Raw genomic sequence first — 55289 nt, forward strand, 5'->3', positions numbered from 1 at the left:
GACTGGTACATGCAGGGCAAGATCGAGATCGACCCGATGATCACCCACACCATGCCGCTCGACGACATCAACAAGGGCTTCGACCTCATGCACTCCGGGGAAAGCATCCGCAGCGTGGTGGTCTACTAAGCGCGGCCCCGAAGAGGGGCTGCAACCCAAGAAATGTGCTCCGGTTCCATCGCAGAGGAGGGCGGTGCGGGGCAACAGACAGACGACAAAGTTTCATCCAGGGAGGAGAAAATGAAGAAATCACTCTTGATGTCGGCGGCGTTCTTTGTCGGCGCATCCGGCATGGCCATGGCCAATGAAGATCTGCAAGCGCAGATCGCCAATCCCAAGCAATGGGCGATCCAGACCGGCGACTATGCCAACACGCGCTATTCCGGGTTGGACCAGATCAACAAGGACAATGTGGGCAAGTTGCAGGTCGCTTGGACATTCTCGACCGGCGTCTTGCGCGGGCATGAAGGCTCGCCGCTGGTGGTCGGGGACATCATGTATGTCCACACGCCGTTTCCGAACATCGTTTATGCGCTCGACCTGAACGACAACGGCAAGATCATCTGGAAATACGAGCCCAAGCAGGACCCGAACGTGATCCCCGTCATGTGCTGTGACACGGTCAACCGGGGCGTGGCCTATGCCGATGGCAAGATCTTCCTGCATCAGGCGGATACAACCGTGGTGGCATTGGATGCCAAGACCGGCGAGGTCAAGTGGACCGCCGTGAATGGCGATCCTTCGATTGGCGAGACCAACACCGCGACGGTGCTGCCGGTCAAGGATAAGGTGATCGTCGGTATCTCGGGTGGTGAATTCGGTGTGCGCGGCCACACGACCGCCTATGACATGAACACCGGCGAAATGGTGTGGCGCGCCTATTCGATGGGGCCGGACAGCGACACGCTGATTGATCCGGAGAACACCACCCATCTGGGCAAGCCGGTGGGGCCGGATTCAGGCACGAACACCTGGGAAGGCGATCAGTGGAAGATCGGTGGCGGGGCAACCTGGGGCTGGTATTCCTATGACCCGGAGCTCGATCTCTTCTATTACGGCACCGGCAACCCCTCGACCTGGAACCCGGCGCAGCGTCCCGGCGACAACCGCTGGTCCATGACCATCATGGCGCGTGATCCCGATGACGGGATGGCCAAATGGCTCTATCAGATGACCCCGCATGACGAATGGGATTATGACGGCGTCAACGAGATGATCCTGACGGATCAAGAGGTGAACGGTCAGATGCGCAAGCTCTTGACCCACCCGGACCGCAACGGTCTGGCCTATACTCTGGACCGCGAGACCGGCGAATTGCTGGTGGCCGAGAAGTTTGACCCGGCGGTGAACTGGACCACAGGCGTGGATATGGACCCGGCCTCCGAGACCTACGGCCGCCCGGCTGTGGTGGCCGAGTATTCCACCGAGCAGAATGGCGAGGATGTGAACTCGACCGGCATCTGTCCGGCGGCACTTGGCACCAAGGACCAGCAGCCCTCGGCCTATAGCCCCAAGACGGGTCTGTTCTATATCCCGACCAACCACGTCTGCATGGATTACGAACCGTTCCGCGTGAGCTATACCGCCGGTCAGCCCTATGTGGGTGCCACGCTGGCGATGTATCCCGCGCCGGGAAGCCATGGCGGCATGGGCAATTTCATCGCCTGGGACAACATCGAGGGCAAGATCAAGTGGTCGATCCCCGAGCAGTTCTCGGTCTGGTCAGGTGCTCTGGCCACGGCGGGCGATGTGGTGTTCTACGGCACGCTTGAGGGCTATCTCAAGGCGATTGACGCCGCGACCGGTGACGAGCTTTACAGCTTCAAGACACCGTCGGGTATCATCGGCAACGTGATGACCTATGAGCATGGTGGCAAGCAATATGTCGGTATCCTGTCGGGGATCGGCGGCTGGGCCGGGATCGGCCTTGCGGCGGGTCTGACCGATCCGAATGCCGGTCTGGGGGCCGTGGGCGGCTACGCGGCGCTGAGCGACTATACCGCGCTCGGTGGCCAGCTGACCGTCTTCAAGCTGCCGGATTGATCCCGTATCCGACCAACTGACAGGCGGCGCGGCACCCTGATGTGCCGCGCCGCCGCACCTGAATATCCCAAAAGGAGCTACGTATGATGACGCCCCGCCGCCTCTTGTCCACCGGTTTGACCGCATGTCTCGCGCTTGTCGCCCTGCCGGTGATTGGCGAAGAGGCCCCGTCGCCCGACGATCCCAAATTCGCCGCCTCTTATGAACAGGATGGCCTGTATTTCACGGCTGATGATATTCCCACCTTCAACGTGGCCGAGGATGGCACGGTGGATTGGCGGACCTTCTCCGGTTTCCGGCGCTATCACGCGGAATGCCATGTCTGTCACGGACCGGATGGCGAAGGTTCGACCTATGCGCCCGCGCTGAAGAATTCGGCGGTGAAGATGGATTACTACGATTTCTACGGCGTGGTCGCGGAAGGGCGGCAGAAGGTGAATGCGTCGGAAAATTCGGTGATGCCATCCTTTGGCACCAACCCGAATGTGATGTGCTATCTTGATGACATCTACGTGTATCTCAAGGCGCGTGGACTGGGTGTGGTCGAGCGGGGCCGGCCGGCCAAGAAAGAGGCGAAATCAGAGGGTATACAGGCGGCAGAAGATGCGTGCATGGGCTAAGGTTCTGGCCATCGCCGCCACGCTCTTGCCGGGGGCCGCGATGGCACAGATGGCGGAACTGGTTTCGCAGTCGGCGCTGCGGGTCTGCGCCGATCCTGCCAATGACCCCATGTCGACCGAGGCGGGCACCGGGTTTGAGAACAAGATCGCGGACCTGCTGGCGACGCAGTTGGAAAGGCCGGTGGAATACACGTGGTTTCCAATGGCCACAGGTTTCGTGCGTCGGACCCTGGGCGAAAAACGATGCGACGTGATCATCGGTTTTGCGCAGGGTCACGAACTGGTGCAGAACACCAATCACTACATGGTCTCGGCCTATACGCTCATCCTGCCGCAGACGGGCGAGTTGTCGGATGTGGTGACGCTGGCCGATCCGCGCCTCAAGGGCAAGGTTCTGGGTATCGTCGCGGGCAGCCCGCCGGGCACGCATATGGCGCGCAACGGGCTGATGGCCAAGGCGCGTGCCTATCCTCTGTTCGTTGACCGACGCGTGCAGTCGCCCGCGCAGGACATGCTCCGGGATCTAGAGGCCGGAGAGATTGACGCCGCCGTGCTGTGGGGGCCCATCGGCGGCCCTCTGGTCAAGCGCGAGCATCCCGGTTTGAAAGTGGTGCCGCTGCTGAAAGAGGTGGGCGCGCCCAAGATGTTTTACCGGATCACCATGGGGGTGCGCCTGGGTGAGGATCAATGGAAGCGAGAGCTGAACTCTCTGATCCGGCGCAATCAAGGAGCGATCGACGCGATTCTGGACGAGGCCGGTGTTCCGCTTCTCAATGACATGGGTACAGATACCAAGGTACTCACGCAATGATCCGGGCAGGTCTGGTCGCGCTGATGCTGTTGGCCGGACCGGTGGCGGCGCAGGGGGTCGCAGAGCCCAACGGCTATCGCGGAGAGCCCTATCGCGCCCCGGTGCCTGCGACATTGGCAGGGGCGGTTGTGGTCGATGCCAGCGCTGCGCATGACCTCTGGCAGGGGGGCAAAGTGGCCTTTGTCGACGTGCTCCCGCGCCCGCCCAAGCCTGCGAACCTGCCAGCGGGCACGCTCTGGCGCGACAAGCCGCGGCTGTCCATTCCAGGTGCCATCTGGTTGCCAAATACTGGATACGAGCGGATTGCACCCGAAACGGAGACCTATCTGCGGGAGGGGCTGGCAGAGGTGACGGGGGGCGATCCGAACCATCCGGTGCTGTTCTTCTGTCTGGCGGACTGCTGGATGTCGTGGAACGCGGCCAAGCGGGCGCTGGAGATGGGATATTCCGAAGTTTACTGGTTCCCAGAGGGCACCGATGGCTGGGATTTTGAAGACTATCCTCTGGAAAAGATCGAGGCCCGGGCAGGCGAGCCGGGGACGTAAGCTGTCGCGATTGGCGTTGAGCGACGTTGCTCGCACATGGTGATCCGCGCGATGCATGCCGCGCCTTGAGCCCGCGCTTAGGTGGTCGGGGGCGACGTCAGCTCAAGGCCCGATTTCCACCATCCTGCCCTCTTCTCAATACGCCGCAAGGCTGGTGCGGGCGCTGGTCTCGGTTCCGTCGGTATCACGCAGGCCAACCTCTGCTGTCGTGGTGCCTGTCGGGATCGAGACCCGCAATCGCGGGTTCTCAGAGAGGGAGATGCTTCCCGTCATAGTGAGATAGGGCCGGTCGTCGAGTGTGATCGCGATCGTATCCACCACGCGCATCGGCGTGAAAAGCAGCGTGATCTGGTCCATTGCCAGCCCGGAATGGCTGGGATGACTGATGTCCACGTCAAGCGCGCGAACCTTGCCCGCGAGGGTGGCAAGGCGCGTGTTCACGCTCTTGCTGGCGGCGGTGAGGTCGGGCAGAAAGGCCAGTTCCATTTCGCCCAATGTGGCAAGAGCCGCGATGGGATCGGTGCCAGGCGGTGCGGCGCAGGCACCCTGGCCCGAAGTCTTGAGAAACGCCTCAGCCATGTGCCGCTCGCCGGTATCGGTGAGGGCCACGAGGTGAAGCGGCGTTTGCCCGTTGAGCCGGGTGGTGAGGGAAAAGGCAAATTCGGCCTGTGGGGCGGTCAATTGGAATTCGGCGGCGACGGGCGCGGGGTTTTCGTCGATCACAAGCGTTACGGCGGTGATCTTCTGCCCCGGCGGCGCAACGACATGCCCGCCCAACACGGTGCGCGCATCATCCGTGGCGCGGTAGGGCGCATCAAGCGTGACATGCGCGCTTTGCGCGAGGAGGGGCGCGTCGCCATAGAGAGCGGTCTGAATGTCGGGCCAAGCGGACTGCGCCAGTGCGGGGCCAGAAAGCAGCAGGGCCGCAAGGGCCGGGGCCAGATGTTTCATGTCATCCCTCCGCAAAAATATGGGTCTTGAAGATATAGCGCATGCCGCGCAGCCAGGAATCATCGGTGTTGGAGCGGATATCGACCGCGCGGGCGCGCACCACCTCGCCGCCTGGCACAGCGCGCAGCACGAGGTTCATCGACAGGATCAGGTTCGAGACCTTTTGCACCTCTCCCACCAGCACGTAATCGGCATCCAGCCGCGCGGCGAGGCGGGTTTCGCAGCCGTAACAATCGGCAGGGTTGGTCACGCCGGCAAGCTCAGTGGAAATCGGCGCCAGATCGACGATGGTAAACCCATCTTCGGCAAAGCGGGCCTCGACATAATCGCGCACAAGCGCCAGTCGCGCGGTCTCATCGGAACGCACAGGGTTATAGGCCCCTTCGGTCGATGTGTCGATGAAGGTGATCCCGAGAAAGGCGACGCGCGCCCCATCGCGCAACGGCACAAGCCCCTGCGCCGTGGCGGCGGAGGCCGACAGCAACCCGGCCAGTAGCCAGAGGAAAAGTGGCCTTTTCATGCGGCGATGTTATGCCGCGTCAGGGAGGGGCGCTATGCGACTTTGGGTGGAGGGGGCGTCCTAGACGCCCACCTCGATCATCGCCTTGGCCAAGATCGGCACCGTCTTCGCGTTGAGCCCCGCGATATTGATGCGGCTGTCGCCGATCATGTAGATCGCGTGATCGGCGCGCAGGCGCTCGACCTGCTCGGGGGTGGCCCCGAGGCGCGAGAACATGCCACGATGCTGCGCGATAAAGCCGAAGCGGTCCGAACCCGAGAGGCGCTGCAACTCTGCTGCAAGGGATTCGCGCAGCTTGAGCATGCCAAGGCGCACCTCCTCAAGCTCTGACTGCCAGTCGGCACGCAGAGCGGGATCGGTCAGCACCATTGTCACCAGTCGCGCGCCGTGATCGGGCGGGAAGGAATAGTTCTGGCGGTTGAGATAGGCGAGATTGCCTTGGGTAACTTTCTGCAAGGCGCGGTCCTGCGCCACGGCCATCAGGATTCCGGTGCGCTCGCGGTAGATGCCGAAATTCTTGGAGCAGCTGGCCGCAATCAGCATCTCGGGGCAGTTTTCCGCCACGAACCGCACCGCGGCGGCATCAGCCTCGAGCCCGTCACCGAAACCCTGATAGGCGATGTCGATCATCGGCAGCGCGCCGCGCGCATTGAGCAGATCCACCACGGCCCGCCACTCGGTCATGTTGAGATTGGCGCCGGTCGGGTTGTGACAGCAGCCGTGCAAGAGCACCACATCGCCTGCGCGCAGACCATCGAGATCGGCCATCATGCCGGTGAAATCGACGCCCACGGTTTCAGGGTCGAAATAGCGATACATCACCACCTCGATGCCCATATGGGCAAGAATGCTCAGGTGGTTGGGCCATGTCGGGTCAGAGACAAAGACGCGGGCACCGGGGCTGGCCATCTTGACGAGATCAAAGGCCTGACGCACCGCGCCGGTGCCGCCCGGCGTGGCAATGGCAGAAACCTGATCGCGCGCGACCGCATCGCCCAGAACCAGCGCGATCATCGCATCAGCGAATGCCGGATCACCGGCGAGGGCGGTATAGGCCTTGGTGGTCTCAGTTTCCCAGAGCTGTTTTTCGGCGGCCTTGACCGCGCGCATCACCGGGGTCACGCCCTCGGGGGTTTTGTAGACGCCGACGCCAAGGTCGATCTTGGTCTCGCGCGGATCCTCGCGGAACGCCTGGCCGAGGGCCAGAATCTTGTCAGCGGGTTTTTCTTTCAAGGCGTCAAACATCAGGCTTCTCCAGTGGCGACAGGCAGGGTGGGGAACGCGCCCCATTCGGTCCAGGACCCGTCATACAGCGCATGGTCGGTCTTGCCGATCCGCTCCAGCGCCAGATTGATGATGGCGGCGGTCACGCCAGAGCCGCAGGAGGTGATGACCGGCTTGGTCATGTCCACACCGGCTGCAGCAAAGACCGCGCGCAGGGCGTCGGGGTCTTTCATGGTCATGTCGGCGTTCAAGAGGTCCGTATAGGGCACGTTCTTGGAGCCGGGGATGTGGCCGGCGCGCAGACCGGCGCGGGGCTCGGCGGCTTCGCCGCGAAAGCGGGCTGCAGAGCGGGCATCGAGAATTTCGTAGTCGCCCAGCTTGGCTGCGGCGGCGACCTGGGTCACGTCCTTGACCATCTGGTTCTGGCGGCGCACGGTCATGTGGCGGTCGCGAATGACGGGCGGCATATCCTCGATTGGGCGACCTTCGGCCTGCCATTTCGGAAAACCGCCATCGAGCACGGCGATATTCTCCTGACCCATCAGCCGGAACAGCCACCAGACGCGGGCCGCGGAAAACAGCCCCTTGGCGTCATAGACCACCACCTGATGCCCGTCACCCACGCCCATGGCGCGCAGTTTGGACATGAATTTTTCGACCGGCGGGGCCATGTGCGGAAGGTCCGATCGCGCATCGCTGATATCGTCGATGTCAAAAAAACGCGCGCCGGGGATATGCGCCGCGTCGTATTCTGCTTGCCCGTTTCGGCCTTCGGCGGCCATGAACATGGTGCCGTCAAGAATACGCAGGTCTGGGTCCTTGAAATGGGCCGCCAGCCAATCGGTGGAAACAAGCGTTTTCGGATCGTCCATGGCTATTTGCCCCCCGGTTCAAACGATTTCTGCCTACAGTCTGAGGGGCAAAAGGGCAAGACCGCGCAGCATTTGCATGGTTATCTGCGCAATAGGCGACCAATGGCCCCAATGGCCCAGAGTATGATGGTGCCGCTCACGGCGGCGGTGGCGACAAGCCGGATCAGATAGGCCGTGTCACCGCCTGTGGCCGGGACGCTGCTCAGGAGATAGGCACCAAGGGCCCCACCGAACGCGCCCAGGCCCGCATGAATGAGCCACCCCAAACGCGGCGAGAGCCAAAGGGAAGCGGCGATCATCGCCGCCGTGGCACCGGTCAGAAGGGCGATCAGCAACTCCATCCGCCGCCCCCTGACCTAGCCGTGATCCTTGAGCAGGCGCTGTTTTTGCCGGGCCCAATCGCGTTTGGCCTCGGTTTCGCGCTTGTCGTGGTTCTTCTTGCCCTTGGCGATCCCGATCTTGAGCTTGGCGATGCCGCGATGGTTGAAATAGAGCACGAGGGGCACAAGCGTCATGCCCTTGCGCTGGGTTTCGCTCCAGAGGCGGGACAGTTCTTTTTTGGACACAAGCAGTTTGCGCCGCCGTTTTTCTTCGTGGCCAAAGGTCTTGGCCTGCTCATAGGGGGCGATGTAGGAATTGACGAGCCAGAGTTCGCCATTCTCGACCATGGCATAGCTCTCGGCGATATTGGCACTGTTGACGCGCAGCGATTTCACCTCGGAGCCTTCGAGGATGATGCCACATTCGAGATCGTCCTCGATCGCATAGTCATACCGGGCACGCCGGTTCTCGGCGATCACCTTGTAATTCGGATTTTCCTTTGCCTTGGCCATTGCGCTTACCTAATGGCGCGCGCGGGCGCTGTCCAGCGGGGGTGATGTCATTCCGCAGCGCGACGGAGGCTGGCCATCAGGAGGTGGAATTTTTCGCCCTGAATGGCGACATGGCCGCGCAACACCTCGGCGGCGCGCTCTGCCTCTCCGGCGCGCAGCGCGGCGACTACTGCCTCGTGTTCGGCCATGGATTGCGCCATGCGTCCGCGCAGGCGCAACTGCATCCGGCGAAACGGTTTCAGGCGGCGGTGCAGGCGCAGCGCCTCTTGTTCGAGAAAACCGTTGCCTGCGTGGCGATAGATCATGTGGTGAAACCGCTCGTTCTCGCGGTAGTATCCGTCAGCATCGTCGGCAGCGATGGCCTCGGTGCAGCGGGCGTTGGCGGTGTCGAGCTCGGCAAGGGCCTCTTCCGATATGCGATGCGCGGCCAGACGGCCGCAAACCCCCTCGATTTCGGCCATGGTCTCGAACATTTCCATCAGTTCGACAAGGCCGGGTTGGCGGATGAAAACCCCGCGGCGGGGAATTTGCACCGCCAGACCAGAGGCCACAAGCCGTTGCAATGCCTCACGAATCGGCGTGCGCGAGACATTGAATTGCCGGGCGAGACGAATCTCGTCCAGCCGCTCGCCATCGCTGAAGTCGCCGGTAAAGACCAGCTCTTCCAACGTGTCGGCAATCATGTCTGCGCGGCGTATCTCCATGAAAAAATCGTAGCGAGAGCAGGGTTTGTGCGCAAGTGGGAAAATCTTGTATACAAAAATCTTGACTCTGAATTCAAAACACCAAACACTCCCTCTACGGTCCGGGCCACACGTTCGGGCAGAATGGGAGGAAGAAATGAACAAGATGACTTTCACGGCGGCTGCTGCTGCCGGGATGATGCTGCTGAGCAGCGCAGCCTTTGCCACCGAACTGCGCCTGTCGCATCAGTGGTCGAACAATGATGTGCGTCACAAGGTGGCGCAGATCGTGGCCGACGAGGTGGCCGCCGCAGGCGTCGATCTCGACATCAAGATTTTTGGCTCGGAGTCGCTCTTCAAGGCGCGTGAGCAGTATACGCCGCTGAGCCGCGGTCAGCTTGACATGACCGTTCTGCCGCTCAGCTATGCCGGGGGGCAACAGCCCGCCTACAACCTCACGCTGATGCCTGGTCTGGTCAAGAACCACGACCACGCCGCGCGCCTGTCCGACAGCCCCTTCATGGAGGCGATCGAGGCCAAGATGGCCGAGGATGACGTGATGGTTCTGGTCCATGGCTATCTGGCCGGTGGGTTCGCCAGCACCGACAAATGCATCACCAAGCCCGAGGATGTGGCGGGCATGCAGACCCGTGCTGCAGGCAAGGCGTTTGAGCAGATGCTGGCCGGTGCGGGCGCGTCGATCGCCTCGATGGCCTCGTCCGAGATTTACAACGCGATGCAGACCGGCGTTCTGGATGCGGTCAACACCTCGTCCTCGTCTTTCGTGTCCTATCGCATCTACGAGCAGGTGAAGTGCTACACGCCTGCCGGCGATGTGGCTCTGTGGTTCATGTACCAGCCGCTGCTTATGAACAAGTCCACCTTTGACGGGCTGAGCGCGGAACAGCAGGCGGCGTTGATGGCGGCGGCGGAAAAGGCCGAAGCCTTCTATCTCGACGAAGCCAAGAAAGAGGATGCGGCCTCGGTTCAGGTGTTCAAGGATGCGGGCGTCGAGATTGCCGCGATGACCGAAGAGGATTTCCAGGCCTGGCGCGCGCTGGCGGCCGAAACCTCTTACAAAGAGTTCGTGGCAAGCGTGCCGGATGGACAGGCACTTCTTGATATGGCGTTCGCTGTCGAGTGATCGCCTTTGGCTGCCGCGCGCGATCAGCGCGGCAGCCGATTTCCTGCCCCCCCTGACATGAGGTAGACCATGGCTGGCCATGCATCGGGTGCCGTTGCGCGCACCGGACAAAATCCTTTTCTGCGCGCGGTTGCCGCGCTCTCGACCTTGGCGGGTTGGATCTCTGCTGCGATGATCGTTTGCTCGGTTGCGATCACCTGCCAGATGATCTGGGTACGCTTCGTGATGAACGGCACGACTGTCTGGCAGACAGAGGCGGTGATCTATCTGATGATCGCGGCCACGCTCTTGGGTCTGTCCTATGTGCAGCGCCTGCGCGGGCATGTGAACGTGGATCTGATCCCGCTCGCCGTGCCCAAGCGCGCGCGCAAGGGGTTGGCCGTGGTGACGCTGAGCCTGTCCATCGTGATTGTCGCGATCATGCTCTGGTATGGCTACGAGTTCTGGCACGTCGCATGGGCGCGTGGATGGACCTCGGACACGGTCTGGGCGATTGACCTTTGGATCCCCTATCTCGCCATACCCGTGGGTCTCGGCCTCTTTCTGTTGCAACTGGTCGCCGATCTTGTGGCGCTGCTTTTGAATATTGATGCGCCCTTTGGGCTGGAGGACGTCTGATGGACCCGCTTTTGCTTGGCCTGATCGTTGCGATTGCAACTGTCGTGGTATTATTTTCCGGGGTGTCGGTGGCCTTGGGCCTGCTGATCGTCTCGGGCGGGTTCCTGATCGTGTTCGACGGGATGCGTTCTCTGGAATTGCTGCCGGAAATCTTCTTTGGCAAGCTCAACAACTTTGCGCTTCTGTCGATCCCGATGTTCATCATCATGGGGGCGTCGATCGCATCCACGCGTGCAGGCGCTGACCTCTATGAGGCGCTGGAGCGGTGGCTGACTCGGGTGCCCGGTGGGCTTGTGATCTCGAACCTTGGGGCTTGCGCGCTCTTTTCCGCGATGTCCGGGTCGAGCCCCGCCACCTGTGCCGCGATTGGCAAGATGGGCATCCCCGAGATGCGCAAGCGGGGCTATCCCGATGCGGTTGCCGCGGGTTCTATCGCGGCGGGGGGCACTCTGGGCATTCTCATCCCGCCCTCTGTCACGATGATTGTCTACGGTATCGCCACAGAGACCTCGATCGGGCGGCTGTTTCTGGCTGGGGTCATTCCGGGCCTGTTGCTGGTGGGTCTTTTCATGGCGTGGTCGCTCTATTCCACATGGCGGTCGGGGGATATGAACCTGCTGACGGGGCGCAGCTATAGCTGGCGCGAGCGGTTCGAGATTCTGCCCCGCGTGCTGCCGTTTCTCTTCATCATCATTGGCGTGCTCTATGCCATGTATGGCGGCATCGCCACGCCGTCCGAAACGGCGGCGGTGGGCGCGCTCCTGTGCCTTGTGATTGCCATGGTGATCTACAAGTTGTGGTCGCCGCGTGCGCTCTGGGTCGTGCTGCGCGACAGCACCCGCGAGAGCGTGATGATCCTCTTCATCATCGGGGCTGCGGGGGTGTTCTCCTATATGTTGTCGTCGCTCTTCATCACCCAATCCATCGCCGAATGGATCGGTACATTGGAGGTGAACCGCTGGGTTCTGATGGGCGCGGTCAACGTTTTCCTGCTGATCGCGGGGTTCTTCTTGCCGCCGGTGGCAGTGATCCTGATGGCGGCACCGATCCTGTTGCCGATCATCACGACGGCGGGATTCGATCCGATCTGGTTTGCGGTGGTTCTGACGATCAACATGGAAATCGGTCTGATTTCGCCGCCCGTGGGCCTCAACCTCTATGTGATCAACTCGATCGCGCCGGATATCAAGCTCAAGACAATCCTCGTCGGCTCCTTGCCCTATGTGGGCTGCATGGTCTTGGCGATTGTTCTCTTGTGTCTCTTTCCCGGTCTGGCGACGTGGCTGCCTGATCTGGTCATGGGGTCGATGCGATGAGCGTTCTGGCCGATCTGCTGGCAACGGTATTCGAGCGGCGCTATCGCGGCGCATCCGAGCCGGACCACAAGAACCGGAGCATCGAGGATCTGTGCCGTGACCTGATGGGCAGTTCCGGCGAGGTCTCGGGCATGGCCATGGCGCGGCTGATCCTCGATCGTTACGCCGGGATGGCCGATGATGAAAAGCTGGCGTTCTTTCGGTTCCTGACCGAGGGCATGGGCATCGATCCCGAGGGCGTGCGCAATGCGCTGGATGCGTTCGAGGCGGGGGCGGACCGCGATAGCTATCGCGCCTTCATGGCCGTGTCAGAGCCGCCACGACAGGAATTGGCGCGCCGCCTCAATCAGGTGCCGGGGGCCACGGGGCAGCTTGTGGCGATGCGGGCAGATCTCTTGCGTCTTGCGCGCGATAATCCGGCGCTGGCGGTGGTGGATCTCGATCTCAAGCATCTTTTTGCCTCGTGGTTCAATCGCGGCTTTCTGGTGCTGCGCCCGATCAACTGGTCCTCGCCGGCCGATGTGCTGGAAAAGATCATCGCCTACGAGGCCGTCCACGCGATTGATAGCTGGGACGATCTGCGGCGGCGTCTGGCGCCCAAGGACCGTCGCTGTTTCGGGTTTTTCCACCCTGCCATGCCGGACGAGCCGCTGATTTTCGTCGAGGTCGCGCTGAGCCGGGGCATTCCGGGGGCAATCCACGACGTTCTGTCCGAAGAGCGGGATGTCATTGGTGCGCATGAGGCGGACACGGCTGTGTTCTACTCGATTTCCAATTGCCAGGCGGGATTGGCAGGCATCTCTTTTGGCAATTCGCTGATCAAGCAGGTGGTGGCTGATCTGTCGCAGGAATTGCCGGGGCTCAAGACCTTTGTCACCCTCTCGCCCATTCCGGGGCTGACCCGCTGGCTGCAAGAGAGCGGTGCGGCACTGCCCGACGAGGCAGAAGCGCAGCGCGCGGTCACGGCGCAGTATCTGCTCAAGGCCAAGCGGGGCGATGGCGGCCCGTACGATCCGGTGGCACGGTTCCATCTGGGCAATGGCGCTTCGGTGCATGCCATTCATGCCGATGCGGACCTGTCGCCCAATGGGCAAAAACAATCAGGCGGGGTGATGGTGAATTACCTTTACGACCGCACGCAGATTTCGCAGAACCACGAGCGATTTGCAGGGGCGGGTGTAATTGCCGCCTCTGCCGAGGTGACGGCGCTTGCCGCCGCCGCCGCGAAAAAGACAGAGTGAAGGACAAGAGCCATGGCCAATCCCCTCTACGATAACCTGTTCGGTCGCCATGCCGGGCACAGCGCGCCGTTCCTGCATTTGGCGGATGGTACGGTGGTCAGTTATGATGCGTTTCTGCGTCTGACGGCACGCTATGCCCATGCGCTGCGCGGCGCAGGGCTTGCCCCCGGCGATCGTCTGGCGGCGCAGGTCGAGAAATCGCCCGAGGCGCTTGCGGTCTATGCGGCCTGTGTGCAGGCGGGCATTGTCTTTCTGCCGCTCAACACGGGCTATACCGGCGATGAACTGGGCTATTTCGTGGGCGATAGCGGGGCCAAGGTTCTGCTTTGTGACGAGGCGAAAGCGGGCGCGTTGCAGGGGGTGGCAGAACGTACCGGGGCGGCGCTGATGACGCTCAACGCCGATGGCACTGGCACATTGCCGGAGGCGGCCAAGGAGCTGTCCGAGCGTTTCGAGACCACCGCGCGCGGGCCGGATGACCTGGCGGCGTTTCTCTATACCTCGGGCACGACGGGTCGCTCAAAGGGGGCGATGCTGACACAGCGCAATCTGCTCTCCAACGCCGAGGTCCTGGTGGACTATTGGCGGTTCTCCGCCGGGGACGTGCTTTTGCACGCGCTGCCGATCTTTCACACTCACGGCCTCTTTGTGGCGACCAACATCATCCTCTTGGCGGGCGGGTCGATGATATTCCTGCCCAAATTCGATCAGGATCAGGTGATCGCGCAATTGCCGCGCGCCACCTCGATGATGGGGGTGCCGACATTCTACACCCGTCTTCTGGATGATCCGCGTTTTACCCGTGATCTGGTGGCGCATATGCGGCTCTTTACCTCGGGTTCCGCGCCTTTGTTGGCGGAAACCCATGTGGCGTTCGAAGAGCGCACGGGCCATCGCATTCTTGAGCGCTATGGCATGACCGAGACCAATATGAACACCTCGAACCCCTATGAAGGGACGCGGCGGGCGGGCACGGTGGGCTTTCCTCTGCCTGGTGTAGAGCTCAAGATCACCGATCCGCAGACAGGGGCCGAAGTGCCGCAAGGCGAGATCGGCATCATCGAGGTGCGGGGGCCGAATGTCTTTGCGGGCTATTGGAACATGCCCGAGAAAACCGCTGAGGAATTGCGCGAGAACGGTTTTTTCATCACGGGCGACCTGGGGCTGATCGACGATCAGGGCTATGTGCAGATCGTCGGGCGCAACAAGGACCTGATCATTTCGGGTGGGTACAATATCTACCCCAAGGAAATCGAGTTGTTGCTGGATGAGCAGCCCGGTGTCTTGGAAAGCGCAGTTGTTGGCGTGCCGCATCCCGATTTCGGCGAGACGGTGGTTGGGTTTCTTGTGCCGCAAAAGGGGGCGGCGCTTGATCTGGAGGCGATTGCCGGGGCGGCCGCCAAGAGCCTTGCGCGGTTCAAGCATCCTCGCAAGTTGATCGTGCTCGACGAATTGCCGCGCAACACAATGGGCAAGGTGCAAAAGAACATCCTGCGCGCGGACTATGCCGGGCTGTTTGCCCCGGCGTGAAACTGGCGGAAACGAATGGACCATGGCCCGGCCCCCGATGGTGCCGGGCCTTTTGGTGCTGGTGATTGATCCGTGCGACCAAAGTATGACCTGAGTTAATGCTTTGAAATACATGACGAATAATGCGCAATCTGGGTGGTTTTCCGCAGGCAGGCCTGCTTTCGTGCGAAAGACCCTTACAAACCTGTCGGTTTTGCTAGGATACCCGTATGGGGCGATCACGCCCCCGCAATGACCCTGACGGAGACCGCGCATGTTCCGCTTAGCCCTGCTCGTTCTTGCGGGCCTGCTGACCCTCGCAAAGCCTTCCCAAGCGCAAGAGGTCAAGGCCGTCGTGCTTCGGGTGGACTACCCGGCGCTCTTGCCCGTGTCGCGGCTTGATCTGCGACCGGATGATCTGGGGTTTGCCGGTGCGCAACTGGCGACCGAGGATAACCAGACCACAGGGCAGTTCATGGGCCAGACCTATGTCACGGAATCGGTTGTTGCCACGCCCGAGACCGCCTTGGCCGAGTTCGAGCGATTGCAGGGCGAAGGGCTACGGTTCTTTGCGGTGCAGGCGCGGGCCGAGGAATTGCTGGCGATTTCAGAGGCCGCCGCTCCGGATACGCTGATCTTCAATACGCTGGCACCGGATACCGCGCTGCGCAGCGCCGAATGTCGGGGCAATATCCTGCATATCGCGCCTTCGCGGCAGATGCAGAGCGATGCCGTGGCGCAATTCCTGATCTGGAAGAAATGGCCGCGCTGGGCGCTCATTCACGGCTCGCATCCCGAAGATATTGCGCTGGCCGAGGCCTATCGCGCCTCTGCGGCCAAGTTTGGTGCGAAAATCGTGGATGAGCGTGAGTTCACCGACACGGGCGGCGCGCGACGCACGGATACCGGGCATGTGCAGGTGCAACGACAGTTGCCGGTCTTTACGCAGGACTTGAAAGAGCATGACGTGATCATCGCGGCGGATGAAACCGATGTTTTCGCCACCTATCTGCCGTTTCACACATGGCGGCCTTCGCCCATCGTCGGATCGGCGGGGCTGCGGCCGTTGGAATGGCATCCGGCGCTCGAGGCCTGGGGCGGGACGCAGTTCCAGAACCGGTTCGAGGAGTTGACGGGCCGCTACATGCGCCCCGAGGACTACACCGCCTGGCTCGCGCTGCGGGTGCTGGGCGAGGCGGTGACGCGCACCAAGAGCGCCGATCCCGCCGAAATCCGCGCCTATGCGCTGAGCGACAAGTTTGAACTGGCGGCGTTCAAAGGCCAAAAGCTGACGTTTCGGGCGTGGAATGGTCAGATGCGCCAACCGATCCTGCTGGCCGATGGGCGTATCATGCTGAGCGTGTCGCCGCAGGAGGGGTTCCTGCACCAACGCTCGCTCTTGGATACGCTTGGGCTGGATCAGCCCGAGAGCGCCTGTATCGCCTTTGCCCAATAGGAGAGAGCACATGAACCGAGTGGCCCTTGCGAGCGCCCTTCTTGCCCTGATGACCAGCCCTGCGCTGGCGGGCAAGGTGTTTGTCAGCAATGAACGCGGCAACACCATCACCGTGGTCGATAGCGAGACATGGGAGGTGATCACCGAATTCCCTGCCGGAAACCGCCCGCGCGGCATCACTGCAAGTCCCGATGGCAAGCATCTCTATGTCTGCGCCTCGGATGACAATGTGGTGCGGGTGTTTGATACGGCGACGTACCAGGAATTGCACACGCTGCCCTCTGGCCCCGACCCCGAGCTTTTTGTGCTGCACCCTTCGGGCAACCCGCTTTACATCGCCAATGAGGATGACAACCTAGTCACAGTGACGGATGTGAATACCCACACGATTCTGGCCGAAGTGCCGGTAGGGGTAGAGCCGGAGGGCATGGGGATTTCGCCGGATGGCAAATATGTGGTCAATACCTCTGAGACCACGAACATGGCGCATTTCATCGACACGACGAGTTATGAGATCGTGCAGAACACGCTGGTCGATCAGCGCCCGCGCTTTGCGCAATATACGGCGGATGGCAAGCATCTCTTTGTGAGCGCCGAGATTGGCGGCACGGTCAGTGTCATCAACCCGGATGGCGGCGCGATCGAGCACAAGATCACCTTTGAGGTGCCGGGCATCGCGCCGGAGCTTTTGCAGCCTGTGGGCGTGCGCGTGACCTCGGACGGCAAGAAAGTCTTTGTGGCTCTGGGCCCGTCCAACCGGGTGGCGCTGGTCAATGGTGAGACCTTCGAGGTCGAGAAATACCTGCTGGTGGGACAGCGCGTCTGGCAACTGGCCTTCGATGCCGAGGAAAAATACCTCTACACCACCAACGGCAATTCCAACGATATTTCGATCATAGATGTCGCGGCCGAAGAGGTCGTGAAATCGGTGCAGGTGGGGCAACAGCCCTGGGGCGTCGTCGTCGTGCCTGATTGATCCGAGCCAATCCAACAGCAAAGAGGAAAGAGTGATGAAACATCTGTTGTCTGCCGCTGCGGTTGCCATGCTGGCAGTACCCGCCCAAGCCGCACCGCTCTGCGATGATCTGGGTTTTGCCGGGCTTTTGGCGAAATGCAACCGCGGGGATGAAATCGAGGTCACTCTGGCCTCGGGCAAGCCCTTGGGCGAGGGGCCGATCACCCTGCAATCGGGGGCCTATTACGAGATGGAGATCACCGCCGACGGCAGTGCAGAACTGGCGCTGACGGGGCCAGAGTTCTTTCGCGCGATCTGGATGGACGAGATCGTGATCAATGACATCGAGATCCGGCCAATGGCAATCGACAGTTTCGAGTTTGACGATGCGGGCACGGCAGAGTTTTCCTTTATCGCGATCAAGCCGGGGCGGTATAACCTCCTGATCCCCGGCACGACGGGTGAGAGCCAGCGGCTCGAGTTCATCATTCAATAAGGTCGCGCTCGGGTCTATGGTAGCCCCCAAAGCAGGTAGGAACGCGGCATGACGGGGCTGAGGATCGAGGGGCTGGGATTTTCCTATGGGGCCAAGCGGGCCTTGGACGATGTAGGCTTTGAGGTGGCGCAGGGCGCGTTCTGTGCCCTGCTTGGCCCCAATGGCGCGGGGAAATCGACGCTTTTTGCGCTGCTCACACGGCTTTTCACCACGCGCGAGGGGCGGATCAGGGTGGCGGGCCATGACATAGCCACCCATCCCCGCCAGGCGCTGGCGCGGATCGGGGTGGTGTTTCAGCAACAGACGCTGGATCTCGACCTGAGTGTGCGGCGCAACCTGCGCTATTTCGCGGCCCTGCACGGGCTGGCGGGCCGGGCGGCGGAACTGCGGATTGATGCGGCGCTGGAGCGGATGGCGATGCGTGAGCGTGCGGATGAATTGGCGCGTGATCTGAACGGGGGGCACCGCAGGCGCACCGAGATCGCCCGCGCGCTGGTGCATCAACCGGCGGTTCTGCTCTTGGATGAGGCGACCGTGGGGCTGGATGCAGAGGCACGGCGCGCGATTACGAGCCATGTGCATGACCTCTGCGCGAATGACGGCCTGACCGCGCTCTGGGCCACGCATCTGACCGATGAGGTCTGGTCCGAGGATCGGCTGATCATCCTGCACCGGGGCCGCGTGCTGGCCGACGGCATCACCCGTGAGATTGCCGGGCAAGAAGGGCTGACAGAGCGGTTTCTGAGCCTGACAGGGGCGCCCGCATGAGGGCGCTCCTGATTGCGCTGGCGGCAATTGTGACACGCGAGGCGTTGCGCTTTGCGCGGCAACGCTCGCGCTTTGTCTCGGCGCTAGTGCGGCCCCTCGTGTGGCTTGTGGTCTTTGCCGCAGGATTTCGGGCCGCACTCGGCCTGTCGATCATCCCGCCTTATCAGACCTATATTACCTATGAGACCTATATCGTGCCGGGGCTGTGCGGCATGATCCTGCTCTTCAATGGCATGCAATCCTCGCTCAGTCTGGTTTATGATCGGGAAATGGGGTCGATGCGGCTGTTGCTGACCAGCCCGTTGCCGCGCTGGTGGCTTTTGTTCGCCAAGATCCTTGCCGGAACAGCGGTGTCGGTGCTGCAATGCTACGCGTTTCTGGGCATTGCGGCGGCGATGGGGATCAAGATGCCGATGATGGGCTATCTCTATGTGCTGCCTGCGCTGGTGCTTGGCGGGGTGATGCTGGGCGCGCTTGGTGTGGCGCTTTCGTCCTTCATCAGTCAGATGGAAAACTTCGCAGGTGTGATGAACTTCGTGATCTTTCCCACGTTTTTCATGTCCACGGCTCTCTACCCTCTGTGGCGAATGGCGGAAAGCTCTATGCTGTTGCGCGACATATGTGCGGTCAACCCGTTCAGCCATGCCGTCGAACTGATCCGCTTTGCGCTCTATGAACAGTTCAACGGCATGGCGCTGTTGTGGACTGCGCTGGCAAGTCTGGTGTTTCTTGGTCTGGCGCTCTGGGGTTATGATCCGGGACGCGGGGTGATGCGGCGAAGGGGCTGAGAGGTCTCAGACCTTGGTGTGAGTAGGCCCGCGCGTGGGCCTTTGCTAGGATAAAAGAATGACACCGAAAACGGCGCATATTCCAGGCACCCGTCCCGCACCTGCGGGACCGGGGCGTTTTACGACGGCGCTCATTGTGGATGATCATCCGCTGTTCTGCGATGCGCTGTCGATGACGCTGAAATCGGTGGCTGGCATTGCCCGGATCGACACCGCCGAGAGCCTCGATCAGGCGCTGGAGATGGTGGCCGAGAATGGCTCGCCTGACATTATCGTGCTCGATCTCAACCTGCCGGATGTGAGCGGGCTGGATGGGCTTGCACGGCTGAGGGCCGTCGCGGGCGAGACGCCGATTGTTGTTGTGTCCTCGATGTCCGAGAGCCGGATGGTCTGTTCTGTCATCCACGCAGGGGCGGCGGGTTTTGTGCCCAAACACAGCCAGCGGCCGGTGTTCCGCGCGGCCTTCGAGGCGATTGCGGCGGGTGATATATTCCTGCCCGAAGGGGTCGTGTTGACCAAGATGCAGGAACAGCCGGTCAATGACCGCGACGAGGCGGTGGAGCGTCTGGCGCATCTGACGCGGCAGCAGGCGCGCATCCTGCAATTGATCTGCGAGGGGCGATTGAACAAACAGATCGCCTATGAATTGTCGATTGCCGAAACCACGGTCAAGACCCATGTCACCGCCATTATGCGCAAACTGGGGGTGCAGACCCGCACCCAGGCGGTGCTGATCGCGCAGATGGCGAGCTTCTCTAACGTCTTGCGCGAAACGGAGTAAGCGGATTACGCTCTCACCGGGGTGGAGGACCCCAATGGGAGGAGTCATGGACAGCAGCCTGTCAGAGCTGGCGCTGTGTGATCACGCTATCGTTGCGCGTGCCGAGGTGCCGCATGATGCCGAGGATGCGATTGGCTGCCTGCGCCGAGCCATGGGCGACGTGCGGTTGGCGCTGGTGCTGTTCTTCGTCACGCCAGAGGCGGATTTCGAAGGGTTGATGGCCGAGGCCGCCCGCGTCTTTGTCGATAGCCGCTGCGTCGGTTGCACCACCGCCGGTGAGATCGGGATGAGCGGCTATGCCGAGGGTAGCATCGTCGCCGTGGGGTTTGCCGCCGATCATTTTCATGCGGTGGTGCAGGTGGTGACGCCGCTGTCAGAACTGGACAGCACCGCCTGCGTTTCCCAGACGGTGCGGGCGCGGGCGTGGCTGGCGACGCAGGCGGGCGAGAGTCTGCCCAACGAATTCGCCTTTCTCGCGGTCGATGGATTGTCGCTCAAGGAGGATGAACTGGTTGCGGCCATCGCGGCGGGGCTTGGGCCGATGCCGCTCTTTGGTGGATCGGCGGCGGATGGTGAGCGCTTCGCACAAACGCTGATTTCCTGTGATGGGGTGACGCTGCGCAATTCCGCCGTTGTCTGCCTCATGCGCACCGATTGCCCGGTGCGGGTGTTCCGGCTCGATCATTTCCAACCGACCGACCGGCGCATGGTCGTGACGGATGCCGACCCTGCGCGCCGCATCGTGCATCAGATCAACGCTGAGGTGGCGGCACAGGAATATGCCCGCATCCTTGGTTGCCGGATTGACGAACTGACGCCCTCGACCTTTGCCGAAAACCCGGTGGTGGTGCGGATCGGCGGTCAGCATCATGTGCGCGCCATTCAGCGCGCAGAGGCGAATGGCGACTTGCAGTTCTTTTCCGCGATTGACGAAGGGCTGGTTCTTACCCTCGCGCAGTCGCAGGACATGGCGGCGCACCTGGATCGCGAACTGGCCGGGCTGGGGATCGAGACTGCGCCGCTGACGGTGTTGGCCTGCGACTGTATCTTGCGCCGGACCGAAGTGCAGCAGCGCCAGATCGGCCCCGAGATTTCGCGCATTCTGGCAGCGCATCGGGTGGTGGGATTTTCCACCTATGGCGAGCAGATCAACGGCCTGCATGTCAATCAGACCATGACCGGGGTGGCGATCTATCCCCCCTTGGGGCGCTAAGCCATGTCGGCGGCACTGATTGACAATTCTGACCCGCTGGATCGGCAGAACGGCAAGCTGCTCAAGATCATCGAAGTCTTGATGCGCCGGGTCGAGCAGGTGACGGATGACGGCGGGGCGGCCTATGCGCATTTCGAGCGGGCGGTCATCCTCGAAGATCAGATCAGCGAACGCACCCGCGATCTCGAACACGCGCTTGACCTGCTTAACGAATCCAATGCGCAACTGGCACAGGCGATCCGGCAGGCCGAGCGGGCGCGCTCGGATCTCGCCAATGCCATCGAGACGATTCAGGAAGGGTTCGCGCTCTTTGACAGCGACGGGCGGCTGGTGCTGAACAACAGCCGCTTTGGCATGTATATGCCCGATCTGGTGGCCGAATTGCGCCCCGGTCTGGAGTTCGCCGATTACGTGCGCCACGCGAGCCAGAGCCGGTTTCTGGAGCTGCCTGACGTGCAGAGCCGAGGCGATTGGGCCGCGCGGCGGATGCAGTTGCATCAGGAAAAGCATGTGATGTTCAACCTCAACCTGACCGGCGATTGCTGGGTTCAGGTCAGCGAGCATCGCACCCGCGACGGACAAACGGTGATCCTGCAAACCGACATCACCGATATTATCCGGCTGGAACGGCGCGAGCGTGGCAAGCTCCTGGATGATCAGGCGCAGTTGATCCGGGCAACGTTGGAGCACATTGATCAGGGTGTGTGCATCTTTGATCGAAGCGGGCAGTTGCGCGGCTGGAACCAGAACGCAGGCAGCATGTTGTCGATCCCGATCTCGCGGTTTCGGGTGGGGATCGAGTTTGATGTCATTCTGCGACGCATCGGCAGCGATTTTGAGATCGAGGGCGGTCTGACCGCGCGTGACATTGCTGCTTGGGTGGCGGCACAGGACCGACGCGCGCCGCTACGGTTCTACATGCGCTCGGGCACGCACAAGACCTTGGATGTTTTTGCCCGGCAAATGCCCGACCGGGGCTTTGTTATCAGTTTCTCGGACGTGACGGCAGAACGTGCTGCGACGCGCGCGCTTGCCCATGCCAATGAGCGGCTGGAACAGCGGGTCCGTGACCGCACGCTGGAGCTGGAGGATGCGCTTGGCAAGGCCGAGCGCGCCAATGCCTCGAAATCGCGGTTCGTGGCGGCGGCAAGCCATGATCTGCGCCAGCCGTTATCGGCGGCGCGTCTCTATCTTGCATCCTTGCAAGACGAGCTGGCCAGCGACGATCACCGCGGCTTGATGGACAAGGCGCAGCGGGCGCTGACAAGCGTCGAGGATATCATCGACGCTCTGCTGGATATTTCGCGGCTTGAGTCGGGGCATGTCGAGGTCGATGTGACCCATGTGCCGCTTCGCCGGATCATGGACCAGTTGATCGACGAGTTTGCGCCCATGGCCGCACTCAAGGGGTTGGATTTGCGCTATGTGCCCTGCGCGGCTGTGATCGAGAGCGATGCAAGCTACCTGCGGCGTGTGTTGCAGAACCTGATTGCGAATGCGATCCGCTACACGCCCTCGGGCCGGGTGCTGGTGGGCGCGCGACGGCAGGGGCGCAATCTGCGGCTTGAGGTGCGCGACACCGGGCCGGGGATAGCCCCCGCGGATCAGGACCGTATTTTTCAGGAATTTCATCGGCTTGATGCCCATGTCAGCGCGGCTGAAGGTATGGGGCTCGGGCTGGCTATCGTGGACCGGGCCTGTGCGCTCTTGGGGCATCCGCTGGAGTTGCGGTCTGATCTGGGCTGCGGGGCCTGCTTTAGCGTAACCGTGCCGCTGGTGTCTGTGGCGCGGACTGGACCCGAGGGCTGGGGCAGCGCTGCGCGGGTGCGCGCCTCGCTGGAGGGGCGGATTGTGCTCTTGATCGAGAACGATCCTGACCTGCGCCAGGCCCTTACGCTACTCTTGCACGGTTGGGGTGCAGATGTGGTCGAGGCGGGCAATCTCTTTGAAGCGCTGACGCAACTGGCAGATCTTGGGCTCAGTCCTGATGCGATACTGGTGGATTACGAACTGGACGAGGGGGTGCGCGGGCCAGATGTGATCGCGCGCATCATCGCGCGGCACGGGGCCATTCCCGCGCGGATCATCACCGGGCACCTGACGGCGGACATGCACGCGCACTGCCGCTCCGCGGGGTTGGAGGTGTTGCCGAAACCTATTGATCCAGCACAGCTTGAGGCCTTTCTGGCGGCGGCGGTGGGGTGAGGCGCGCGGCCTATCCGATAAATCGGCGTGCCGCGTCGCCCGCCATGTAGCTGATCCGACCCTGCGCGATGGTCGCCATGACACGTCGCGTTTCGGGGGCGAGGACAACCAGATCGGCGCGCAGGCCGGGCCGGATTGCGCCGCGATCCGTCAGCCCCAAGAGCCGCGCCGGACCCGAGGAAATCAAGCCCCAGGCGGTTGCCAGATCGCACACCCCGCCATCGGCCAAGAGAAAGGCCGCACGGCGCAGCGAAGGGTAATGGTAATCCGAGGCCAACGCATGCACGAGGCCCATGGCCACCAGATCGACGGCGCTGACATTGCCCTTGTGTGACCCACCCCGCACCAGATTGGGCGCACCCATGATGACATGATCGCCGCCCGCGCGCGCCTCTTCGGCAGCCTCAAGCGTTTCGGGAAACTCGGCGATGGTCATGCCGCGCGCGCGCGCGCGCCTGCGGCCCTCGGCGGTGGCATCGTCATGGCTTCCCAGTCGGACGCCGCGCGTGGTCAGGCGGGCGGCGAGACGCTCCAATGCGGGGCCGACCTCGGGCATGCGGTCATGCAGGCCTTGGATGAATTCCAGATGCTTTTCGGGGTTGCGCCCGATGCGCAGCGCCTGTCCGGTCAGCCCCTGTGGACGCTTGCCCGCTGCAAGCGCCTTGTGCGGCAGGTGATCGTTGAACACGAGATAGCCGATGCCATGCCGCGCGACCATGTCTTCGACCGCGCTGTAATCATCCAGCAGCGCCATCTCGAACCGCAATTGCGCGTGCAGGTCGGTTTCGACGCTCGCGCGCACCTTGGTCAGGGCTGCAAAGACCTGATCGGCGAACTCTGGTCCGCGCATACCGCCTTCCCAGCTGTAGAACTGTGCCAGAACGGCGGTGGTGATGCCATTCGCGGCCAATTCCGCCTCGGTCGCAATCATGCCTTGGGCAAGGTCCTTCATCGCGCCGCGCCGGGGGGCCAGATGCCGCTCGAACCCGTCGCCATGAACATCGACGATGCCCGGCAGGATCATGTAGCCGCTCAGGTCCACCGCGCGACCCGTGGGGGTACTGGCAATCCGCCCCTCGCTGATCGAGAGGTCGCAGGTGGTTAGCCCTTCGGGCGTCAGCACCTGCGCGTGACACAATGTGATCTCAAGCGCTGTCATCGTTATCTCCGCCCCAAGAGCGCATCGCCAAGGGTCAGGCCATGGTTGAATTGGCCATGTTCCAGAAACTCTTCGACCTGCGCGATAACGAGAGGATTGTTCATCAGGAAAGTATGCGTGACCGGCAGGGTGATGTGATCTGCCATCCCCTCGACGCGCGTCGAGGCGACCGAGACCTTGCCATCGTCTGGCCCCTCGATCAGGCTGGAAAAATAGGGGTTGAGCGAACGGGTGCCTGCGATCACCCCCAGTTCGAAATCCACTGGCGGCAGGTTTTCCGGCACACCGCCAGGCCCGGTTTTCAGTTGCAGCCCCGCAGGTCCATTGAGCCAGCGAAACAGCTCGAGCCCGCCCAGTTCATCCACCAACTCGCTGCCATGATTGGGCGGGGCCAGCATCACGACGCGCCCCATCTGTGCGGGGCGGTTATCCTTGAGCCAGAGCCGCAAGAGGATGCCGCCCATGGAATGCGTGACGAAATGCACCCGCGTTGCACCACAGACCCGCACTGCAAAGGGCAGGGTTTCGCGCGCGAGCCGTTCGATTTCCTCTTCGGTCGAGGGGTAATCGGGGCTGAACACGTCATAGCCACGCGCTTCGAGCACCTCTTGGAGGATCACAAAGGACGCATCGGAGCGCGCCAACCCATGCAACAGCACCACGCAGTCGGCCCTCGCCGCCGCTGTCCAAAGGGCCAGGATCAGGCCGGTAAGGATGCTCCATCTGTTCATGCCGCCCCCATAGGTGCAAATGCGCGTTGTGAACAGAGCTTACATGCCGTCACGTTTGCGCAGGCCCGCCGCGCGCATCTGGCTCAGCGTCATGCGCGGTGTCAGTGCCTCGGGTGAAATCACGAGATCAAGCACGGCGCCGGTTGGCGAAGCGCAGGCGCGAGCAAAGGCGTCTGCGAAATCTTCGGTCCGCTCGACCCGTTCGCCGTGAAAGCCATAGGCGCGCGCAAGGGCGGAAAAATCCGGGTTGACCATCTCTGTGCCCGAGACGCGCTCGGGATAGTTTCGCTCCTGATGGGCGCGGATGGTGCCATAGATGCCATTGTTGAGGATGAGGATCACAGGCTGGGCCCCCGCCTGCGCGGCGGTGGCCAGTTCCTGACAGGTCATCTGGAAATCCCCGTCCCCGGCAAAGCAGACGACGCGACGCTCCGGATGCACGACTTTGGCGGCAACAGCCGCCGGGATGCCATAGCCCATGGCCCCCGATTGCGGGGCCAAGAGGCGCATCGCGGGTCCGTATTTGAGGAAACGCCCGGACCAGATCGCGAAATTGCCCGCACCATTGGTGATGATCGCATCCTCGGGCAGCACGTCCCGCAAATAGGCCGTCACCTTGCCCATGTCGACGGGCGAGGGCAGGTCGGGCAGATCAAATCCCGCCTCATAGCCCGCGCGCGCCTCGGCCTGCCATTCGGCCCAATCGCCTGTCACCGGCCCACCTGCGTTCAACGCGCGCACAAAGGCATTTGGCCCCGCCTGAATGCCCAATTCCGGCTGATAGACCTTGCCCAGTTCCAGATCGGAGCCATGCACATGGATGAGACGTTGGCGCGGCTCTGGCAGGTCAAAGACCGTGTAACCATCGGTGGAGTTTTCACCAAATCGGTTGTTGATTGCCAGAATGACATCCGCCTCGGCCAAGAGACGGCGCACATTGGGAACCATGCCCACCCCCGCCTCGCCGCAAAAGACCGGGGCGTGATTGTCGAACTGATCCTGATAGCGAAAGACCGAAACGACCGGAATGTTCGACCCGGCTGCAAATTCCTGCAAGGCCGCGCGCCCCGCCTCTGTCCAGTTGCACCCGCCGTAGAGGATCAGAGGCCGCTTTGCCCCTGCCAGCATGTCGCGGGCGCGGGTCACGGCCTCGGCGCCCGGCTCCGGCTCTGGATAGTCCCCCGGCCCGGAGAGGGCCGCGACCTCGGTCAGATCGGTCAGCATATCCTCGGGCAGGGCCACCACAACTGGCCCCGGTCGCCCCGTCACGGCGGTTTTCCACGCCCGCGCCACGATCTCGGGGATGCGACCCACCTGATCAATCTCGACGGCCCATTTTACCATCGTGCCAAATACGGCGCGATAGTCGATCTCTTGAAACGCTTCGCGCCCCTTCATGTCGGTGCCCACTTGGCCCACGAACAGGATCATCGGCGCGCTGTCCTGCATCGCGGTATGCACGCCGATGGACGCATTGGTCGCCCCCGGTCCGCGCGTGACCCAGCAGATGCCGGGACGGCCCGTCAGCTTGCCATAGGCAGCGGCCATGAAGGCCGCGCCGCCTTCTTGACGGCACAGGGTGAAATCAAGCCGCCCGGCGGTGTCATGCAGCGCATCCAGCACCGCAAGATAGCTCTCGCCCGGCACGCCGAACGAATGCCGCGCACCCAGTGCGAGCAAACACTCCACCAGCAATTGCCCACCGTTGCGTGTGTTGGTTCCCATGTCCCGCTCCTTGGTTCTGATCGCGCGCAAGCTGACCAAAGGTGGGTTCAAACACAACCCCTTTTCAGCGCATGACCCGCCACCTAAGGTTGGCGCGCGTCGTTCTCTTGTTTCAGGTCCGCCCATGCCCTTGCCCCGTCTAGCCGCCCGTGCCGTGATCGTCGAGGATGGGCGGCTGTTGCTGGTCAATGCCTATGCCGATGCCGGCAGCACGCTCTGGTGTGCGCCGGGTGGTGGGGTTGAGGCGGGAACATCTCTGCCCGAGAACCTGATCCGAGAAGTCCACGAGGAAACCGGCCTCACGATCCATGTGGGTCCGCCCTGCCTCGTCAACGAGTTTCACGCGCCTTCCACCGGCTTTCATCAGGTCGAGGTGTTTTTTCGATGCAAGCTTGTTTCCGGCATGCTCTCGGACGATTGGCGTGATCCGGAAGAGATCGTCACCCGCCGTCGGTGGGTGACAGAGGCGGAGATGAACACCTTGCGCGTCAAGCCTGACAGCCTTGCGCGCGTCGCGTTTCAGCGTGGGATGGGTTACGACCCCTTGGAAGAAATCGTCGGACCCTGAGCGCGTCGGGGGATCACCGAGACCGCAACACCGCCCAGAACCAGTGCGCTGGCCAGCACGAATTCGGAAGTGAGTGCTTCACCCAGAAACAGCATGCCGCCTGCCATCGCAATGACCGGCACGGTCAGTTGCGCCACCGCCGCGACCGAGGCGGCCAGCCGGGGCAAGAGGTTGTACCAGAGCGCATAGCCCAGCCCGGATGTCACCGCCCCCGACAGCACCGCAAGCAGGACGCCCTGCGGCCCGATCACGATCCCCTCAGCCCCCTTGGGCACCAGCCACCCCACCAGGAGGCCCAAGGGCGCCGCCCAGATGAAGTTTGCCGCCGTGGCCATCAGCGCATCGCCCGAGCGCCGCCCGTTCAGCGAATAGACGCCCCAGCCCACGCCCGCCGCCGCCATCAAGAGGCCGTTGACCACGCTGATCTGTGGCCCCGCGCCGGGCCAGAGCAGCCACGCAAGCCCGCCAAAGGCCATTGCTGCCCCGATCCAGCGCCGAGCAGGCATCGCCTCGCGCGCCAGAAGCCCCCCTGCGAACATGGTGATCTGCACCACGCCAAACAGGATCAGTGCCCCCAACCCGGCATCCAGCGCCCGGTACGCCAGAGAAAACCCGTAGAGATAGACCAAGAGCGCCAGCACTCCGATCGCGCGCCCCGGACCCCAAAGCCGCAGCCCGCCGCGCAGCATCAGGCACAGCAGGCCCAGCACCAACGCGCCAGAAATCAGCCGGATCACCCCGAAACTGACCGCATCCATCGTCCCACCAGCGATGGCCATGCGGTTCAGAACCGAATTGGCGGCAAAGGCGATCATGGTGAGGGCGGTCAGGAGAAAAAGGCGCATGGGTCAGTGCTAACCGCTTGAACGCGCCACGTATAGTCAGAGTTTCGTGAGGCCATATCCATCCTGTTCCTCACGTCCTCATGGTCAGGGCCAAGCCGGATCTGACCTGTGCACATGAAAAGGGGCCGCCCAAAGGCAGCCCCGATCCGATAGCATTTTGCCGGGCGTAGCTTACATCATGCCGCCCATGCCGCCCATGTCGGGCATGCCGCCGCCAGCGGCATTTTCCTTTTGCGGCTTGTCCGCCACCATCGCTTCGGTGGTGATCAAGAGGCCAGCGATCGAAGATGCGTCTTCGAGCGCGGTGCGAACAACCTTGGCCGGGTCGATCACGCCAAACTTGAACATGTCGCCATATTCGTCGGTCTGGGCGTTGTAGCCGAACTTGGCATCCGTGCTCTCGCGGACCTTGCCTGCGACGACGGAGCCGTCGACACCGGCGTTCTCTGCGATCTGGCGCAGCGGTGCTTCGAGTGCGCGGCGCACGATGGCGATACCGGCATTCTGGTCGCCGTTGACACCTTCGAGACCGGCCAGCTTCTTGGCGGCCTGAACGAGCGCCACGCCACCACCGACAACGATGCCTTCCTGAACGGCTGCGCGGGTTGCATTGAGCGCGTCATCGACGCGATCCTTGCGCTCTTTCACTTCGACTTCGGTCATGCCGCCGACGCGGATCACGGCAACGCCACCGGCCAGCTTGGCCACGCGCTCTTGCAGCTTCTCGCGGTCGTAGTCCGAGGTGGTGTCCTCGATCTGCTGACGGATTTGCGACACGCGTGCTTCGATTTCGGCCTTTTCGCCTGCGCCATCGACGATGGTGGTCGCGTCCTTGGTGATCGACACCTTCTTGGCGCGGCCCAGCATGTCCATGCCGACATTCTCGAGCTTCATGCCGAGGTCTTCGGAGATCACCTGACCGCCCGACAGGATTGCGATGTCCTGCAGCATGGCCTTGCGACGGTCGCCAAAGCCGGGGGCCTTGACGGCAGCGATCTTGAGGCCGCCACGCAGCTTGTTAACCACGAGGGTTGCAAGCGCTTCGCCTTCAACATCCTCGGCAATGATCAGGAGCGGTTTCTGCGACTGGATCACCTGCTCGAGCAGCGGGACCATCGGCTGAAGGCTCGACAGCTTCTTCTCGTGCAGCAGGATGAGGCAGTCTTCGAGTTCTGCAATCATCTTGTCGGCGTTGGTCACAAAATAGGGGCTGAGGTAGCCACGGTCGAACTGCATGCCCTCGACCACGTCGGTCTCGGTCTCGAGGCCTTTGTTCTCTTCGACGGTGATGACACCCTCGTTGCCGACTTTCTGCATTGCTTCTGCGATCTGACGGCCGATTTCGGCTTCGCCATTGGCAGAAATGGTGCCGACCTGTGCGACTTCGGCGCTGTCGCTGACGGGGCGAGCGGCGGCCTTGATGGCTTCGACGACAGTGCTGGTCGCCAGATCGATGCCGCGCTTGAGGTCCATCGGGTTCATGCCGGCGGCAACCGCCTTCATGCCTTCCTTGACGATGGCCTGCGCCAGAACCGTCGCGGTGGTGGTGCCGTCGCCGGCCTCGTCATTGGTGCGGCTGGCGACTTCTTTCACCATCTGCGCGCCCATGTTCTCGAACTTGTCTTCCAGTTCGATTTCCTTGGCAACCGAAACACCGTCCTTGGTGATGCGCGGTGCGCCAAAGGATTTGTCCAGAACCACGTTCCGGCCCTTGGGGCCGAGGGTGACTTTGACCGCATCGGCCAGAGTGTTGACGCCTTTGAGCATGCGATTGCGGGCGTCTGTATTAAAGCGTACGTCTTTTGCAGCCATTTGAGGTGCTCCCGTGTTTGATTTCCGGTTGGATCAGCGTGAGGGGGAATGCCCTTACGAAATCACGCCCAGAATGTCGCTTTCCTTCATGATCAGCAGCTCTTCGCCGTCGACCGTCACTTCGGTGCCGGACCACTTGCCGAACAGAATGGTGTCGCCGGCCTTAACTGCCATTGCGATCAGTTCGCCATTGTCCTTGCGCGCGCCATCGCCGCAGGACACCACTTGGCCCTGGCTTGGCTTTTCTTTGGCGCTGTCGGGGATGATCAACCCGCCTGCGGTTTTCTCTTCGCTTTCAACGCGGCGGACAAGCACGCGGTCATGCAGCGGTTTAAATGCCATCTCTGAGGCTCCTTGGCTCAAAGTTACTCCCTATGATCCCGGTCGGGGATCATTAGCACTCATGGGGTTCGAGTGCTAACGGCGCATAGCTAGGGAGTGCGTCGGGACGAGTCAACCGTTTTGATCCGCAAAAATCGCGTTTTGCACGCGATCCGAATTGGGATTTTATGCCGCAGCGCAGCATCGGGCAGGTGACAAGCTGCGCCCACCCTCCTATAAGGCGCGCAAACCCGCATCTATGACAGGATTACCCCCATGACCACGCTTGTTTTCGGCCATAAATCGCCCGACACCGATTCCACCGGATCGCCCATTCTCTGGGCCTGGTACCTCAATGAGGTGAAGGGCGCGCAGGCCGAAGCTGTCCTCTTGGGCGAGCCCAACACCGAGGCCGCCTTTCTCTTGCGCAAGTGGGACCTGCCCAAGCCGCGCATCATTTCCGATGTCGAGGCCGGTCAGCCCTGCGTGATCGTTGACACCAACAACCCGGCAGAACTGCCTGCCAATGTGAACAATGCCGACATTCAGGCGATCATCGACCACCACAAGCTGGTGGGCGGGCTGGAAACCAAGGGCCCGATCGACATCACCGTGCGTCCCCTGGCCTGCACCGCGACCATCATGCTTGACCTGATGGGTGAAGACGCCGCGCAAATGCCCGACTGGGCCAAGGGCACCGCGCTGACCTGCATCTTGTCGGACACGCTTGAATTCCGCTCGCCGACCACCACCGCGCATGACCGCGCCGTCGCCGAGAAACTGGCCGCCGATCTGGGCATTTCGATCCCCGATTACGCCGCCGAAATGTTCGCGGCGAAATCCGACGTATCGGCCTTTTCCGATGCCGAACTCCTGCGCATGGACTCCAAGGAATACGAGGTCGGCGGCAAGTCGTTCCGCGTGAGCGTTCTGGAAACCACAGCGCCCGCCATCGTGCTTGACCGCAAGGCGAGCCTGATGGAGAGCATGAAAACCGTCGCCGCCGAGGATGGCGTCGATCAGGTGCTGCTCTTCGTGGTTGATATCCTGAATGAAGAGGCCACGCTGCTTGTGCCCAACGATCTGGTCAAGACCGTTGCCGAAAAGAGCTTTGGCGCGACAGTGTCGGGCGATGCCGTGATCCTGCCCGGTATCATGAGCCGCAAGAAGCAGATCATCCCCAATCTGGCGCTCTGAGCGTCGCTTAGAGATTTGGAGGGGGCCGCCGATGGGCGGCCCTTTTCGTTTCAGCGGATCGAATCGGGCCGCAGGTGCCATAACGCAGCGTTCCGGGGTGACAAGATCGTGGTGCCGCGCCATGGTGCGAGGCAGCCAAGGGAGGTTAGCCATGTCCGAATATCCGCATCTTCTCAGCCCGCTCGATCTGGGCCATGTGACGCTGAAGAACCGCGTTCTGATGGGGTCGATGCACACCGGGCTTGAGGAAACCCGCGACTGGAACCGGGTGGCAGAGTTTTACGCGGCGCGGGCGCGGGGCGGCGTGGGTCTCATGGTCACGGGCGGCATGGCTCCCAATCGCGAGGGCGGCGTATTTCCCGGCGCCGCAGGGCTGTTTACGCCCGAGGATATCGCCAATCACCGGATCGTCACGAACCGGGTGCATGAGGCGGGCGGTCTCATTGCGATGCAAATTCTGCACGCCGGGCGTTATGCCTATGGCAAGGAATGCGTCAGCGCATCGGCCATCAAATCCCCGATTTCGCCCTTTACACCCAAGGAGCTGGATGAGGAGGGGATCGAGAAACAGATTTCCGACATCGTCACCGCCGCCGCGCGTGCGCGCGAGGCAGGCTATGACGGGGTCGAAATCATGGGGTCCGAGGGATATTTCCTCAACCAGTTCCTTGTGACCCATACCAACAAGCGCACGGATCGCTGGGGCGGTTCGTATGAAAACCGCATGCGCCTGCCGATCGAGGTGGTGCGCCGGGCGCGGGCGGCGGTGGGCTCTGATTTCATCATCATCTATCGCCTCAGCATGATTGATCTGGTGCCGGGCGGAAGCACCCACGCAGAGGTGGTGCAACTGGCGCAAGAGATCGAGCGTGCCGGTGCCAGTATTCTCAACACCGGAATCGGCTGGCACGAGGCGCGGATTCCCACCATTGCGACCAGTGTGCCGCGCGCGGGCTTTGCCTGGGTCACGAAAAAGCTGATGGGCAAGGTGGGGATTCCGGTCATCACCTCGAACCGGATCAACACGCCCGAAGTGGGCGAGGCGGTGCTCGCCGATGGGGCCGCCGATATGGTTAGCATGGCGCGGCCGTTTCTGGCGGATGCAGAGTTTGTCAACAAGGCCGCGGCGGGGCGCAGCGCCACGATTGCCCCCTGCATCGCCTGCAATCAGGCCTGTCTGGATCACACATTCTCGGGCAAGCTGACCTCATGTCTGGTCAATCCGCGCGCCTGCCACGAAACCGAACTGGTGATTGCGCCTGCCACCGCATCCAAGCGGATTGCCGTAGTCGGTGCGGGGCCCGCAGGCCTCTCGGCGGCGATTACGGCGGCGGGGCGGGGGCATCAGGTGACGCTCTTTGACCGGGCGACAGAGCTTGGCGGTCAGTTGAACATGGCCAAGGTCATCCCCGGCAAGGAAGAATTCCGAGGCTTGGTGGACTGGTTCGCTGTCATGGTGGAAGAGGCCGGCGTTGATCTGCGTCTGGGGCAGGAGGTAACGGCAGACGATCTGGACGGGTTCGATACCGTGATCATCGCCACCGGCGTGATTCCCCGCGATCCGGCTATTCCGGGGCAGGACGGGCCAAACGTGGTCAGTTATATCGACGTGCTGCGGGGCGGCGCAGAGGTGGGTCGCCGCGTGGCTGTGGTGGGCGCGGGCGGCATCGGGTTTGATGTGTCCGAATTCCTCGTGCATGAGGGAATCAGCCCGACAGAGGATATCGCGCTCTGGCGTGCCGAATGGGGCGTGGGCGATCCGGCAGAGGTGCGCGGTGGCCTGGCCGAGCAAGGGCCACAGCCCGAGCCGCCCGCTCGCAAGGTGACACTCTTGCAGCGCAAGGCAGAGGCCCCCGGCAAGCGTCTGGGCAAAACAACGGGTTGGATCCATCGCGCCGCGCTCAAGATGAAGGGCGTCGAGATGATCGGTGGCGTCAATTACGAGCGGATTGACGCGGAAGGTTTGCATGTGAGTTTCGGCGCGGCACGCGAACGCCCGACGTTGATCGAGGCGGATACCATCGTGCTCTGCGCCGGGCAATTGAGCGAACGCAGTCTGGCCGATGCGCTTGAGGCGCGCGGAATCACGGCTCATGTGATCGGCGGCGCGGATTTGGCCGCCGAGCTTGACGCGAAGCGCGCGATTGATCAGGGCACGCGGCTGGCGGCCACGCTCTGACGCGGGTTATTCGACGGTGATCGTGATCACCTCGGACGCGACGGGCGGGCTGTGTGGCACATGGTTCAGGTCTCCCATGACCAGTTGCAGCGTATGCGTGCCCGGGGCGAGGTCCAGCGTCACCTGTGTCTGACCGCCGCCGAAATGGCGATGATTGTCATCGGCGGGCAGGCCCACGCTCAGCTCTTCGGCCCCATCCGGCCCTTCGCCCAAGGGTGGGCGGTTGATCAGCAGGTGATGATGCCCGGTCGCCTCTTTCTCGGTACCGGCCGGGGCCACGCCCATGCCCTTGAGGCCAAAGATGATCGTCACGGGTGTGCTTACGGTGGTGCCATCCTCGAGATTGACGAAATAGACCTCTGCCCCCTCGGGCGCGGGGGTATCCCCGGCAAGAAGAGGTGTCGCAAAGCTCAGAAAGGCGGTTGCAGTCATTGCAGTGATGCGCGTCATAGTAGCTCCTCCCACGGCTATGCTATCATAACTGGTGCGTTGGCTCAGCCCGTCAACAATCACAGCTTGGTGTTTCCGTGTTTCCAGCTGGCGAACTATGCCGACATTATCCAGATATTGTCCGGCAAGCGCCCCAGTTGTGCCTGATTTTCCCGTCACAAAGACAATCAAGATGCAACTCAGAGGGACTAGGATGGATCGCCTGACCGAAATGGAAGCCTTTGCCACCGTTGTGGACCAGGGCGGATTTACAGATGCGGCGCGCAAAATGGGCATTTCCAAATCCGCCGTGTCCAAGCATGTCTCGTCGCTCGAGGCGCGTTTGGGGGCACGGTTGCTCAATCGCACCACGCGGCGCGTCAGCCCGACCGAGATCGGTCTGGCCTATTATGATCGGGCGCTGCGCGTTCTCAATGACGCAGGCGAGGCCGATGCTCTGGTCAGTTCGATGCAGTCGGACCCTTCGGGCCTTTTGCGCATCTCTGTGGCGACGGACTTTGGGGTCAATCATCTGAGTCCGGTTCTGGGCGAGTTTCTCGAGGAATTTCCGGACATCACCGTCAACATGGTGCTCAATAACCGCTACGTGGAGCTCATTTCCGAAGGCTTTGACATGGCCGTTCGCATCGGCGAGCTGGAGGATAGCACCCTGCGCGCCCGCAAGCTGACCGAGACCACCAAGCGCATGATCGCGAGTCCGAGCTACTTCCAGAAATACGGGCGCCCGCAAAAGATCGACGACCTGAACGAGCACAAGCTCTTGCATTACTCCAGCCAAGCCGGTGGCGCGGTGTGGAAGCTGACGGCACCCTCCGGGGAAAAGCGGCAGGTGCGCACGGCCGGAGGCCTGAGCGTGAATGACGGGCAATCCCTGCTCAATGCCGCGATTTCTGGGCTTGGCATCGCCTATCTGCCCTCGTTCCTCTACTCCCGCGCTATGGCCGATGGGCTGGTCGAAGATGCCATGCCCGAATTGCCGCTCGAATCGCAGGGTATTTATGCCGTCTATCCGCCGGGCCGGTTCACCCAGCCCAAGGTGCGGGCCTTCATCGACTTTCTGGTCCATCAATTCGCGGACAAAGGCCCGGTGGACTGGTAATCGCGTCCTCCTCGCCACGAGTGGCGGGTGCCTGCCCCGGCTGTGGTCTGCTCGCCGCGCCGGGGTTTCTCTATGGGTCCGAAGCGCCGCACAGGGGCTGTGCAGACACTTGATATTGTCAAATACCCCCTCTCGCCCCAGTTTGTGACCGAGATTGGTTCACTTTTGAGAGGATGAAGAATGGCAAACCCAAAACTTCTGTTGATTTCCGGATCGCTGCGCAAGGGATCGTATAATCGTATGCTGTTGGCCGAAGCGGCAGAGGCGTTCGGCCCCGCAGAGATCAGCGAAGGCAGCCTCGACCTGCCGCTCTACGATGGTGATCTGGAAGAGGCGGAGGGTGTGCCGGAGGCCGTGAAGCATCTCGCACAGCAAATCAAGGACGCCGATGCCGTGGTGATCGGCGCGCCTGAATACAACAAGGGTATCACGGGTGTACTCAAGAACGGGCTTGATTGGATCAGCCGGGTTCCGGGGGCCGCATTCAAGGACAAGCCCGTGGTCGTGGTCTCTGCCTCGGCGGGGCGCACCGGCGGCGAGACGGCGCAATTCATGACGCTCTCGTGCCTCACCCAGTTGCAAGCGCGCTTGGTGCCGGGCACGGCCGTTCTGATTGCGGGAGCGATGAACGCGTTTGATGACGCGGGCAGGCTCAAGGATGACACATCGCGCAAGCTTTTGGCCGAGCGTATGGCCGCGTTGCGCGCCGAAGTGGTCTGAACGAAAAGGGCCGCCCATGACGGGCGGCCCAGTTTCTACCGGTGCACGCGATCAGACGTCGAGCCAGACCTTTTCATAGTGCATTTCGCGGAACTGATGCGCCTGCACACCCTTGACCTTGTCTGTGTGGTGCAGCGCCTGATTACGCCAGAACGGCTGAATCACGGCACCGCTGTCTTGCAGCATCGCTTGCAGCTTGGCCGAATATTCGCGGCGCTTGTCGGCGTCGAAAATGCCCAGGGCCTCATCCAGCAACGCATCGAACTCGGGGTTTGCATGGCCCGATTCGTTCCAGGCTTCGCCCGATTTATAGGCCAGTGCCAGCACCTGAACGCCCAGCGGGCGCGGACCCCAGTTGGTCGTCGAGAAAGGATACTTGGTCCAGTCATTCCAGAAACTTGCCCCTGGAATGACCGTGCGCTTGACGTTGAACCCTGCCTGACGCAGCTGGTCGCCGATTGCATCGGTCGTGGTCGTGCGCCAGTCGCCGTCAATCGAGATGATCTCGATTTCCGTGTCACCATGCCCTGCTGCGCGGGCCATTTCGATAGCCTTGGCCGGGTCCGGCGTAATTGCCGGCAATTCGGCATATTCCGGATGGAAGGGGGCCACATGGTGGTTCTCGGCCGGAATGCCCTCGCCATTGATTGAAATGGCCAGCAGCACGGCATTGTCGCAAGCCAGTTGGATGGCGTTGCGCAATTCCTTGCTGTCATAGGGCGCGGTATCCGCGCGCATGCGCGCGACGATGGTGTTGGCCGTGGGCTTGGATTGCTTCACCAGACCAAGCGCATCGTAGGATTCGATGAAATCGGCGGTGGATTCGTCGTTGATGTCGATCTCGTCGCCATCAAATGCCGCCACGATAGACGCGTTGTCCTCGCCAAAGTCGATAAAGCGGATCCCGTCGAGATAGACGTCGCCGCCCCACCATTTGCCGTCTTCGCGGCGCTTGTATTCCGCCGCCACGCCAATTTCGATCGACACAAGCTCGAACGGGCCGGTGCCGATGGGGGCCTTGGCCAAGTCGCCATCTTCACCAAAGCTGGGGTGGACGCAGAGTGCCGGATAGTCGGACATGCCCGCGATGATGGTGATATCGGGGCGCGGCAGGTTGAGGCGGACGGTATAGTCATCGACCCGCTCAATCGCGCCCTCAATTGCCTTGTTGGTCTCGGGGTCAATCAAGGTCCCCATGCGCGAAGCCATGGAATTGCCCTCGGCGGCCTTGTCGCACCAACGGTTGAGGTTGTGGATGATGTCATCAGCGTTGAAGGCATCGCCATTGTTCCAAACGACATTCTGACGGACCTTCAGCGTATAGGTCTTGGCGTCGTCGCTGACCTCCCAGCCTTCCAGCAGCATCGGCTGAAAGCTGAAATCAGAGGCCCAACGCACCATCGGTTCGCAGAATTGGCGGGCAAGGTTGCCCGGCTCGGTCCATGCATATTTGCGCGGATCGGTGATATCCATCACGCGGCTGGCCACGCGCAGCACGCCGCCTTTCTTGCCCTCCTCGGCATGGGCGGGTGTCGGTGCGGCAAGGCCCAGGAGGCCATAAGCCGCCGTTGCCGAGGCGCCAAAGGTCGAGGCAAGGGCCACGAATTCGCGGCGGCTCATCTTGCCCGCGCGCGCGTCCTCGGCCATCTTGGCGACGATTGGGCGCACGGTCTCGTGCGATAGTTTGTTGGTCATTCTTTTCTCCCTGTTGATCTTGATGTTGGGCTGCTGTCGTTTTTTGGACAGTCTTGTCGCTAGTGTTAGCAGGGCCTGCGCTCTGCACCAGTGTTTTCTGATTGATCCGGTTTCAATTGATTTGGGCAACCTCACCAGTCTGACACGGGGCAAAGACTACCTTGATTCGATCCCATAGATCGCCTGTTTGCGACAAAAGCCCGCCAAATTGGCTTGAGGCTGGCGCGGGCCGGGGCTAGATCAGCGCCAAAGGAGCCTGCGCATGAGCCTCAACACGTTTGGACATCTGTTTCGTTTTACCACCTGGGGCGAAAGCCATGGGCCCGCGCTTGGGGCCACGGTGGATGGCTGTCCGCCGGGGGTGGCTCTGGACGAGGCAATGTTGCAGCACTGGCTGGACAAGCGCCGTCCGGGGCAGAACAAGAACATGACCCAACGCAACGAGCCGGACGCGGTGCGTATCCTGTCCGGCGTCTACGAGGGGCAGAGCACGGGCACGCCGATACAGTTGATGATCGAGAACACCGATCAACGCTCGCGTGATTATGGCGAGATTGCCAGGACATTCCGCCCCGGGCACGCCGATATTACCTATCACCTTAAATATGGCCTGCGCGACCCGCGCGGCGGTGGTCGCTCTTCGGCGCGCGAGACAGCAGCGCGGGTAGCGGCGGGCGGTGTGGCACGCGCCGCCCTTGCGGCCCTCGTGCCGGGGATCGAGATCAAGGGCTACATGGTCGCCATGGGCGAGATGGAATTGGACCGCGCGCGCTTCGATTGGAACGCGATTGACGGCAATGATTTCTGGCTGCCCGATGCGGCGGCGGCCCCCGCATGGGAAGAGTATCTGCAAGCGCTGCGGAAGCAGCACGATTCGGTCGGCGCGGTGATCGAAGTCGTTGCGCGCGGTGTGCCCGCTGGTCTGGGTGCGCCGATCTATGGCAAGCTCGATACGGATCTGGCCGCGGCGATGATGTCGATCAACGCCGTCAAGGGCGTCGAGATCGGCGAGGGTATGGCCGCCGCGCGCCTCACCGGCAGCGCCAATGCCGATGAGATTTTCATGGGCGAGAACGGCGCGGAATTCGCCTCGAACCACGCGGGCGGTATCCTCGGCGGGATTTCCACGGGCCAAGAGATTGTCGTGCGCTTCGCGGTCAAGCCGACCTCTTCGATCCTGACCCCGCGTCAGTCGATCACGGTGGATGGCAACCCGATCGAGGTTGTGACCAAGGGGCGGCACGATCCATGCGTCGGCATTCGCGCCGTGCCGGTGGGCGAGGCGATGATGGCTTGCGTGATCCTTGACCACCTGCTTTTGCATCGCGGTCAGATCGGTGACGGGCCTCGCGGAAGGATCGGCTGAGACCGTTTTCTTGAAAAGAAAACGGCCCGGAATTTTTTGAAAATTCCGGGCCCTTAGACCCGCCTTTGGCGCGAGAGTTGCACCGCCAGAATCCCGCCCATGATCACCAGCACGCCGATGAGGTCGCCCAGTCGCAGCGCCTCATTGAGCAGCACGGCAGCAATGGCCACGCCAAAGAACGGGTTAAGGAAATGGAAGGTGGCGGCGCGCGTCGCGCCGATACGCTCGACGAGCAGAAACCAGACCAGCGTCGCGGCGAGGCCGGGCACGAGCGTGGTATAGAGAAACGCCACGACAAGCCGCGCGCTCCATGCGATCTCGAGAGTTTCGGTGGCAAGGCCGATGCTGCCCACGATGACGGACCCCACCATCATTTGCAGACCCACCACCATAAGGAAATTGCCGCCCGAGGCCGCGCCGCGCACCGCGAGGGTGGCAAAGGCCAAGGCAAACACCGCGATCACGCAAAGAGCCACACCATAGAGGTCCATCCCCCCCTGAAGTCGCGCGCCCATGATGATCACCACCCCGCCAAGCCCGGCAAAAAGGCCGAGGATGCCGATCTTGCCCAGCCTCTCGCCCAGAAAGGCCCAGCTGAAAAACCCGACGATCAGTGGCATGGTCGAGGCGATAATGGCCGCGAGCGATGCCTCGATCGTCTGCATCGCCACGAAATTCAGCCCCAGATAGAGCGCGTTCTGGCAAATGCCGAAAATGATCGTCGCGCGCCATTGCGCGCGTGTCAGCCGCCAGCTCTGGCCCAGCATCAGCGCGATGGCGATGCCGATCAGCCCCGAGATCAAGAACCGCAGGCCAAGCGCACTCAGCGGTGGGGCGGCAGAAACGATGATCCGTGCCGAGGTAAAGGCCGAGGACCACATGAGCGCAAAGCCCAGCCCCATGAGGATTGCCCGGATGTCCATATCTTGCCTGTCCCGTCTGCTGCGCCTGTTTGGCGCGACCATTCAGGAATTGCCGGCGGGGTTCAAGAGGCGATGCGGGAGGATTACCGGATCGGATCAAAGAGCGCGTCGCGCATGGCGCAGTCGCGCACCACATCGACACCGCACGGCACCGGGGTCAGATCGCGCGAAAGACAGAGCCGCGCCTCTTGGATGCGTCCCTGGCGACAGGTGATCGTCAGCATGTCTGGCTCCAACCCCGGATTGGCCTTGAGAAATGCCTCTTCGACCACCTTGGCGGGCAGTTTCACTGGTTTCGTGAGCTTGCGAAATACCTCTGGCCGGGTGACACGGTCAAATGCCGTGCGCGACAGCGCGAAATAGTCGGCGGCACTCAACCCCGAGCAAGAGCCGTGTTTCTTCCATTGATACCAGGCGAGGCCCGCGCTTCCCATCACATCCTCCATCGCGCGGGTCATCGCGCGGGTGGGGGGCGCATGCGCGCTCTGGCAATGTTCTGGCCAGCCACGATGATACTGCGGCCACAGCCCATGCAGAACCCAACCGGTATCGGCGGCATCCTCGCATTGCGCAGCGTCCCGCGCATCGCCCTCAAGCGCGCACCAGGTGGGCGACCAACTGAGGCTGAGCACGTAGTAATCGAAGACGCCCGACCGGTGTGATTGCGCGGCAGCGGACAGGGGCAACAGGAAAAGGCATAGAAACAAGGCAACGGGCACACGCATTCTTAGGTCTTTCATTTTATCGGCAAGGCCAGTATAAGGCCGCCAAGTTCCCCTACAATGGAAACCCGTTCCGGCCCGCCGGAACCGCCTTTCAGGCGCCGGGGAAGTTTTGGGTAAAGGAGACCTGAGAGATGTCAAAGCCGATCATGGCCAAGGCCACCGCCGTCTGGCTCGTGGACAATACGACGATCAGTTTCAAACAGATCGCCGATTTCTGTGGCATGCACGAATTGGAAGTGCAGGGGATCGCTGATGGCGATGTGGCGGCAGGTGTCAAAGGGTTTGACCCGATCGCCAACAACCAGCTCACGCAGGAAGAGATCGACCGCGCGCAGTCGAATCCTCTGCACAAGCTCAAGCTCAAGTTCAATGCCGCCGCCCAAGGCGAAGAGACCCGTCGCGGTCCGCGATACACGCCGCTGTCGAAGCGCCAGGACCGCCCGGCCTCGATCCTGTGGCTGGTCAAGTTCCATCCCGAACTGGCCGACAGTCAGATTGCACGCCTTGTGGGCACGACCAAGCCGACCATTCAGGCGATTCGCGAGCGCACCCATTGGAACATCGCCAGCATCCAGCCGATCGACCCCGTCGCCCTTGGCCTGTGCAAACAGTCCGAACTGGATGCCGCCGTCCAGAAGGCCGCGGCGAAAAAGGCCAAGGAGGGGGCTGCGCTGACCGATGACGAACGTCGCAAGCTCTTGAGCACGGAACAAAGCCTTGAGGCGGATCTTGAGCCGCGCATGCCGACGGCGTTGGAAGGGTTGGAGAATTTCACCCTTGGCCAGGATTACCACCCGGAAGAGCGCGAGAAGAAATACGACGCGGACAGCTTCTTCAACCTGCCGGCCTCGGATGACGATGATGAGGACGAAGAGGACGACGGTCGCCGTCGACGTTGAGCCCGAGTTTTGCACAGATACGCGAATGGCCCGTGAGGAAACTCCGGGCCATTTTCATGTGAACGGCGGTCAGGCTGCGGCTATCAAGCTGGCGGCAAGGCCGAGGACATAGCTGGTGGCCTCTGTCAGAATGTTCATGACCGAGGCCCGGAATTCCGGGAGGACGAGTGCCCCGAGAAAGCCGATATGCAGCACCGCAATGGCATTGAGCGAGGTGCGAAACGGTTCCTTGCGCGTCTTGTGGCGGAAAATGCCTTGGCCGGTCTTGGCCCCGAGGGAGCCGCCGATCAGGCAGAGTGTCAACAACGTGCTCTCTGGCACGCGCCAGCGCCGCTCGATGGCACATCGCTTGTCCCACCAGAACAGCCCGAGCGTGAGGGCGTTGAGGCCTAGAAGATAGAAAAAGGTCAGAGCAAGCGGGGACATGGCTATAGAAATCGGTCCATCTAGACGGGGTGACAAACAGGAGTGGCGTGTCACAGACGTTTGCGGGCAGAGAGCGCCGCGCTGATCGTGCCATCGTCGAGATAGTCCAACTCGCCGCCAATGGGAACACCCTGCGCGAGCGATGTGAGCGTGACTTTGCCGTCAAGCTGATCCGCGATGTAATGCGCGGTGGTCTGCCCTTCGATCGTGGCATTGAGGGCCAGAATCACCTCGGTGATTTCCTCTGCCTCGACCCGCGCCATAAGGGCCGGAATGCGCAAAACCTCGGGGCCGATCTGATCCATCGCCGAGAGTGTGCCGCCCAGCACATGATACCGCCCTTTGAAGGCCTGTCCGCGTTCCATCGCCCAGAGATCGGCCACATCCTCGACCACGCAGATCTGGCCGTTCGCGCGTTTGCTATTGGCGCAGATGTCGCAAATCTCGGTGGTGCCGATATTGCCGCAGGTAACACATTCCCGGGCCGTATCCGCGACGGTCTGCATCAGGCGCGCCAAAGGAGAGAGCAACAACGCGCGCTTGCGGATCATGTGCAACACCGCTCGGCGGGCCGAGCGGGGGCCAAGCCCCGGCAAGCGGGCCATCATCTCGATGAGGGCGTCGATATCGCGGGTGCTGCTCAATCTCTGGCTCCGCTCGGGGCAGGCGTTGGTGGTTTCGAGTATTTAGACCATAAAGAAGCGGCTTCTCAGAAGGGCAGCTTCATGTCTTTGGGCAGGCCCATGCCTTCGGTGATCTTGCCCATTTCCTCTTGGGCGCGGGCCGATGCCTTGGCCTGTGCGTCCTTGATCGCGGCAAGGATCAGATCCTCGACGACCTCCTTGTCGTCGGAGTTGAAGATAGAGGGGTCAATGTCGAGCGCCTTGAGCTCTCCCTTGGCAGAGCAGGTCGCCTTCACGAGGCCCGCCCCGGATTCACCCGTCACCATGATCGTGTGCATTTCTTCCTGCAAAGCGGCCATCTTCTTTTGCATTTCCTGCGCGGCCTTCATCATTTTGGCCATGTCGCCCATCTGGCCCAAACCTTTGAACATGCTGTGATCTCCTGTGGTTTTGGCCCTCGGATCGGGCCATGCAATGTGGTTGCCGTCTTTAAACATATCCGGGTTGGAATGGCGACAGGCAAGAGCGGCGCGGTTCAGTCCTCTTCAAACGGATCCCATTCATCCTCAACCTCGGGCAGGGCCTCGGTCTCGGCATGGGTGGCGATGTCCTGGGCCGTTTTGACACGGGCGATCTTGGCGCGCGGAAAGGCCGCGAATACTGCCTGCACCAGCGGATGCTGTCTGGCCTCGGTCTCGGCCGCATCCTCGGCGGCGTGGCGCGCCTCGAGAATGGTGGGCGCGGTGGCCGAATTCACGAGCGTTACGGCCCAGCGATTTCCGGTCCAGCGTTGCAGTGCACCACCCAGACGCTGCGCCAGATCACCGGGGGCATCCGGTGTGGGGGTGAATTCGATCCGGCCAGGGCGGTAATTGGCAAGGCGGACACAGCCCTCGACCTCGAGCAGGAGCTTCACGTCGCGATTGGCGCGGATGAGCTCCAGCACATGCTCGAAGGTGGGGTAGCGCGCCAGTGCCTCTTCCGGGTCCTGGGCCAAAAGGGGTGATGCGCCGCCCTGTGACACGGGACCGGTCGGGCCGGAATGGGTGAGCGTGTAGCTTTGGCCTTGGGCGCGGGTGGTCTGGTTCGAAGCAGTTTGAGGGCGTGCGCCCCCGCCTCCGCCCCCGCCGGGGCCGGTGGGGGGCGCGTCCTGCAGGCGACGCACGAGATCCTCGGGGGCGGGCAGGTCGGCCACATGGGTAAGGCGGATCACCGCCATTTCGGCAGCCATCATCGCATTGGGCGACTGCCCGACCTCATCCAGCGCCTTGAGCAGCATTTGCCACATCCGGGTGAGAACGCGCATCGGCAGCGATGCGGCCATGTCGAGCCCGCGCGCGCGCTCGTCCGGGCCGATGGTGGGATCGTTGGCCGCGTCAGGCGTGATCTTTACTACGGAAATCCAATGGGTTATCTCAGCCAGATCGCGCAGTACCGCCAGCGGGTCGGCGCCTTCGGCATATTGCGCGCTGAGCTCCGAGAGCGCGCCAGCCGCATCGCCCCGCATGATCATGTCGAAGAGGTCGAGCACCCGGCCACGGTCCGCGAGCCCGAGCATGGCGCGCACCTGATCCGCCGTGGTTTCGCCCGCACCATGGGAAATCGCCTGATCCAGCAGAGAGGTCGCATCGCGGGCAGAGCCCTCTGCCGCGCGGGTGATGAGGGCCAGCGCGTCATCAGTGATTTGCGCGCTTTCCCGGTCGGCGATGCGGCGCAGGAGGGCGATCATCACCTCGGGTTCGATCCGGCGCAGGTCAAAGCGTTGGCAGCGCGACAGCACCGTCACCGGCACCTTGCGGATTTCGGTGGTGGCGAAAATGAACTTTACATGCGCGGGCGGCTCTTCCAGCGTCTTGAGCAAGGCGTTGAAGGCATTGACCGAGAGCATATGCACTTCGTCGATGATATAGATCTTGTAACGTGCTGAAGCTGCACGATAATTCACGCTCTCGATGATCTCGCGGATGTCGCCCACGCCGGTGCGGGAGGCCGCGTCCATCTCCATCACATCGACATGCCGGCCCTCCATGATGGCGCGACAATGTTCGCACTGGCCACATGGCTCGGTCGTGGGGCCACCCTGCCCATCGGGGCCGATACAGTTCATGCCCTTGGCGATGATACGCGCCGTCGTGGTTTTGCCGGTGCCACGAATCCCAGTCATTATAAAGGCTTGCGCGATGCGGTCGGCCTGAAATGCGTTCTTGAGGGTGCGCACCATCGCGTCTTGCCCGACCAGATCGGCAAAGGTTTCGGGCCGGTATTTCCGCGCGAGAACCTGATAGCCGGGGGTTGGGGTGTCGGACATGGAGCGCCTTTGCGGGATTCGGATACGCGAGTAACGTAAGGCGGGGGGGCGGAGGCGTCCACCTTGCTTTTTGCGGGCGATATGACAAAGCTGAAGGCAGGCAGAGGAAAATTGCGATCAAGGTGTTGGCTGCGTGAGTGATTTCATCATCTACGCCCTGCGGGTTGGCGGGGGCACTCTGGCACTGGCCCCCCTGCCGGGGGCGGCGGGGGATTATGCCGCCGACCTCGCGCATATCCGCGACTGGAAGCCAGCAATGGTGGTATCCTTGACCACGCCCACCGAGATGTTGAGTGCGGGGGCCGAGACCCTGGGCAATGACGTGCAGGAGGCGGGAACGCGATGGGTGGCGTTTCCGATCCCGGATTTCGACGTGCCGGACCCTAGCCAGATCGAGGCGTGGAGTAAGGCCAGTCACGATATTTCCCGCGCTCTGGCCGGGGGCGGGCGGGTTCTTGTGCACTGTCGGGGGGGCTGCGGACGGTCGGGAATGGTGGCGCTGCGCTTGATGATCGCGCAGGGTGAGGAGCCTGAGGCGGCGCTGGAGCGCCTGCGCCATATCCGGCCCTGCGCGGTGGAGACCGAGGCGCAATTGCGCTGGGCGCGGCAGGGGTTTGGCTGAGGCGCCAGATTACAAACCTTACAAAATCCCGCGAATTTGTGCAGGTCCGGCGCGCCAGGGCACATGTGCAGGCGCCGCGCTTGACAATCGACCGGACGCGCGCGACAGACGCTGGCATGATGACCGCATTCTTTCAGGTGGCCGTGGGCGGCGCGATCGGGTCTTGCCTGCGCTATGGCGTGGTGCTCTGGGCGCAGCGCTGGGCCGCGCCGGGATTCCCGGTGGGGGTGCTGGGGGTCAATATCCTTGGGTCGTTCCTGATGGGGTTGGCGGTCGTGGTGCTGGCACAGCGGGACCTTGGGCAGATGAGCCCGCTTGTGATGACGGGTCTGCTGGGTGGGTTCACGACGTTTTCGGCGTTCTCGCTCGAGGCCTTCACGCTCTGGGAGCGGGGACAGGCGATGGCGGCCTTGGGATATGTCGGCCTGTCGGTGGGATTGTCCATCGGGGCCTTGATTTTGGGCGTCTGGCTGGCGCGGGGGTTTTTCGCATGAGCGGTGTGCAGACGCGGGTTGTTGGGCCGGATGAGGGCGATCAGCGGTTGGATCGGTGGGTCCGGCGGCTGTTTCCGCATGTCGGCCAAGTGCAGATCGAGAAGATGTGCCGCAAGGGCGAATTGCGGGTGGATGGCGGCCGGGTGAAACCGGCGACGCGGCTTGAGGTGGGGCAGAGCGTGCGTATCCCGCCACTGCCCGACAGCGACGAGCGGCCGACCGGAGCGCTGGCGCGGATCAGCCCGGCGGATGCCAAGATGATCCAGTCCTGTGTGATCTACCGCGACGATCACATCATTGCGCTGAACAAGCCGCCGGGTTTGCCGGTGCAGGGCGGCAGCAAGCAAGCGCGCCATGTCGACGGCCTGGCGGAGGCGCTGCGTTTCGGCGCGGAGGACAAGCCGCGCCTTGTGCATCGGCTCGACAAGGACACCTCGGGTGTCTTGTTGCTGGCGCGCACCCGCGAGGCGGCCAAGGGGCTGACGGCGGCATTCCGGCATCGCAACACGCGCAAGATCTACTGGGCGGCCGTGGCGGGCGTGCCCACGCCGCGCATGGGCACGATCCGCTTTGGCCTGGTCAAAGCGCCCGGCCATGGGGCCAAAGGCGAAGGCGAGAAGATGCTCTGCCTGCATCCGCGCGACATTGACGCCACGCCGGGGGCCAAGCCCGCGACGACCGATTACGCGGTGATCGAGGCGGCGGGCGCGCGCACGGCGTGGATGGCGCTGATCCCCGTGACGGGGCGGACGCATCAATTGCGCGCCCATATGGCCGAGATCGGGCATCCCATCGTCGGCGATGGCAAGTATGGCGGTTCGGGGCAAGAGAACCTTGGCGATGGCTGGGGTGCGCAGCTGGGCGGTGATGTGAGCCGCAAGCTGCATCTGCATGCCCGGTCGCTCAAGATCGAGCATCCTGTGACCAAGGCCATCCTGCATGTCACCGCCCCCTTGCCCGAGCATATGGCGCGGACATGGGACCTGTTTCAATGGGTGCCGTCCGAGGCGCCGGAGGACCCGCTCGAGGATATGGCATGAGCCGCCCCTTGCGTCTGGTGATCTTTGATGTCGATGGCACGCTGGTAGATAGCCAAGGGGATATTCTGGCGGCGATGCGGGCGGCGTTTGACCGGGCCGGGGAGCCCGCGCCGGAGCGCGAGATGATCCTGAGCATTGTCGGTCTGTCGCTCGATGTGGCGGTTGCGCGTCTGGCACCGCATCTGCCGGGCGATGTGCAGATGCGCATCGTGGCAGCATATAAGGAGGCGTATATGGGGTTGCGTGCCGCATCCGGCGTCGAGGTGTCGTCTCCGCTTTACCCCCATGCGCTCGATACGCTCCGGGCGCTGCATGCGGTGCCCGAGACATTGCTGGGCGTGGCCACGGGCAAATCGGCACGGGGGCTCGACAAGCTGTTGGATGGGCATAACCTGCGGTCGTATTTCGTGACGCGGCAGGTGGCGGATCATCACCCCTCGAAACCGCATCCCTCGATGCTGCGGGCCGCGCTGGCGGAAACCGGGGTTGCGCCCGAGAATGCGGTGATGGTGGGCGATACGAGTTTCGACATGGAGATGGCGCAGGCGGCGGGGATTGCGGGCATCGGTGTAGCCTGGGGCTATCACCGGCCCGACGCGCTGGGGGCTGCGCGCGAGATCGTGCAGGATTTCCGGGCGTTGCCCGAGGCGATTGCGCGGGTTTGGGGGTAGGCGATGAGCGAATGGAAGGCCAAGCGGTTCTGGAAAGAGGCGGGTGTTGTCGAGGAAGAGGGCGGATTTGGCGTGCGGCTGGATGGGCGCGCGGTGCGCACCCCGGCCAAGGCCGCGCTGATCGTGCCGACGCGCGCCCTGGCCGAGGCGATTGCCGCCGAATGGAACGCGCAGGAGGGCAAGATCGACCCCGGCACCATGCCGTTTACCCGGTCTGCCAATGCCGCCATCGACAAGGTGGCGCGGCAGAAATCCGAGGTGGCCGAGATGCTCGCGGCCTATGGCGACAGTGATCTGGTCTGTTATCGGGCAACCGGCCCGGTGGAACTGATCGAAAAACAGGCAGCGGCATGGAATCCGCTCCTTGATTGGACCGAATCGGTCCTGTCTGCGAAGCTACTTGTGGTTGAGGGTGTGGTGCATGTGCCGCAGGATGCGGCAGCGCTGGCGCGGTTGCGGGCGCATGTTGACGCCTTGGATATATGGGCATTGACCGCATTTCACGATCTTGTGAGCCTGAGCGGCTCGCTTGTGATCGGCTTTGCCGCGCTGGACGGGTTTTACCCCGTGGAAACGCTCTGGAGCCTTTCGCGGGTCGATGAAACCTGGCAGGCAGAGCAATGGGGTAGCGATGAAGAGGCCGAAGAGATGGCGGCCAGGAAACAATCTGACTTTATTCACGCCAAGCGGTTTTATGATCTTTCGCGCAAGGATCGGGCAATCTGATCGCTGGCTGGCTGACGCAACGGCAAGGGCCGGTTTGGCCGGTGTTCCACATAGGGTTTGGTGAACAAAGACTTGACGTTTCGTGATGAATCCACACAAACTTGGCGTCACTGAGAGGGGTGAGAGCCCTGCCAACAGTGTCACAATGGGCCGATTGGCCCGACAAACCGCTCTTGAAGGGCGGATAATCAGGAAGAGGTAAACATGAAAAAAACCGTATTTTTGGGCGCGCTGACGGTGGCCGGCCTTGCGGCTGGCGCTTCTGCGGCTGCCACGTTGGATGACGTGAAGGCCCGCGGCAAGCTGAACTGTGGCGTGACCACCGGCCTCGTGGGCTTTGCCGCCCCCGATGCGAACGGTGTCTGGGAAGGTTTTGACGTGGCCATCTGCCGCGCCGTTGCCGCAGCCGTGCTGGGTGATGGCAATGCTGTTGAATTCGTGCCGACCACCGGCAAGACACGCTTTACCGCGCTTGCCTCGGGCGAGATCGACATGCTGGCGCGCAACACCACCTGGACCTTTTCGCGCGATACCGACCTCAAGTTCGATTTCGTCGGCGTGAACTACTATGACGGCCAGGGCTTCCTTGTGCCCAAGTCGCTGGGTGTGAGCTCTGCCAAAGAGCTGGACGGCGCGACCGTTTGCATCCAGACCGGCACCACCACCGAGCTGAACCTTGCGGATTTCTTCCGTGCCAACAACATCAGCTATGAGCCGGTGCCGATCGAGACCAACGCCGAAGGTCAGCAGCAGTATCTGGCCGGTGCCTGCGATACCTACACGACCGATGCGTCGGGTCTGGCATCCACGCGCGCTGCGTTCGAAGCTCCGGGCGATCACGTGATTCTGCCGGAAATCATCTCGAAAGAGCCGCTGGGCCCGCTGGTGCGCCATGGCGACAACGATTGGGGTGATATCGTGCGCTGGACCTTCTACGCGCTGGTCGCTGCTGAAGAAATGGGCATCACCTCGGCCAATATCGGCGAACTGTCGGCTGCACCGGGTGCAAACCCGGAGATCAACCGTATCCTCGGCACCGAAGGTGAACTGGGCGCGATGATCGGTCTCGACAACGAGTGGGCCAAGCGCGCGATTGCCGTCGGTGGCAACTACGGCGAGATCTTTGAAAAGAACATCGGTGAAAAGACCCCGATCGGTCTGGCCCGTGGTCTGAACGCACAGTGGACCCAGGGCGGCATCATGTATGCCCCGCCGTTCCGCTAAGCAAACCTGACGAGGGGCGCGGGATCATTCCCGCGCCCTTTTCACCTCAAGACCACTCAAAAATCGGCCCACGGCAGAGATGCCGATAAAAATCCGGGTTGAAACACAGGGAAAATCCCAGATGACAACGATGACCGACCCTCCCAAGGTGTCGTTTCAGCTATCTATGCTGATTTACGATACGCGGTATCGCTCTTACACCTTCCAATTCATCGCGCTCGTTTTGTTGATGCTGCTGCTTGGCTATCTTGGGGCCAACCTTGTCAGCAACCTGGCCGCGCAGGGGCAGAACATTTCCTTTGACTTCCTGAGCAGCCCCGCGAATTACGACATCAACCAGCGGCCCATCGAATACGACAGCCAGTCGAGCCACTTGCGTGCCTCGGTGGTGGGGGTGATCAACACGTTGATCGTGGCGTTTCTGGGCTGTGCGACGGCGACGGTTTTCGGGGTCACGGCCGGTGTGCTGCGGCTCTCGCCGAACTGGCTGGTGCGCAAGCTGATGGCCTTTTATGTCGAGATCTTTCGCAACATTCCGGTGCTGATCTGGATCCTCATCATCTTTACGGTGATGACGGCGGTGATGCCCGCGCCCAACCAGTTTCGGGGTGAGAACCCGGATGCGTCGATGCTGTTCGATGCCTTTGCCTTTACCAACCGGGGGGTCTATGTGCCCGCACCCGTCTGGGGGCCGGGATCGCTGGTGGTGGTTCTGACATTCCTTGCCTCGGTCGTCGGCGTCTTTGCCTATCGCCGGTATGCGACCAAGCTGCTTTATGACACCGGGCGGCTCTTGCCGATGGGCTGGCCCTCGCTGGTGATCCTGTTCGTGCCGACGCTGTTGATCTATTTCGTTCTGGGTCAGCCGATCAGCCTGAATTACCCGGCGCTGAAGGGGTTCAACTTTGATGGCGGTCTGCATATTCGCGGCTCTTTGATCGCGCTGTGGTTCGCGCTGGCGATCTATACGGGCGCCTTCATCGCGGAAAACGTGCGCGCGGGCATTCAGGCCGTAAGCAAGGGCCAGACCGAAGCGGCGGCGTCGCTTGGCCTGCGTCCGAAACGGATCATGAACCTCGTGATCCTGCCGCAGGCGCTGCGGGTGATCATCCCGCCACTGATTTCGCAATACCTGAACCTCACCAAGAACTCTTCGTTGGCGATTGCCGTGGGTTACATGGATGTGACCGGCACCTTGGGGGGGATCACGCTCAACCAGACGGGGCGCGCGATCGAATGCGTGCTGATGCTGATGTTGTTCTATCTGACGATCAGCCTCGCCATTTCGGCGATCATGAACGTCTACAACAACTCGATCAAGCTGAAGGAGCGTTGAGCATGTCCCGTGATCAATTCGCCTTTGTACGCAAGCACATGCTGCCCGAAGCGCCGCCGCCGGCGACGCAAACGGGTGCTATCAAATGGCTGCGCGAGAACCTGTTTTCCTCGCCCGGCAATGCGCTGCTGACAATCGTGTCGGCCTATGTGGTGCTTCAGATCATCATCTCGACCGCGCCCTGGTTTCTCAACGGTGTGTGGGAGAGCCCAAGTCTCTCGGCCTGTCGGGAAATCCTGGATGGCAAGGTCGGGGGGTGTTTCGCGGTCCTGACCGAGCGTTGGAACCAGCTCTTGTTCGGATTCAAGTATCCGTCCGAGCTGTATTGGCGCCCGGGTCTGGCCTTTTTGCTGCTGTTCATTGCTGCCGCACCGGTGCTCTTTGCCAAGGTATTCCCGCGCAAGATGCTGATCTTTACCGGGCTTTACCCGTTCATTGCCTATTGGCTGATCTGGGGCGGGTCGCTGATGGTGCCGGTCTTTGCCCTGCTGGGCGTTCTGGTCGGTGCCTTTGTCTATAGCCGCATGGTGACGGTCAACGCAGGTGTCGCGGTGATCGTCGCGTTTGTGGCGGCGCTCATCTTCTGGATCCTGTCGGGCTATGTGACGGCGTCGATGGAGAATGTGCTGGCGATCGAGGCCGTGGCCTCGCGCGATATGGGCGGGTTCATGATCAACCTGATGCTGGGGGTGGTCTGTGTGTCGCTGTCCTTGCCCCTGGGCATCCTGCTGGCGCTTGGGCGGCAATCGAGCATGCCGATCATCAAGTGGATCTGCGTGGTCTTCATCGAGTTCATTCGCGGTGTGCCGCTGATCACGCTCTTGTTCGTGGCCAACGTGGTGCTGGCCTATTTCCTGCCGCCGGGGACGAATTTCGACCTGATCCTGCGGGTGATCATCATGATCACGATGTTCTCTTCGGCCTATATCGCCGAGGTGATCCGGGGGGGCCTCGCCGCGCTGCCGCGCGGGCAATACGAGGCGGCGGATAGTCTGGGTCTGGACTATGCGCAGGCGATGCAGCTGATCATTCTGCCGCAAGCGCTCAAGATCTCGATCCCGGGCATCGTGAACGTGGCGGTGGGCCTCTTCAAGGATACGACGCTGGTCTCGGTCATCTCGATGTTCGACATCGTGGGCATGATCCGGGGGCCGATCCTGGCCTCGTCAGAGTGGAACGGGGTTTATTGGGAGCTGTTCGGCTTTGCCTGCGTCCTGTTCTTCATCACCTGCTACGGCATCTCGCAATATTCCCAGTGGCTGGAGCGTCAGCTTCGCACGGATCATCGGTAAGGAGGGTCACGGACATGGCCGCACAAACACAAATGAAGGTCTCGGATCAGGTTGCTGTCGAGATCAGCAAGATGAACAAGTGGTATGGCGCGTTCCACGTGCTGCGCGACATCGACCTGACCGTCTATCAGGGCGAGCGGATCGTCATCGCGGGACCGTCGGGATCGGGCAAATCCACGCTCATCCGGTGCATCAACGCGCTGGAGGAGCATCAGAAGGGTTCGATCACGGTTGATGGCACGCTCTTGTCGAATGACCTCAAGAATATCGACAAGATCCGGTCGGAGGTTGGCATGGTGTTCCAGCACTTCAACCTCTTCCCGCATCTGACGATCATGGAGAATTGCACGCTGGCGCCGATCTGGGTGCGCAAGACGCCCAAGAAAGAGGCCGAGGAAGTGGCAATGCATTTCCTTGAAAAGGTCAAGATCCCGGAACAGGCCAACAAATATCCCGGCCAGCTCTCGGGGGGGCAGCAGCAGCGGGTGGCGATTGCACGCTCCTTGTGCATGCGGCCGCGGATCATGCTGTTTGACGAGCCGACATCGGCGCTCGATCCCGAGATGATCTCGGAAGTTCTGGATACGATGATCCAGCTCGCCGAAGAAGGCATGACCATGCTCTGCGTGACGCATGAGATGGGCTTTGCGCGCAAGGTGGCGAACCGGGTGATCTTTATGGATCAGGGGCAGATCGTGGAGCAGAACGAACCGGAAGAGTTCTTCAACAATCCGCAGTCGGACCGGACCAAGCTGTTCCTGAGCCAGATTCTCGGGCACTGAGGCACGGAAGGGGGCGCTGCCCCCGTCGCCTGACGGCGACTCCCCCGAGGTATTTGGGGCCAGATGAAAGGGGTGGCGTGGAGCCGCCCCTTTTGTCGTCAGACCCAAGCGGTGCGGCGGGCGCGCAGGTGTTGGACCGCGGCGCGCAGGTCATCGGCGATAGGGCCGGGGCGCGGGGCGTCGCGCAGCGTGTCGATGAGCGTGTCGTCGGGCAGGGCCGGTCGGCGCGACCATGAGAGGGCTGCAAGGATGGCGCGGGCGGGTTCGGGCAGGCGGTCGGGAATTTCGATGTTGTTGAGGGTGGCCCAGACACCGGACCAGAGGCGGCCCACGGTCCAGGGGTTGTAGCCGCCGCCGCCCAAGGTGAGGAGGCGCGGGGCGAGCGGGCGCAAGAGCGCCACCGCTTCCCAATGGGCGTTGTTGGAGAGGCAGAGGCGCGACAGCGGGTCTTCGGTCACGGCATCGGCACCGCATTGCAGGACGATGGCCTGCGGATGGAAGGCCTGCACGGCGGGAAGAATGACCTCGTGCAGCGCCATGGCAAAGCCGCTGTCATTGGTGGCGCGGGGCAGGGGCAGGTTGATGGCATGGCCGCCCGCGCGATCGTCCAGCGTGCCGGTGAAAGGCCAACGTGCGGCCTCATGGGTGGAGATCATCAGCACGCGGGGCTCATTGGGAAAGGCGGTGGCCACCCCGTCGCAGTGATGCGCGTCGATGTCGACATAGGCGATGCGGCTGAGGCCCTGAGCCAGAAACGCCTTGATCGCCAGCACCGGGTCGTTGAGATAGCAGAAGCCGCCCGCGTGATCGGCCATGCCGTGATGGGTGCCGCCGCCGGGATTATAGGCCACGCCGCCATTGGCCAAGAGGTCGGTGGCAAGCAGCGAGCCACCGGCGGCGGTGGCGGGGCGGCGGAACATCTCTGGAAAGATCGGGTTGGAGAGCGTGCCGATCTGATGGCGGGCGCGGATGTGGGGCGTGACCTGCCCGGATGTTTCGGCCGCTTGCAAGGCCGCGATATAGGCCGGGGTGTGCCATGCGGTCAGCGCCTGCGGCTTGGCGCGGGGGCTGGTGCGATACTGCGACTGCGGCAACCAGCCCAGAGCGCGGCAGAGGTCGATCACCGTGGGCACGCGCGGGATCGAGAGCGGGTGGCGCGCCCCGTAGGAGGAACCGCGATAGATGTCTGATCCGATAAAGACGGGCGGTTGCATCTGCCGGTTATGGCAGGTCGTGGGGCGTGAGGAACTGCAGTGCAGAGCCGGTGCCGGGCTGAAGGGCGGACCAATCGGCGATGTCGAACCGCACCAACAGGGTGGCCCCGGTGGGATAGTCGTCGAAACGATCGTGATCCGGAGCTTTGGCCACCAGGAGGGCCGCGAATTCGGCGATGCCGGGATTATGGCCCAGCATGAGGACAAGACTGCCGGTGGCACGGCGCAGGACCGCGAGCATCTCATCGGCCTCAGCCAGATAGAGCGCGTCTTGCAGCTCTGGCGCTGTGTCGAGCTTGAGCCGCGCGCAGGTTTCCCGGGTTCGGACGGAGGAGGAGCAGAGGATCTGGTCGGGGTGCAGGTTCTGCGCACGGAGCCAGTGGCCGAGGGCTGTTGCGGCGCGGCGACCGCGCGCGTTGAGGGGGCGGGCGCTGTCTGGCAGGCGCGGGTCGCCCCAATCGGATTTGGCGTGACGCATGAGAAGGAGCGTCTTCATCCGAAATACTCCATGTGAAAGGCGGATTG

Annotated in this window: 57 protein-coding genes and 1 pseudogene (1 of these 58 running past the window's edge); 34 read left to right on the plus strand and 24 right to left on the minus strand. The window is 62.3% G+C overall.

What is annotated here, in order from left to right; genetic code table 11:
- From MVC20_RS03810 to MVC20_RS03830, 5 genes and pseudogenes are all read left to right on the plus strand, one after another.
- Window positions 1-129, plus strand: a pseudogene (locus MVC20_RS03810) (S-(hydroxymethyl)glutathione dehydrogenase); the annotation flags it as partial.
- A 111-nt stretch (window positions 130-240) separates the two neighbouring features.
- Window positions 241-2043, plus strand: a complete 1803-nt coding sequence (gene xoxF5 / locus MVC20_RS03815; protein ID WP_297538610.1) for a lanthanide-dependent methanol dehydrogenase XoxF5 — start codon at window positions 241-243, stop codon at window positions 2041-2043.
- An 83-nt stretch (window positions 2044-2126) separates the two neighbouring features.
- On the plus strand, window positions 2127-2663 hold the full coding sequence (locus MVC20_RS03820) for a c-type cytochrome, methanol metabolism-related (RefSeq protein ID WP_297538612.1): 537 nt from the start codon (window positions 2127-2129) through the stop codon (window positions 2661-2663).
- A complete protein-coding gene (locus tag MVC20_RS03825) occupies window positions 2647-3474 on the plus strand; it encodes a substrate-binding domain-containing protein (RefSeq protein WP_297538614.1) in 828 nt (275 codons plus the stop codon). Before MVC20_RS03820 ends, MVC20_RS03825 begins: the two co-directional genes overlap by 17 nt.
- The gene (locus MVC20_RS03830; protein ID WP_297538616.1) at window positions 3471-4019 is read left to right on the plus strand and encodes a PQQ-dependent catabolism-associated CXXCW motif protein; all 549 of its coding nucleotides are present in this window, start codon (window positions 3471-3473) and stop codon (window positions 4017-4019) included. Before MVC20_RS03825 ends, MVC20_RS03830 begins: the two co-directional genes overlap by 4 nt.
- Window positions 4020-4154: 135 nt before the next feature.
- Here the strand turns inward: MVC20_RS03830 and MVC20_RS03835 are convergent, their stop codons facing one another.
- The 7 genes from MVC20_RS03835 to MVC20_RS03865 form a co-directional block, all read right to left on the minus strand.
- Complete coding sequence (locus tag MVC20_RS03835; RefSeq protein ID WP_297538618.1) at window positions 4155-4970, minus strand: quinoprotein dehydrogenase-associated SoxYZ-like carrier; 816 nt, start codon at window positions 4968-4970, stop codon at window positions 4155-4157.
- A 1-nt stretch (window position 4971) separates the two neighbouring features.
- Entirely contained in the window at window positions 4972-5490 is a 519-nt protein-coding gene (locus tag MVC20_RS03840; RefSeq protein ID WP_297538620.1) for a DUF3280 domain-containing protein, read from the minus strand.
- Window positions 5491-5550: 60 nt separating this feature from the next.
- Window positions 5551-6735 carry an amino acid aminotransferase gene (locus MVC20_RS03845; RefSeq protein ID WP_297538622.1) on the minus strand — a complete coding sequence of 395 codons (1185 nt, stop codon included), beginning with the start codon at window positions 6733-6735 and terminating at the stop codon, window positions 5551-5553.
- Window positions 6735-7586, minus strand: coding sequence for a 3-mercaptopyruvate sulfurtransferase (gene sseA, locus MVC20_RS03850; RefSeq protein ID WP_297538624.1), 852 nt, complete (start codon window positions 7584-7586; stop codon window positions 6735-6737). The genes MVC20_RS03845 and sseA overlap by 1 nt, the downstream gene beginning before the upstream one ends.
- Window positions 7587-7666: 80 nt before the next feature.
- Window positions 7667-7927: an SsrA-binding protein gene (locus tag MVC20_RS03855; RefSeq protein ID WP_297538626.1), complete on the minus strand. Its 261-nt coding sequence runs from the start codon at window positions 7925-7927 to the stop codon at window positions 7667-7669.
- A 15-nt stretch (window positions 7928-7942) separates the two neighbouring features.
- Window positions 7943-8419: an SsrA-binding protein SmpB gene (smpB, locus tag MVC20_RS03860; protein WP_297538628.1), complete on the minus strand. Its 477-nt coding sequence runs from the start codon at window positions 8417-8419 to the stop codon at window positions 7943-7945.
- 47 nt (window positions 8420-8466) lie between these two features.
- Window positions 8467-9123, minus strand: coding sequence for a GntR family transcriptional regulator (locus MVC20_RS03865; protein ID WP_297538630.1), 657 nt, complete (start codon window positions 9121-9123; stop codon window positions 8467-8469).
- A gap of 136 nt (window positions 9124-9259) precedes the next feature.
- Here MVC20_RS03865 and dctP point away from each other — a divergent pair, with 136 nt between their 5' ends.
- From dctP to MVC20_RS03930, 13 genes are all read left to right on the plus strand, one after another.
- Window positions 9260-10246, plus strand: coding sequence for a TRAP transporter substrate-binding protein DctP (gene dctP / locus MVC20_RS03870; protein WP_297538632.1), 987 nt, complete (start codon window positions 9260-9262; stop codon window positions 10244-10246).
- Between the two features lie 69 nt (window positions 10247-10315).
- Complete coding sequence (locus MVC20_RS03875) at window positions 10316-10864, plus strand: TRAP transporter small permease (protein WP_297538634.1); 549 nt, start codon at window positions 10316-10318, stop codon at window positions 10862-10864.
- Window positions 10864-12180, plus strand: coding sequence for a TRAP transporter large permease (locus MVC20_RS03880; protein ID WP_297538636.1), 1317 nt, complete (start codon window positions 10864-10866; stop codon window positions 12178-12180). Before MVC20_RS03875 ends, MVC20_RS03880 begins: the two co-directional genes overlap by 1 nt.
- Entirely contained in the window at window positions 12177-13421 is a 1245-nt protein-coding gene (locus tag MVC20_RS03885; protein ID WP_297538637.1) for a malonyl-CoA decarboxylase, read from the plus strand. The genes MVC20_RS03880 and MVC20_RS03885 overlap by 4 nt, the downstream gene beginning before the upstream one ends.
- 12 nt (window positions 13422-13433) lie before the next feature.
- Entirely contained in the window at window positions 13434-14951 is a 1518-nt protein-coding gene (locus MVC20_RS03890) for a malonyl-CoA synthase (protein ID WP_297538639.1), read from the plus strand.
- 253 nt (window positions 14952-15204) lie between these two features.
- The gene (locus tag MVC20_RS03895) at window positions 15205-16386 is read left to right on the plus strand and encodes an ABC transporter substrate-binding protein (protein WP_297538641.1); all 1182 of its coding nucleotides are present in this window, start codon (window positions 15205-15207) and stop codon (window positions 16384-16386) included.
- 10 nt (window positions 16387-16396) lie between these two features.
- Window positions 16397-17362: a YVTN family beta-propeller repeat protein gene (locus MVC20_RS03900; protein WP_297538643.1), complete on the plus strand. Its 966-nt coding sequence runs from the start codon at window positions 16397-16399 to the stop codon at window positions 17360-17362.
- Between the two features lie 34 nt (window positions 17363-17396).
- Window positions 17397-17837, plus strand: coding sequence for a hypothetical protein (locus tag MVC20_RS03905; RefSeq protein WP_297538645.1), 441 nt, complete (start codon window positions 17397-17399; stop codon window positions 17835-17837).
- Window positions 17838-17885: 48 nt separating this feature from the next.
- Window positions 17886-18605 (plus strand): ABC transporter ATP-binding protein, encoded by a 720-nt coding sequence (locus MVC20_RS03910; RefSeq protein WP_297538647.1) that lies wholly within the window; start codon window positions 17886-17888, stop codon window positions 18603-18605.
- Window positions 18602-19393 (plus strand): ABC transporter permease, encoded by a 792-nt coding sequence (locus MVC20_RS03915; protein ID WP_297538649.1) that lies wholly within the window; start codon window positions 18602-18604, stop codon window positions 19391-19393. Before MVC20_RS03910 ends, MVC20_RS03915 begins: the two co-directional genes overlap by 4 nt.
- A 58-nt stretch (window positions 19394-19451) precedes the next feature.
- Complete coding sequence (locus MVC20_RS03920) at window positions 19452-20174, plus strand: response regulator transcription factor (protein WP_297538651.1); 723 nt, start codon at window positions 19452-19454, stop codon at window positions 20172-20174.
- Between the two features lie 46 nt (window positions 20175-20220).
- On the plus strand, window positions 20221-21387 hold the full coding sequence (locus tag MVC20_RS03925; RefSeq protein ID WP_297538653.1) for an FIST N-terminal domain-containing protein: 1167 nt from the start codon (window positions 20221-20223) through the stop codon (window positions 21385-21387).
- 3 nt (window positions 21388-21390) lie between these two features.
- Window positions 21391-23592, plus strand: a complete 2202-nt coding sequence (locus MVC20_RS03930) for a PAS-domain containing protein (RefSeq protein ID WP_297538655.1) — start codon at window positions 21391-21393, stop codon at window positions 23590-23592.
- Between the two features lie 10 nt (window positions 23593-23602).
- On the opposite strand, the gene MVC20_RS03935 is transcribed toward MVC20_RS03930, so the two are convergent.
- From MVC20_RS03935 to MVC20_RS03945, 3 genes are read right to left on the minus strand one after another with little or no spacing between them, the layout of a single operon-like run.
- Window positions 23603-24751: an alpha-D-ribose 1-methylphosphonate 5-triphosphate diphosphatase gene (locus MVC20_RS03935; protein ID WP_297538657.1), complete on the minus strand. Its 1149-nt coding sequence runs from the start codon at window positions 24749-24751 to the stop codon at window positions 23603-23605.
- 2 nt (window positions 24752-24753) lie between these two features.
- Window positions 24754-25482, minus strand: coding sequence for an alpha/beta fold hydrolase (locus tag MVC20_RS03940; RefSeq protein ID WP_297538659.1), 729 nt, complete (start codon window positions 25480-25482; stop codon window positions 24754-24756).
- A 39-nt stretch (window positions 25483-25521) separates the two neighbouring features.
- Complete coding sequence (locus tag MVC20_RS03945; RefSeq protein ID WP_297538661.1) at window positions 25522-27207, minus strand: thiamine pyrophosphate-binding protein; 1686 nt, start codon at window positions 27205-27207, stop codon at window positions 25522-25524.
- A gap of 124 nt (window positions 27208-27331) precedes the next feature.
- On the opposite strand from MVC20_RS03945, the gene MVC20_RS03950 reads away from it, so the two are divergent.
- The gene (locus MVC20_RS03950; RefSeq protein ID WP_297538663.1) at window positions 27332-27775 is read left to right on the plus strand and encodes an NUDIX domain-containing protein; all 444 of its coding nucleotides are present in this window, start codon (window positions 27332-27334) and stop codon (window positions 27773-27775) included.
- On the opposite strand, the gene MVC20_RS03955 is transcribed toward MVC20_RS03950, so the two are convergent.
- The 3 genes from MVC20_RS03955 to groES all read right to left on the minus strand — a co-directional run bounded on the left by MVC20_RS03955 (window position 27742) and on the right by groES (window position 30774).
- Window positions 27742-28620, minus strand: coding sequence for a DMT family transporter (locus MVC20_RS03955; protein WP_297538665.1), 879 nt, complete (start codon window positions 28618-28620; stop codon window positions 27742-27744). The genes MVC20_RS03950 and MVC20_RS03955 overlap by 34 nt on opposite strands.
- 171 nt (window positions 28621-28791) lie before the next feature.
- Window positions 28792-30432, minus strand: a complete 1641-nt coding sequence (gene groL / locus MVC20_RS03960) for a chaperonin GroEL (RefSeq protein ID WP_297538667.1) — start codon at window positions 30430-30432, stop codon at window positions 28792-28794.
- Window positions 30433-30486: 54 nt separating this feature from the next.
- Window positions 30487-30774, minus strand: coding sequence for a co-chaperone GroES (gene groES, locus MVC20_RS03965; RefSeq protein ID WP_297538669.1), 288 nt, complete (start codon window positions 30772-30774; stop codon window positions 30487-30489).
- Between the two features lie 255 nt (window positions 30775-31029).
- Here groES and MVC20_RS03970 point away from each other — a divergent pair, with 255 nt between their 5' ends.
- Together MVC20_RS03970 and MVC20_RS03975 are read left to right on the plus strand one after the other, a co-directional pair.
- Window positions 31030-31950, plus strand: a complete 921-nt coding sequence (locus tag MVC20_RS03970) for a manganese-dependent inorganic pyrophosphatase (RefSeq protein WP_297538671.1) — start codon at window positions 31030-31032, stop codon at window positions 31948-31950.
- Window positions 31951-32101: 151 nt separating this feature from the next.
- A complete protein-coding gene (locus MVC20_RS03975; protein WP_297538673.1) occupies window positions 32102-34129 on the plus strand; it encodes an NADPH-dependent 2,4-dienoyl-CoA reductase in 2028 nt (675 codons plus the stop codon).
- A 6-nt stretch (window positions 34130-34135) separates the two neighbouring features.
- Here the strand turns inward: MVC20_RS03975 and MVC20_RS03980 are convergent, their stop codons facing one another.
- Complete coding sequence (locus MVC20_RS03980) at window positions 34136-34579, minus strand: DUF4399 domain-containing protein (RefSeq protein WP_297538675.1); 444 nt, start codon at window positions 34577-34579, stop codon at window positions 34136-34138.
- A gap of 193 nt (window positions 34580-34772) precedes the next feature.
- Here MVC20_RS03980 and MVC20_RS03985 point away from each other — a divergent pair, with 193 nt between their 5' ends.
- Both MVC20_RS03985 and MVC20_RS03990 read left to right on the plus strand, forming a co-directional pair.
- Window positions 34773-35678: a LysR family transcriptional regulator gene (locus MVC20_RS03985; protein WP_297538677.1), complete on the plus strand. Its 906-nt coding sequence runs from the start codon at window positions 34773-34775 to the stop codon at window positions 35676-35678.
- 180 nt (window positions 35679-35858) lie between these two features.
- Window positions 35859-36398, plus strand: coding sequence for an NAD(P)H-dependent oxidoreductase (locus MVC20_RS03990; RefSeq protein WP_297538679.1), 540 nt, complete (start codon window positions 35859-35861; stop codon window positions 36396-36398).
- A gap of 51 nt (window positions 36399-36449) precedes the next feature.
- On the opposite strand, the gene MVC20_RS03995 is transcribed toward MVC20_RS03990, so the two are convergent.
- Window positions 36450-38093 (minus strand): ABC transporter substrate-binding protein, encoded by a 1644-nt coding sequence (locus MVC20_RS03995; RefSeq protein WP_297538681.1) that lies wholly within the window; start codon window positions 38091-38093, stop codon window positions 36450-36452.
- 262 nt (window positions 38094-38355) lie between these two features.
- Between MVC20_RS03995 and aroC the strand changes: the two genes are divergently transcribed.
- On the plus strand, window positions 38356-39459 hold the full coding sequence (gene aroC / locus MVC20_RS04000; RefSeq protein ID WP_297538683.1) for a chorismate synthase: 1104 nt from the start codon (window positions 38356-38358) through the stop codon (window positions 39457-39459).
- A 53-nt stretch (window positions 39460-39512) separates the two neighbouring features.
- On the opposite strand, the gene MVC20_RS04005 is transcribed toward aroC, so the two are convergent.
- Together MVC20_RS04005 and MVC20_RS04010 are read right to left on the minus strand one after the other, a co-directional pair.
- Entirely contained in the window at window positions 39513-40382 is an 870-nt protein-coding gene (locus tag MVC20_RS04005; RefSeq protein ID WP_297538685.1) for a DMT family transporter, read from the minus strand.
- A gap of 83 nt (window positions 40383-40465) precedes the next feature.
- Window positions 40466-41107, minus strand: a complete 642-nt coding sequence (locus tag MVC20_RS04010) for a ribonuclease T2 (protein WP_297538687.1) — start codon at window positions 41105-41107, stop codon at window positions 40466-40468.
- A gap of 131 nt (window positions 41108-41238) precedes the next feature.
- Between MVC20_RS04010 and MVC20_RS04015 the strand changes: the two genes are divergently transcribed.
- On the plus strand, window positions 41239-42006 hold the full coding sequence (locus MVC20_RS04015; protein ID WP_297538689.1) for a cell cycle transcriptional regulator TrcR: 768 nt from the start codon (window positions 41239-41241) through the stop codon (window positions 42004-42006).
- A 69-nt stretch (window positions 42007-42075) separates the two neighbouring features.
- Here the strand turns inward: MVC20_RS04015 and MVC20_RS04020 are convergent, their stop codons facing one another.
- The 4 genes from MVC20_RS04020 to MVC20_RS04035 all read right to left on the minus strand — a co-directional run bounded on the left by MVC20_RS04020 (window position 42076) and on the right by MVC20_RS04035 (window position 45363).
- Window positions 42076-42432, minus strand: coding sequence for a DUF1294 domain-containing protein (locus MVC20_RS04020; protein ID WP_297538691.1), 357 nt, complete (start codon window positions 42430-42432; stop codon window positions 42076-42078).
- A gap of 50 nt (window positions 42433-42482) precedes the next feature.
- The gene (gene recR, locus MVC20_RS04025; RefSeq protein WP_297538693.1) at window positions 42483-43076 is read right to left on the minus strand and encodes a recombination mediator RecR; all 594 of its coding nucleotides are present in this window, start codon (window positions 43074-43076) and stop codon (window positions 42483-42485) included.
- Between the two features lie 65 nt (window positions 43077-43141).
- On the minus strand, window positions 43142-43486 hold the full coding sequence (locus tag MVC20_RS04030) for a YbaB/EbfC family nucleoid-associated protein (protein WP_037273999.1): 345 nt from the start codon (window positions 43484-43486) through the stop codon (window positions 43142-43144).
- 104 nt (window positions 43487-43590) lie between these two features.
- Window positions 43591-45363 (minus strand): DNA polymerase III subunit gamma/tau, encoded by a 1773-nt coding sequence (locus MVC20_RS04035; RefSeq protein ID WP_297538695.1) that lies wholly within the window; start codon window positions 45361-45363, stop codon window positions 43591-43593.
- Window positions 45364-45496: 133 nt separating this feature from the next.
- On the opposite strand from MVC20_RS04035, the gene MVC20_RS04040 reads away from it, so the two are divergent.
- From MVC20_RS04040 to MVC20_RS04080, 9 genes are all read left to right on the plus strand, one after another.
- A complete protein-coding gene (locus MVC20_RS04040) occupies window positions 45497-45985 on the plus strand; it encodes a protein-tyrosine phosphatase family protein (RefSeq protein WP_297538697.1) in 489 nt (162 codons plus the stop codon).
- 116 nt (window positions 45986-46101) lie between these two features.
- Window positions 46102-46479, plus strand: a complete 378-nt coding sequence (gene crcB / locus MVC20_RS04045; protein ID WP_297538699.1) for a fluoride efflux transporter CrcB — start codon at window positions 46102-46104, stop codon at window positions 46477-46479.
- Window positions 46476-47519, plus strand: coding sequence for an RluA family pseudouridine synthase (locus MVC20_RS04050; RefSeq protein WP_297538701.1), 1044 nt, complete (start codon window positions 46476-46478; stop codon window positions 47517-47519). The genes crcB and MVC20_RS04050 overlap by 4 nt, the downstream gene beginning before the upstream one ends.
- Window positions 47516-48190 (plus strand): HAD-IA family hydrolase, encoded by a 675-nt coding sequence (locus tag MVC20_RS04055; RefSeq protein ID WP_297538704.1) that lies wholly within the window; start codon window positions 47516-47518, stop codon window positions 48188-48190. Before MVC20_RS04050 ends, MVC20_RS04055 begins: the two co-directional genes overlap by 4 nt.
- Before the next feature lie 3 nt (window positions 48191-48193).
- Window positions 48194-48916: an ATP12 family protein gene (locus MVC20_RS04060; protein ID WP_297538706.1), complete on the plus strand. Its 723-nt coding sequence runs from the start codon at window positions 48194-48196 to the stop codon at window positions 48914-48916.
- Window positions 48917-49120: 204 nt separating this feature from the next.
- On the plus strand, window positions 49121-50140 hold the full coding sequence (locus MVC20_RS04065; protein ID WP_297538708.1) for an amino acid ABC transporter substrate-binding protein: 1020 nt from the start codon (window positions 49121-49123) through the stop codon (window positions 50138-50140).
- A gap of 121 nt (window positions 50141-50261) precedes the next feature.
- The gene (locus tag MVC20_RS04070; RefSeq protein ID WP_297538710.1) at window positions 50262-51476 is read left to right on the plus strand and encodes an ABC transporter permease subunit; all 1215 of its coding nucleotides are present in this window, start codon (window positions 50262-50264) and stop codon (window positions 51474-51476) included.
- 2 nt (window positions 51477-51478) lie between these two features.
- Window positions 51479-52768 carry an amino acid ABC transporter permease gene (locus MVC20_RS04075; protein ID WP_297538712.1) on the plus strand — a complete coding sequence of 430 codons (1290 nt, stop codon included), beginning with the start codon at window positions 51479-51481 and terminating at the stop codon, window positions 52766-52768.
- Window positions 52769-52782: 14 nt separating this feature from the next.
- Window positions 52783-53550, plus strand: coding sequence for an amino acid ABC transporter ATP-binding protein (locus tag MVC20_RS04080; RefSeq protein ID WP_297538714.1), 768 nt, complete (start codon window positions 52783-52785; stop codon window positions 53548-53550).
- A 98-nt stretch (window positions 53551-53648) separates the two neighbouring features.
- Here the strand turns inward: MVC20_RS04080 and MVC20_RS04085 are convergent, their stop codons facing one another.
- The 3 genes in view from MVC20_RS04085 to MVC20_RS04095 are tightly spaced (at most 7 nt apart) and all read right to left on the minus strand, a layout consistent with a single transcriptional unit that may run on beyond the window.
- Window positions 53649-54764, minus strand: a complete 1116-nt coding sequence (locus MVC20_RS04085; protein ID WP_297538716.1) for an acetoin utilization protein AcuC — start codon at window positions 54762-54764, stop codon at window positions 53649-53651.
- Window positions 54765-54771: 7 nt separating this feature from the next.
- A complete protein-coding gene (locus MVC20_RS04090; RefSeq protein ID WP_297538719.1) occupies window positions 54772-55260 on the minus strand; it encodes a histidine phosphatase family protein in 489 nt (162 codons plus the stop codon).
- Window positions 55257-55289 carry the end of a ferredoxin gene (locus MVC20_RS04095; RefSeq protein ID WP_297538721.1) on the minus strand. Its footprint extends 612 nt past the window's final position, so 33 of the gene's 645 nt are visible here — the last part of the coding sequence; the start codon falls outside the window, past its right edge; it ends in the stop codon at window positions 55257-55259. Before MVC20_RS04095 ends, MVC20_RS04090 begins: the two co-directional genes overlap by 4 nt.

The sequence above is a fragment of the Roseovarius sp. genome (genome assembly GCF_027019125.1).
Taxonomy (GTDB): domain Bacteria; phylum Pseudomonadota; class Alphaproteobacteria; order Rhodobacterales; family Rhodobacteraceae; genus Roseovarius.

What these genes read in the sequence shown, in the direction of transcription:
- xoxF5 (WP_297538610.1), top strand. Translation starts at nt 241, where the DNA reads ATGAAGAAATCACTCTTGATGTCGGCGGCGTTCTTTGTCGGCGCATCC.
- MVC20_RS03820 (WP_297538612.1), top strand. Translation starts at nt 2,127, where the DNA reads ATGATGACGCCCCGCCGCCTCTTGTCCACCGGTTTGACCGCATGTCTC.
- MVC20_RS03825 (WP_297538614.1), top strand. Translation starts at nt 2,647, where the DNA reads ATGCGTGCATGGGCTAAGGTTCTGGCCATCGCCGCCACGCTCTTGCCG.
- MVC20_RS03830 (WP_297538616.1), top strand. Translation starts at nt 3,471, where the DNA reads ATGATCCGGGCAGGTCTGGTCGCGCTGATGCTGTTGGCCGGACCGGTG.
- MVC20_RS03835 (WP_297538618.1), bottom strand. Translation starts at nt 4,970, where the DNA reads ATGAAACATCTGGCCCCGGCCCTTGCGGCCCTGCTGCTTTCTGGCCCC.
- MVC20_RS03840 (WP_297538620.1), bottom strand. Translation starts at nt 5,490, where the DNA reads ATGAAAAGGCCACTTTTCCTCTGGCTACTGGCCGGGTTGCTGTCGGCC.
- MVC20_RS03845 (WP_297538622.1), bottom strand. Translation starts at nt 6,735, where the DNA reads ATGTTTGACGCCTTGAAAGAAAAACCCGCTGACAAGATTCTGGCCCTC.
- sseA (WP_297538624.1), bottom strand. Translation starts at nt 7,586, where the DNA reads ATGGACGATCCGAAAACGCTTGTTTCCACCGATTGGCTGGCGGCCCAT.
- MVC20_RS03855 (WP_297538626.1), bottom strand. Translation starts at nt 7,927, where the DNA reads ATGGAGTTGCTGATCGCCCTTCTGACCGGTGCCACGGCGGCGATGATC.
- smpB (WP_297538628.1), bottom strand. Translation starts at nt 8,419, where the DNA reads ATGGCCAAGGCAAAGGAAAATCCGAATTACAAGGTGATCGCCGAGAAC.
- MVC20_RS03865 (WP_297538630.1), bottom strand. Translation starts at nt 9,123, where the DNA reads ATGGAGATACGCCGCGCAGACATGATTGCCGACACGTTGGAAGAGCTG.
- dctP (WP_297538632.1), top strand. Translation starts at nt 9,260, where the DNA reads ATGAACAAGATGACTTTCACGGCGGCTGCTGCTGCCGGGATGATGCTG.
- MVC20_RS03875 (WP_297538634.1), top strand. Translation starts at nt 10,316, where the DNA reads ATGGCTGGCCATGCATCGGGTGCCGTTGCGCGCACCGGACAAAATCCT.
- MVC20_RS03880 (WP_297538636.1), top strand. Translation starts at nt 10,864, where the DNA reads ATGGACCCGCTTTTGCTTGGCCTGATCGTTGCGATTGCAACTGTCGTG.
- MVC20_RS03885 (WP_297538637.1), top strand. Translation starts at nt 12,177, where the DNA reads ATGAGCGTTCTGGCCGATCTGCTGGCAACGGTATTCGAGCGGCGCTAT.
- MVC20_RS03890 (WP_297538639.1), top strand. Translation starts at nt 13,434, where the DNA reads ATGGCCAATCCCCTCTACGATAACCTGTTCGGTCGCCATGCCGGGCAC.
- MVC20_RS03895 (WP_297538641.1), top strand. Translation starts at nt 15,205, where the DNA reads ATGTTCCGCTTAGCCCTGCTCGTTCTTGCGGGCCTGCTGACCCTCGCA.
- MVC20_RS03900 (WP_297538643.1), top strand. Translation starts at nt 16,397, where the DNA reads ATGAACCGAGTGGCCCTTGCGAGCGCCCTTCTTGCCCTGATGACCAGC.
- MVC20_RS03905 (WP_297538645.1), top strand. Translation starts at nt 17,397, where the DNA reads ATGAAACATCTGTTGTCTGCCGCTGCGGTTGCCATGCTGGCAGTACCC.
- MVC20_RS03910 (WP_297538647.1), top strand. Translation starts at nt 17,886, where the DNA reads ATGACGGGGCTGAGGATCGAGGGGCTGGGATTTTCCTATGGGGCCAAG.
- MVC20_RS03915 (WP_297538649.1), top strand. Translation starts at nt 18,602, where the DNA reads ATGAGGGCGCTCCTGATTGCGCTGGCGGCAATTGTGACACGCGAGGCG.
- MVC20_RS03920 (WP_297538651.1), top strand. Translation starts at nt 19,452, where the DNA reads ATGACACCGAAAACGGCGCATATTCCAGGCACCCGTCCCGCACCTGCG.
- MVC20_RS03925 (WP_297538653.1), top strand. Translation starts at nt 20,221, where the DNA reads ATGGACAGCAGCCTGTCAGAGCTGGCGCTGTGTGATCACGCTATCGTT.
- MVC20_RS03930 (WP_297538655.1), top strand. Translation starts at nt 21,391, where the DNA reads ATGTCGGCGGCACTGATTGACAATTCTGACCCGCTGGATCGGCAGAAC.
- MVC20_RS03935 (WP_297538657.1), bottom strand. Translation starts at nt 24,751, where the DNA reads ATGACAGCGCTTGAGATCACATTGTGTCACGCGCAGGTGCTGACGCCC.
- MVC20_RS03940 (WP_297538659.1), bottom strand. Translation starts at nt 25,482, where the DNA reads ATGAACAGATGGAGCATCCTTACCGGCCTGATCCTGGCCCTTTGGACA.
- MVC20_RS03945 (WP_297538661.1), bottom strand. Translation starts at nt 27,207, where the DNA reads ATGGGAACCAACACACGCAACGGTGGGCAATTGCTGGTGGAGTGTTTG.
- MVC20_RS03950 (WP_297538663.1), top strand. Translation starts at nt 27,332, where the DNA reads ATGCCCTTGCCCCGTCTAGCCGCCCGTGCCGTGATCGTCGAGGATGGG.
- MVC20_RS03955 (WP_297538665.1), bottom strand. Translation starts at nt 28,620, where the DNA reads ATGCGCCTTTTTCTCCTGACCGCCCTCACCATGATCGCCTTTGCCGCC.
- groL (WP_297538667.1), bottom strand. Translation starts at nt 30,432, where the DNA reads ATGGCTGCAAAAGACGTACGCTTTAATACAGACGCCCGCAATCGCATG.
- groES (WP_297538669.1), bottom strand. Translation starts at nt 30,774, where the DNA reads ATGGCATTTAAACCGCTGCATGACCGCGTGCTTGTCCGCCGCGTTGAA.
- MVC20_RS03970 (WP_297538671.1), top strand. Translation starts at nt 31,030, where the DNA reads ATGACCACGCTTGTTTTCGGCCATAAATCGCCCGACACCGATTCCACC.
- MVC20_RS03975 (WP_297538673.1), top strand. Translation starts at nt 32,102, where the DNA reads ATGTCCGAATATCCGCATCTTCTCAGCCCGCTCGATCTGGGCCATGTG.
- MVC20_RS03980 (WP_297538675.1), bottom strand. Translation starts at nt 34,579, where the DNA reads ATGACGCGCATCACTGCAATGACTGCAACCGCCTTTCTGAGCTTTGCG.
- MVC20_RS03985 (WP_297538677.1), top strand. Translation starts at nt 34,773, where the DNA reads ATGGATCGCCTGACCGAAATGGAAGCCTTTGCCACCGTTGTGGACCAG.
- MVC20_RS03990 (WP_297538679.1), top strand. Translation starts at nt 35,859, where the DNA reads ATGGCAAACCCAAAACTTCTGTTGATTTCCGGATCGCTGCGCAAGGGA.
- MVC20_RS03995 (WP_297538681.1), bottom strand. Translation starts at nt 38,093, where the DNA reads ATGACCAACAAACTATCGCACGAGACCGTGCGCCCAATCGTCGCCAAG.
- aroC (WP_297538683.1), top strand. Translation starts at nt 38,356, where the DNA reads ATGAGCCTCAACACGTTTGGACATCTGTTTCGTTTTACCACCTGGGGC.
- MVC20_RS04005 (WP_297538685.1), bottom strand. Translation starts at nt 40,382, where the DNA reads ATGGACATCCGGGCAATCCTCATGGGGCTGGGCTTTGCGCTCATGTGG.
- MVC20_RS04010 (WP_297538687.1), bottom strand. Translation starts at nt 41,107, where the DNA reads ATGCGTGTGCCCGTTGCCTTGTTTCTATGCCTTTTCCTGTTGCCCCTG.
- MVC20_RS04015 (WP_297538689.1), top strand. Translation starts at nt 41,239, where the DNA reads ATGTCAAAGCCGATCATGGCCAAGGCCACCGCCGTCTGGCTCGTGGAC.
- MVC20_RS04020 (WP_297538691.1), bottom strand. Translation starts at nt 42,432, where the DNA reads ATGTCCCCGCTTGCTCTGACCTTTTTCTATCTTCTAGGCCTCAACGCC.
- MVC20_RS04030 (WP_037273999.1), bottom strand. Translation starts at nt 43,486, where the DNA reads ATGTTCAAAGGTTTGGGCCAGATGGGCGACATGGCCAAAATGATGAAG.
- MVC20_RS04035 (WP_297538695.1), bottom strand. Translation starts at nt 45,363, where the DNA reads ATGTCCGACACCCCAACCCCCGGCTATCAGGTTCTCGCGCGGAAATAC.
- crcB (WP_297538699.1), top strand. Translation starts at nt 46,102, where the DNA reads ATGATGACCGCATTCTTTCAGGTGGCCGTGGGCGGCGCGATCGGGTCT.
- MVC20_RS04050 (WP_297538701.1), top strand. Translation starts at nt 46,476, where the DNA reads ATGAGCGGTGTGCAGACGCGGGTTGTTGGGCCGGATGAGGGCGATCAG.
- MVC20_RS04055 (WP_297538704.1), top strand. Translation starts at nt 47,516, where the DNA reads ATGAGCCGCCCCTTGCGTCTGGTGATCTTTGATGTCGATGGCACGCTG.
- MVC20_RS04060 (WP_297538706.1), top strand. Translation starts at nt 48,194, where the DNA reads ATGAGCGAATGGAAGGCCAAGCGGTTCTGGAAAGAGGCGGGTGTTGTC.
- MVC20_RS04065 (WP_297538708.1), top strand. Translation starts at nt 49,121, where the DNA reads ATGAAAAAAACCGTATTTTTGGGCGCGCTGACGGTGGCCGGCCTTGCG.
- MVC20_RS04070 (WP_297538710.1), top strand. Translation starts at nt 50,262, where the DNA reads ATGACAACGATGACCGACCCTCCCAAGGTGTCGTTTCAGCTATCTATG.
- MVC20_RS04075 (WP_297538712.1), top strand. Translation starts at nt 51,479, where the DNA reads ATGTCCCGTGATCAATTCGCCTTTGTACGCAAGCACATGCTGCCCGAA.
- MVC20_RS04080 (WP_297538714.1), top strand. Translation starts at nt 52,783, where the DNA reads ATGGCCGCACAAACACAAATGAAGGTCTCGGATCAGGTTGCTGTCGAG.
- MVC20_RS04085 (WP_297538716.1), bottom strand. Translation starts at nt 54,764, where the DNA reads ATGCAACCGCCCGTCTTTATCGGATCAGACATCTATCGCGGTTCCTCC.
- MVC20_RS04090 (WP_297538719.1), bottom strand. Translation starts at nt 55,260, where the DNA reads ATGAAGACGCTCCTTCTCATGCGTCACGCCAAATCCGATTGGGGCGAC.